Source organism: Streptomyces solitudinis (genome assembly GCF_036323765.1).
Taxonomy (GTDB): Bacteria; Actinomycetota; Actinomycetes; order Streptomycetales; family Streptomycetaceae; genus Streptomyces.
In genome coordinates this window covers 286,235-343,905 of the sequence record NZ_JAZDCW010000004.1, presented here as the reverse complement: position 1 = coordinate 343,905, position 57,671 = coordinate 286,235, and the positions used below count along the sequence as shown (strand labels likewise).

Sequence of the window (57,671 nt, the reverse complement as noted above, 5' to 3'; positions counted from 1 at the left end):
CGCCGAGCAGCTGCGCCCGCTGCTGGCCGCCGTGCGGGCGGCCGCCGACCGGGCGGTGCCCGGCCGCCACGTACCCCTCCTGGTCAAGATCGCGCCGGACCTCGCGGACGCCGACGTGGACGCCGTCGCCGACCTCGCCGTGGAACTCGCCCTGGACGGCATCATCGCCACCAACACCACCATCGCCCGCGAGGGCCTCGGCCTGCGTGCGGACGCCGCCCTCACCGGCGAGGGCGGCGGCCTGTCCGGCGCCCCCCTGCGGCAGCGCTCCCTGGAGGTGCTGCGCCGCCTGTACGCCCGCGTCGGCGACCGGCTGACACTGGTGGGCGTGGGCGGCGTGGAGAGCGCCGAGGACGCCTGGGAGCGCATCCTGGCCGGTGCCACGCTCGTCCAGGGTTACAGCGCCTTCGTCTACGAGGGGCCGCTGTGGGCGCGCCGGGTCCACCGCGGCCTGGCCGCCCACCTGGCCGCCAGCCCCTACGCCACCCTCGCCGACGCCGTCGGCGCCGACACCCGCAAGGCGGACGCCGCAGCATGAGCACGCCTCCCGCCCCCACGCCGCCCGCCGCGGGCCCGGTACCGCCCGCCGAGCCGTTCGGCGCCCGGCTGCGCCGCGCCATGGACACGCGCGGCCCGCTGTGCGTCGGCATCGACCCGCACGCGGCGCTGCTCGGTTCCTGGGGCCTCGCCGACGACGTGGCCGGGCTCGAACGCTTCACCCGCACCGTGGTGGACGCGCTCGCCGACCGGGTCGCCGTCCTCAAGCCGCAGTCCGCCTTCTTCGAGCGGTTCGGCTCGCGCGGCGTCGCCGTCCTGGAGCGGGCGGTGGCCGACGCCCGCGCAGCCGGGGCGCTGGTCCTCATGGACGCCAAGCGCGGTGACATCGGCTCCACGATGGGCGCCTACGCCGCCGCCTACCTGGACCCGGCCGGTCCGCTGTTCTCCGACGCCGTCACCGTGAGCCCCTACCTCGGGTTCGGCTCCCTGCGGCCCGCGCTGGACGCCGCCCGCGCCTGCGGTTCGGGGGTGTTCGTCCTCGCCCTCACCTCCAACCCCGAGGGCCCCGAGGTGCAGCGCGCCACCGTGCCGGACGGGCGCACCCTGGCCCAGGTGGTGCTGGACCACCTCGCCCGGGAGAACGCGGGGCAGGAGCCGCTCGGCTCCTTCGGCGCGGTCGTGGGCGCCACGCTGGGCGAGGCGGACGCGGACCTGGCCATCGGCGGCCCGCTCCTCGCGCCGGGGCTCGGAGCCCAGGGGGCGAGCGCCGCGGACCTGCCGCGGGTCTTCGGCGCGGCGGTGCGCGACGTGGTGCCGAGCGTCAGCCGCGGCATCCTGCGGCACGGCCCCGGACCCCGCGCGCTGCGGGAGGCGGCGCACGTCCAGGCGCAGGAGCTGGCGGCCGTTCTGGGTTAGCTCTGGGCGAAACCGTCCGCCCGGGACCGACTACTGCTCAGTATTGTCCGGAAAAGTCCTGTTCAGCTTGAGTCTGACCAGGACTTTTCCGCTGTTCTCGCTGACTCTGCGGGCGCGGGCCGCTAGTCTCCGAGCAGAGCGGCGTGAACAGGCGCGTTGCTCGTTGCCCCGCACACGGCGGGGCTACTAGGTTCCTCAGCGTTCCTTATCCGACCAGTTCGACATCCGAGGTGACGAAGGCGTGGCTCTTCCGCCCCTTACCCCTGAACAGCGCGCAGCCGCGCTTGAGAAGGCCGCCGCGGCTCGCCGGGAGCGCGCCGAGGTCAAGAACCGGCTCAAGCACTCCGGCGCATCCCTCCACGACGTGATCGAGCAGGGCCAGAAGAACGAAGTCATCGGCAAGATGAAGGTCAGCGCGCTCCTGGAGTCGCTCCCCGGCGTGGGCAAGGTCCGCGCGCGGCAGATCATGGAACGGCTCGGCATCTCCGAGAGCCGCCGCGTCCGCGGTCTCGGCTCCAACCAGATCGCGGCCCTGGAGCGCGAGTTCGGCAGCGCCGGCTGATCCGGCGGCCACCGGTGCGGGCGCCGCGGGACGCGGAGGTGCCACCGTGGAGGTACCCGCGCCCGCACGCGCTGTGGAAACCGGGATAATCACTGCATGACTACTCCTGTCTCCCGGGGGGCAACCCCGGCACTCCCGGACAGACACCCGCGGCTGACCGTGCTCTCCGGCCCCTCGGGGGTCGGCAAGAGCACGGTCGTCGCGCATCTGCGCAAGGCCCACCCCGAGGTCTGGCTCTCCGTCTCCGCCACGACCCGCAGACCGCGCCCCGGGGAGCGGCACGGCGTGCACTACTTCTTCGTCGACGACGAGGAGTTCGACAAGCTCGTCGCCAACGGGGAACTGCTGGAGTGGGCGGAGTTCGCGGGCAACCGCTACGGAACCCCGCGCCGGGCGGTCCTGGAGAAGCTGGAGGCCGGTGAGCCGGTGCTGCTGGAGATCGACCTCCAGGGCGCCCGGCTGGTGCGCGCCTCCATGCCCGAGGCGCAGCTCGTCTTCCTCGCCCCGCCGGGCTGGGACGAGCTGGTGCGCCGCCTCACCGGGCGCGGTACCGAGGCCCCCGAGGTCATCGAACGTCGGCTGGCCGCGGCCCGCACCGAGCTGGCGGCCGAGTCGGAGTTCGACACCACCCTCGTCAACACCTCCGTCGAGGACGTCGCGGCGGAACTGCTAGCCTTGCTCTGATGGCCTGGGGCTCCTTTTCCTGCCCGAACGACCATCCGAACGTCTATTCCACCCTCCGGAAGGCAGAGCGTGTCCTCTTCCATCGCTACGCCCGAGGGCATCATCAATCCCCCGATTGATGAGCTGCTTGAGGCCACCGACTCGAAGTACAGCCTGGTGATCTACGCCGCCAAGCGCGCCCGTCAGATCAACGCGTACTACTCGCAGCTCGGCGAGGGCCTCCTGGAGTACGTCGGGCCGCTGGTGGACACCCACGTCCACGAGAAGCCGCTGTCGATCGCACTCCGCGAGATCAACGCGGGCCTGCTGACCTCCGAGGCCGTCGAGGCCCCGCCGCAGTAGGCACCGCGGCCGTGGCTCCCCACGGTGCCGCGCGCGACAGGCGCGGCCCCGCACGGCGACACCACCGCACCACGGGCCCGGCAGCCGCGCTGCCGGGCCCGTGGTGTGTCATATCCCCGGGCGCGTCCGCACGGACCGCGCCCGGGGCAGGGCGTCGCGCGGCGCCCTGCGACGCGGCGGACCCGGCCGGCGCCGGACCACGCGACCCACGGCACAGAGAGCGGCCCACGGCAGGAAGGCGAGCGATGGACAAGCCCACGGTGGTCCTCGGAGTGAGCGGCGGCATCGCCGCCTACAAGGCGTGCGAGCTGTTGCGCCGCCTCACCGAGTCGGACCACGACGTGCACGTGGTGCCGACCGCCTCGGCGCTCCACTTCGTCGGCGAGGCCACCTGGGCGGCGCTGTCCGGCCGCCCGGTGACCACGCGGGTGTGGGAGAGCGTGCACGAGGTCCCGCACGTGCGCATCGGCCGGGAGGCCGACCTCGTCGTCGTGGCCCCCGCCACCGCCGACCTGCTCGCCAAGGCCGCCCACGGCCTCGCCGACGACCTGCTCACCAACACGCTCCTCACCGCCCGCTGCCCGGTGGTCTTCGCGCCCGCCATGCACACCGAGATGTGGGAGCACCCCGCCACCCGGGAGAACGTCGCCACCCTGCGGGCCCGCGGCGCCGTCGTCATCGAACCCGCCGTCGGCAGGCTGACCGGGGCCGACACCGGGAAGGGCCGCCTGCCGGACCCGGGGGAGATCTTCGCCACCTGCCGCCGCGCCCTCGCCCGCGGCGCCGCCGGAATGGCGCCCGACCTGACCGGGCGGCACGTCGTCGTCAGCGCGGGCGGCACCCGCGAGCCGCTGGACCCCGTGCGCTTCCTGGGCAACCGCTCCTCGGGCCGGCAGGGCTACGCGCTGGCCGCCACGGCCGCCGCCCGGGGCGCCCGCGTCACCCTCGTCGCCGCGAACACGGCCCTGCCGGACCCGGCGGGCGTGACCGTCATCACCGCCGGGACCGCGCGGGAGCTGCGCGAGGCCGTCCGCACCGCGGCGAAGGACGCGGACGCCGTCGTCATGGCCGCCGCCGTCGCCGACTTCCGCCCCGCCCACTACGCCACCGGCAAGATCAAGAAGCGGGACGGGCAGGAGCCGGGCCCCGTCGCCCTCGTCCGCAACCCCGACATCCTCGCCGAGCTGTCCGCCGAGCGGGCGAGGCCGGGGCAGGTCGTCGTCGGCTTCGCCGCCGAGACGGACGACGTCCTGGCGGCCGGCCGCGCCAAGCTGGCCCGCAAGGGCTGCGACCTGCTCGTCGTCAACGAGGTCGGCGAACAGCGGACCTTCGGCTCACCGGACAACGAGGCCGTGGTGCTCGGCGCGGACGGCAGCGAGACCCACGTCCCGCACGGCCCGAAGGAAGCGCTCGCCGACACCGTCTGGGACCTGGTCGTCCGCACCCTGCCGGGCGCCGGTGTGTGAGACACCTTGACCAGTACAGGAGTGCCTGCGGATAAACTGTCACCGGACCCGCTCGGAGCGCAGCCTTCCGACCGGCCCGCCAACGATCAGCCAGCAGCCGCTGCAACCCTTGGGAGCGATGTGTCCCGCCGCCTGTTCACCTCGGAATCTGTGACCGAAGGTCACCCCGACAAGATCGCCGACCAGATCAGCGACACCATCCTCGACGCCCTGCTGCGCGAGGACCCCGCCTCCCGCGTGGCGGTCGAGACGCTTATCACCACCGGCCAGGTGCACGTCGCCGGCGAGGTCACGACGAAGGCGTACGCCGACATCGCCACGCTCGTGCGCGACAAGGTCCTGGAGATCGGCTACGACTCCTCCAAGAAGGGCTTCGACGGAGCCTCCTGCGGCGTGTCCGTCTCGATCGGAGCGCAGTCGCCCGACATCGCGCAGGGCGTGGACGAGGCGTACGAGCAGCGGGTGGAGGGCGACGAGGACGAGCTCGACCGGCAGGGCGCGGGCGACCAGGGCCTGATGTTCGGCTACGCCTGCGACGAGACGCCCGAGCTGATGCCGCTGCCCATCACGCTGGCGCACCGGCTCTCCCGGCGGCTGACCGAGGTGCGCAAGAACGGGACCATCCCCTACCTGCGCCCCGACGGCAAGACCCAGGTCACCATCGAGTACGACGGGGACAAGGCGGTGCGCCTGGACACCATCGTGGTCTCCTCCCAGCACGCCTCCGACATCGACCTGGACTCCCTGCTGGCACCGGACATCCGCGAGTTCGTCGTCGACCACGTGCTGCGCCAGCTCGTCGAGGACGGCATCAAGCTGGACACCGACGGCTACCGCCTGCTGGTCAACCCCACCGGCCGCTTCGAGATCGGCGGCCCCATGGGCGACGCCGGGCTCACCGGCCGGAAGATCATCATCGACACCTACGGCGGCATGGCCCGCCACGGCGGCGGTGCCTTCTCCGGCAAGGACCCCTCCAAGGTCGACCGCTCGGCCGCCTACGCGATGCGCTGGGTCGCCAAGAACGTGGTCGCCGCGGGCCTCGCCGCCCGCTGCGAGGTCCAGGTCGCCTACGCCATCGGCAAGGCCGAGCCCGTCGGCCTGTTCGTGGAGACCTTCGGCACCGCCACCGTGGACGTGCCCCGGATCGAGCAGGCCATCACCGAGGTGTTCGACCTCCGTCCGGCCGCGATCATCCGCGACCTGGAGCTGCTGCGGCCGATCTACGCCCAGACGGCGGCCTACGGCCACTTCGGCCGCGAGCTGCCCGACTTCACCTGGGAGCGCACCGACCGCACCGACGCCCTCCGCGCCGCCGCGGGCGCCTGACCGCACCCGCCCCGCCGCCGGTGGCGGGCCGGGCCTTCCCCGCCCCGCCCGCCCCGGCGCCCCTCACCCCGCCTCCGGATCCCCGCCCGCCCCGGCCTCCTCACCCGCCGCCGGCCGGCCAGCAACGGTTCCGCCGGCTCCCGGCGCGTCAACCGGTGCGGGTGGCGCGCTGTCGGGAGGGGGTTTTCGGACGGGGGTGTCGGCGGGTTCTGGTAGGACTTGGGGGGTGAGCAGGGGCGACGGTGACGGTGCGGGCGCGGCCGGCGGCGGGCCGCCGGGGGAGCAGCTCGCGCTGATCCGGGAGGCCGTGCGCCAGGGCGGTGCGCGGCGGGCGCGGCCGCGGACGTGGCGCGGCGCGCCGCTCGCCGAACAGCGCCCCGTCGCCCGGGTGCTGGTCGCCAAGGGCCTCGTCCACCTCGACCGGTACTTCGACTACGCCGTACCGGCCGCCATGGACGAGGAGGCCCGGCCCGGGGTGCGGGTGCGGGTGCGGTTCGGCGCGGGGGAGCGGGAGGGCCGCCGGGAGGGCGGGCGGCTCGTCACCGGGTTCGTCGTCGAGCGGCGTGCCGAGAGCGACTTCCCCGGCACGCTCGCGCCGCTCGCGCAGGTCCTCTCGCCCGAGCCCGTCCTCACCCCGGCGCTGCTGGAGCTGTGCCGCGCCGTGGCCGACCGCTACGCGGGCGCGCTCGCCGACGTCGTCCAGCTCGCCGTGCCGCCCCGAATGGCGAGGGCCGAGAAGGCGGCCGCCGCCGCGCCGCCGCCGCGCCCCGGAGCCCCGGAGCCGGGCGGGTGGGCGCGGTACCCCGAGGGTCCCGGCTTCCTGCGGGCGCTCGGTGGCGGTGCGGCGCCGCGGGCGGTGTGGACGGCGCTGCCGGGCCCCGGCTGGCCCGGCGAACTGGCCGTGGCGATGGCCGCCGCCCTCGCCGCCGGGCGGGGGGCGCTGGCCGTGCTGCCCGACGGACGGTCCGCCGCCCGGGTGGACGCCGCGCTCACCGCGTTGCTGGGCGGCGGCCACCACGTCCTGCTCACCGCCGACGCCGGGCCCGAGGCGCGCTACCGCCGCTGGCTGGCCGTCAGCCGCGGCACCGTCCGGGCCGTGGTCGGCACCCGGGCGGCGATGTTCGCCCCCGTCCACGACCTCGGCCTCGTCGCCCTGTGGGACGACGGGGACGCCGCCCACCGCGACGACCACGCCCCCCAGCCGCACGCCCGGGAGGTCCTGCTGCTGCGCGCCGCGCGGGAGCGGGCCGCGCTGCTGATGGGCGGGCACACCCGCACGGCCGAGGGCGCCCGGCTGGTGGAGACGGAATGGGCCCGGCCGGTGACCGCCGCCCGGGAGACCGTCCGGGCGGCGGCCCCCCTCGTGCGGACCGTCGGGGACCTGGACGAGGTCAGGGACGCCGCTGCCCGCAGCGCCCGGCTGCCCAGCCTCGCCTGGCAGGCCGCCCGCGACGCGCTGCGGCACGGCCCGGTGCTCGTCCAGGTCCCGCGCCGCGGCTACGTGCCCCGGCTGGCCTGCGAGCGCTGCCGCGAGCCCGCCCGATGCGCCCGCTGCCACGGCCCCCTCACGGCACCGGGAGCGGGACGGGAGGTCAGCTGCGGCTGGTGCGGGCAGGCCGCCCCGCACTGGCGGTGCCCGGCCTGCGCCGGAGCGCGGCTGCGGGCCAGCGTCGTCGGCGCCCGGCGCACCGCCGAGGAGCTGGGCCGGGCGTTCCAGGGCGTGCCCGTGCGCACCTCGGGACGGGACCACGTGCTCGGCACCGTCCCCGACCGCCCCGCCCTGATCGTCAGCACGCCGGGCGCCGAGCCGGTGGCCGAGGGGCCGGGCTACGCGGCGGCGCTGCTGCTCGACGGCTGGGCCCTGCTGGGCCGCCCCGACCTGCGGGCCGAGGAGGAGGCGCTGCGCCGCTGGCTGGCCGCCGCCGCGCTGGTGCGGCCGCACACGGCGGGCGGCACCGTGGTCGCCGTCGCCGAGCCCACCCTGCGCCCCGTGCAGGCCCTCGTCCGCTGGGACCCGGAGGGTCACGCCGCGCGGGAACTGGCCGACCGGGCCGAACTGGGGTATCCGCCGGTCTCCCGGATGGCGGACGTCAGCGGTCCGCCCGAGGCCGTCGCCGCCTTCCTGGCGGCCGCCGCACTGCCGCCGGACGCCGAGGTGCTGGGGCCGGTGCCGCTTCCCGTCCCCGAGCGCGGCAGCCCGCGGCGCACCGGCGGCCCGCCGCCGGGGGAGCGCTGGGAACGCGCCCTGCTCCGGGTGCCGCCCGGCAGCGGGGCGGCACTGGCGGCGGCCCTGAAGACGGCGCAGGCCGCCCGGCTCGCCCGGCGCGAGGGCCCGCCGGTGCGCGTCCGCGTCGACCCGGCCGACCTGGGCTGAGGGGGCGCGGCCGTGCTCACCCGCCGCGCCGGCCATCGTGCCCGGCCGTCGTGTTCAGCCGCCGCGCGGACCGGGCAGCGCGCTCGGGCGCGGCGCCGGCGGGGCGCCCTGGACGGGCGCGGTGCGGGCCGCGGGGACCGTGGGGGCGGTCTCGCCGGGGCCCGGCTCGCCCGGCAGCTCGGCCCCCGCCCGGCGGGAACCGCCGTACCGGCGGTGCACGGCCTGCTTCGTCACCCCGAGGGCCGAGCCCACCGCGTCCCAGGAGAAGCCCAGCGAGCGGTCGAACTCCACCGCCGCCGTGACCAGGCTCTCCACGCTCTCGCGCAGCTCCTGGGCGAGGCGCACGGTGGGCGCCGGCGCCCTGCCGTACACGATGAAGCCCGCCGAGGGGCCGGTGCGGCGCGGCCGGTAGACGTTCCCGAGCTGGGCGGTGAGGGTGCGCAGCGCGTCCACCTGCCGGCGGACCCGCTCGATGTCCCGCACCAGCAGGTGCAGGCTGGCACGTGCCTGGGCGTCGTGGGTGGCATGGTCGGCCATGGACAAGCCTCTCGAACCGGCGTGGAAGAGGACCGCTGAACAACCGGCCGCTCAGCGCCCCCTACGGTCACATCGCCTTGACCAACGCCGTACCGGTGCTGTGGTCACGCCCCGGGGCGCGCGAGTGGGCCGCCGCGGCGCGCGCCGCCCGGCACGCCCCCTGCGGCGAGGTCCCGTGACGGACCGTAGACTGATGCGCCGCCCGCCGGCGCGACGCCACGACGCCCGGCGCGCCCCGCAGCGTCACGTCCCGTCTCGGGCCCAGCCCGGAGAGGTGGTAACCGCACCGATGAAGCTCGTCTTCGCCGGCACCCCCGAGGTCGCCGTGCCCGCCCTGGACGCCCTGATCGCCGCGGACCGGCACGAGGTGGCGGCGGTCGTCACCCGGCCGGACGCGCCGGCGGGACGCGGGCGGCGGCTGGTCGCCAGCCCGGTGGCCGAGCGGGCCGCGGAGGCGGGCATCGAGGTCCTGCGCCCGCACAGTCCGCGCGACGCCGCTTTCCAGGCCCGGCTGCGGGAGATCGCCCCGGACTGCTGCCCCGTCGTCGCCTACGGCGCGCTGCTGCCCGTCTCGGTGCTGGACATCCCCGCGCACGGCTGGGTCAACCTGCACTTCTCGCTGCTGCCCGCCTGGCGCGGCGCGGCCCCGGTGCAGCACGCCGTCCTCGCCGGGGACGAGGTGACCGGCGCCTCGACGTTCCGCATCGAGGAGGGGCTCGACACCGGCCCGGTGTTCGGCGTCGTCACCGAGGAGGTCCGGCCCACCGACACCAGCGGCGACCTGCTCACCCGGCTCGCCTTCGCGGGCTCCGGGCTGCTCGCGGCCACCATGGACGGCATCGAGGACGGCACCCTCCAGGCCGTCGCCCAGCCCGCCGAGGGCGTCAGTCACGCCCCGAAGATCACCGTGGAGGACGCCCGCGTCGACTGGTCGGCGCCCGCCCTGCGCGTGGACCGGGTGGTGCGCGGCTGCGCCCCCGCGCCCGGGGCCTGGACGGTCTTCCGCGGCGAGCGGCTGAAGCTGGTGCAGGCGGTCCCCGCCCCCGACGTCACCGGACTGGCGCCCGGCGCGCTGCGGGCCGGGAAGCGGGCGGTGCACGTGGGCACCGGCTCGCACGCCGTCGAGCTGCGCTGGGTGCAGCCGCAGGGCAGGAAGCCGATGCAGGCCGCCGACTGGGCCCGCGGCGTGCGCATCACCGACGGTGAGCACCTGGGCGCCTCCGCGCCCGGCCCGGACGCCTGAGCCGGACCCGGCCGCGCGCCCGGCCGCCGCACCAAGCCGCCCGCGCCGCGTAAGCTGGCCGCTTCCGCCTTCCGCGCCGCACCTCGCCCGCCGCCGCCCCAGGCCCGGCCCCCGTCGTACTTCCCGTCCCAGTCCCGGAGCACCTTCACGTGACCGACCCGTCCCCCCGCCGCCCGCGCCAGCAGCCCCGCCGCCGTCCCCGCAGGGACCCGGTGCGCCACCTCGCCTTCGAGGCGCTGCGGGCGGTCGACGAACGGGACGCCTACGCCAACCTCGTCCTGCCGCCGCTCATCCGGCGCGCCCGCGACAGCGGCGGCTTCGACGCCCGCGACGCGGCGCTGGCCACCGAGCTGGTCTACGGGACGCTGCGCCGCCAGGGCACCTACGACGCCGTCATCGCCGCCTGCGTGGACCGTCCGCTGCGCGAGGTGGACCCGCCGGTGCTCGACGTGCTCTCCCTCGGCGCCCACCAGCTGCTGGGCACCCGCATCCCGCCGCACGCGGCGGTGAGCGCCAGCGTGGAGCTGGCCCGCTCGGTGCTCGGCGACGGACGGGCGAAGTTCGTCAACGCCGTGCTGCGCAAGGTCGCCGCCCGGGACTGGGAGGGCTGGCTCGCGCGCGTCGCCCCGCCCTTCGAGGACGACCCGGTCGAGCACCTGTCCCTGGTGCACGCCCACCCGCGCTGGGTCGTCACCGCCCTGTGGGACGCGCTGGGCGGCGACCGCGCGGGCATCGAGGAGCTGCTGGCCGCCGACAACGAACGCCCCGAGGTCACCCTCGTCGCCCGTCCGGGCCGGGCCACCGTCGCCGAACTGCTGGAGCAGGAGGGGCAGAAGGCCGTCCCCGGGCGCTGGTCGCCCTACGCCGCCCGGCTGAGCGAGGGCGGCGAGCCCGGGGCGCTGGACGCCGTGCGCGAGGGACGGGCCGGGGTGCAGGACGAGGGCAGCCAGCTCGTCGCGCTGGCCCTCGCGGCGGCGCCGCTTGAGGGCCCCGACGCCCGCTGGCTGGACGGCTGCGCGGGCCCCGGCGGCAAGGCGGCCCTGCTGGGCGCGCTGGCCGCCGGGCGCGGCGCCGCGCTGGTGGCCGCCGAGAAGCAGCCCCACCGGGCCCGTCTCGTGGCCCGCACGCTGGCCGGCAACCCGGGCCCGTACCAGGTGGTCACCGCCGACGGCACCCGCCCGGCGTGGCGTCCCGGCACCTTCGACCGCGTCCTGGTGGACGTGCCCTGCACCGGCCTCGGCGCCCTGCGCCGCCGCCCCGAGGCCCGCTGGCGCCGCCGCCCGGAGGACCTGGACGGCTTCGCGCCGCTCCAGCGCGCCCTGCTGGAGGGCGCCCTGCGCGCCGCCCGCCCCGGCGGCGTCGTCGGCTACGCGACGTGCTCGCCGCACGCGGCCGAGACCCGGGCCGTCGTCGCGGACGTGCTGCGCGGCCCGGAGGGCGGAGGCGCCGAGTGGATCGACGCGCGTCCGCTGCTGCCCGGAGTCCCGGAACTGGGCGAGGGCCCGGACGTCCAGCTCTGGCCGCACCGGCACGGCACCGACGCCATGTACCTGGCGCTGCTGCGCAAGGGCTCCTGAGCCACCCGGCCGCGCACGTGCCGTGCGCGCACCGACATACTGGGGCCATGGTGCAGATCAACCCCAGTATCCTGTCCGCCGACTTCGCGCGCCTGGCCGATGAGGCCACGGCGGTCGAGGGCGCCGACTGGCTCCACGTGGACGTCATGGACAGCCACTTCGTCCCGAACCTGACCCTCGGCCTCCCGGTCGTGGAGGCGCTCGGCAGGGCCACCGGAACCCCGCTGGACTGCCATCTCATGATCGAGGACCCGGACCGCTGGGCGCCGCAGTACGTGGAGGCCGGGGCCGGGTCGGTCACCTTCCACGCCGAGGCGGCCGCCGCCCCGGTGCGCCTGGCCCGGGAGATCCGCGCGAAGGACGCGCGCGCCGCGTTGGCGCTCAAGCCCGCGACGCCCATCGAGCCGTACGAGGACCTGCTGCCGGAGCTGGACATGCTCCTCGTCATGACCGTCGAGCCCGGCTTCGGCGGCCAGGCGTTCCTGGACATCATGCTGCCCAAGATCCGCCGCACCCGGCAGCTCATCGACCGGCACGGCCTGGACCTGTGGCTCCAGGTCGACGGCGGCGTCTCGGCCGACACCATCGAACGGTGCGCCGAGGCGGGTGCCGACGTCTTCGTAGCGGGCTCGGCGGTGTACGGGGCCGACGACCCGGCCGCCGCCGTGCGCGCCCTGCGCCGTCAGGCGCAGGAGGCCGCGGGGCGCGGCTGCGCGCACTGAGCCGGGCGGCGTCCCGCCCGGCGGCGTCCCGCCCGGCGGGACGCCGCCCGGGGGCGGGGGCGCCGGTCGGTGCGCCGTGCATGCAACGGGCCGGGAGGACCGCTCGATCTGCGAGGATGAAGACGCGGCGCGAAGGCGTGAGTCAGGCGGACAGTGAGGTGAGTTGCGGTGTCGACGGGTCGGGCAGCGACGAGGATGGGGCCCGCCGAACTGATGCAGGCCGCGGCGATGGCGCGGCGGTTCTACCTGGAGGGCAAGTCCAAGATCCAGATCGCGGACGAGTTCGGCGTGAGCCGCTTCAAGGTGGCCCGGGTGCTGGAGACGGCGCTGGAGCACGACCTGGTCCGCATCGAGATCCGGGTGCCGGCCGAGCTGGACGCCGAACGCTCCGACGCGCTGCGCGCCCGCTACGGTCTGCGGCACGCGGTCGTCGCCGAGTCCCCGCCCGACGTCACCGAGGCGTCCGAGCTGACCGCCGACCCGGAGAACCTCGGCGAGGTCGCCGCCGACCTGCTCGGTGAACTGGTCACCGAGGGGGACGTGCTCGGGCTCGCCTGGGGCCGCTCCACCATCCACATGGCCACCGCCCTGCGCGGGCTGCCGCCGTGCACCGTCGTGCAGCTCACCGGCGTGTACGACGCGGGCACCGCCGACCGGGGATCGGTCGAGGCCGTGCGGCGGGCCGCCGAGGTGGCCGGGGGACAGGCGCACCCCATCTACGCGCCGATGCTCCTGCCCGACCCGGCCACGGCCGCCGCCCTGCGCCACCAGACGGGCATCGCCGCCGCCTTCGAGTACTTCGACAAGGTGACCGTCGCCGCCGTGTCCATCGGTTCGTGGGAGCCGGGCATCTCCACCGTGCACGACATGCTCGGCGAGCGGGAACGCGCCCACTACGCCTCACTCGGGGTGGCCGCCGAGATGTCAGCCCACCTCTTCGACGCGGACGGGCGGCGCATCGGCCGGGACCTGGGCGAACGCTGCATCACCGTCGAGGCCGCACGGCTGCGGCGCGTGGCCGAGGTGGTCGCCATCGCCGGCGGGCGGCGCAAGGCCGCCGCCATCGGCGCGGTGCTGCGTTCGGGGCTCGTCACCAGCCTGGTCACCGACACCGCCGCCGCCGACCAGCTCCTGCGGGACCCGCGTCCGGTGCTGCGCCCCGCCCTGGACCGCGCCGACCCCGACGAGGCGTAGCGCCCCGGGCCGCGGGGCGCCGGGGCCCCGTGCGGCGGTGACCGGCCTATCATGGCCGCTGCCAGGCCGCCCGGCCCGCCCGTCCCAGCGGAGAAGCCATGACCATGCGACGCACGCCGCTGCCCGGCGTCGGCACCCAGTACGACATGCACACCCGCGCCGGGAGGCGCGTCTCCGTCGTCGTGCACCAGGACGGCCGGCGCTTCATCGGCTTCTACCGGCCCGACGACCCCGACGCCTGCCAGGCCACGGTCCCGCTGGAGCCGGAGGAGGCCACCGCGCTGGCCGAGCTGATCAGGACCGATTCCGACCCCGCGCACCACCTGCACCACGGCGAACTCGAACTGGACCTCGTCAGCGAACGGATCACCGTCGGCCCGCGCTCCCCCTACCGGGGGCGGCTGCTCGGCGACACCCAGGCCCGCCGGCGCACCGGCGCCTCCATCGTGGCCGTGCTGCGCCGCACCGGCGCGGTGCCCTCCCCGCGCCCCGACTTCCGCCTGGAGGCCGGTGACGTGCTCCTCGCGGTCGGCACCCGCGAGGGTGTCACCGCCCTCGACGAGCTCGTCGCCGGGGGCTGAGCGTGCACCACACCACCGTCCTGCTGATCGAGCTGGGTGCCGTCATCCTCGGGCTCGGCCTGGTCGGCCGCCTGGCCGGGCGCGTCGGTATGTCCCCCATCCCGCTGTACCTGCTGTGCGGCCTGGCCTTCGGGCACGGCGGGCTGATCCCGCTCAGCACCAGCGAGGACTTCATCGAGGTCGGCGCCGAGATCGGCGTCATCCTCCTGCTGCTCATGCTCGGGCTGGAGTACAGCGCCTCCGAGCTGGTCACCAACCTGCGCACCCAGTACCCCTCCGGCATCGTGGACTTCGTGCTCAACGCCACCCCGGGCGCGCTCGCCGGATGGGCGCTGGGCTGGGGCCCCGTCGGCATCATCGCGCTGGCGGGCATCACCTGGATCTCGTCCTCCGGCGTCATCGCCAAGGTCCTGACCGAACTGGGCCGCCTGGGCAACCGGGAGACGCCGGTGATCCTGGGCGTGCTGGTCATGGAGGACCTCGCCATGGCCGTCTACCTGCCGCTGCTGACGGCGCTGCTGGCGGGCGTCGGCCTGGCGGGCGCCGGGGTGACGCTGGCCATCGCGCTGGGCACGGCCGGGGTCGTGCTGTACGTCGCGCTGCGGCACGGCCGGATCATCAGCCGCGCGGTGTCCTCGGACAACCCGGAGCTGCTGCTGCTCGTGGTGCTCGGGCTGACCCTGCTCGTCGCCGGGGTCGCCCAGCGGCTCCAGGTGTCCGCGGCGGTCGGCGCCTTCCTCGTCGGCATCGCGATCTCCGGGGAGGTCGCGCACAGCGCCCGCGCGCTCCTGACACCGCTGCGGGACCTGTTCGCCGCCGTCTTCTTCGTCTTCTTCGGCCTGTCGACCGTGCCCGCCGACATCCCGCCGGTCCTCGTGCCCGCGCTGCTGCTGGCCGCCGCCTCCCTGGTCACGAAGATCGTCACCGGCTGGTACGCGGCCCGGCGGGCCGGCATCGGCACGAAGGGACGACTACGGGCGGGCGGCGCGCTCGTGGCGCGCGGGGAGTTCTCCATCGTCATCGCCGGGCTCGCCGCCGGGGCCCAGCCGGGGCTGCGTCCGGTGGCGACCGCCTACGTGCTGCTCCTGGTCATCGTGGGCCCGCTCGCCGCGCGCTGGACGGAGCCCGCGGTGCGGCGGCTGCTGGACCTGCGGCGCCGGTCCGCCCCGGGGGACGGCCCCGCGCCGCCGCCTCCCGCCGACACCGGCCCGGCCACCTGGGCGACGCGGCACTCGTAGCTTCCCACCAGGCGCGGGCGGCGGCTGTGGAGGATCGTCCGTGGGCGCGCCGCCCGCGGCCCGTGGGAGACTGAAGTACGTGCGTCTTCCCCCGGCCGAAGCGGGCCCGGGGCCTCCTCCGAACGACTGGATGATCTGCACGTGCGATTCCTCAACGACCAGCGGCCCCCGTACGACCTGACGTACGACGACGTCTTCATGGTGCCGAGCCGTTCGGCGGTCGGCTCCCGGCAGGGCGTGGACCTGAGCAGCCCGGACGGCACGGGCACCACCATCCCGCTCGTCGTCGCCAACATGACGGCCATCGCGGGCCGCCGGATGGCCGAGACCGTCGCCCGCCGGGGCGGGCTCGTCGTGATCCCGCAGGACATCCCGCTCGACGTGGTGACCGAGGTGACCGCCTGGGTCAAGCAGCGGCACCTCGTGCTGGACACCCCGATCGTGCTCGCCCCGAACGCCACCGTCGCCGACGCCCTGTCGCTGCTCCCCAAGCGGGCGCACGGCGCGGGCGTCGTGGTGCGGGACGGGCGGCCGGTGGGCGTGGTCACCGAGTCCGACCTCACTGGCGTGGACCGCTTCACGCAGCTGAGCCAGGTCATGTCGCGCGACCTGCTGCTCCTGGACGCCGCCACCGACCCGCGCGAGGCGTTCAACCGGCTCGACGCGGCCCACCGCAGGCTCGCCCCCGCCGTGGACGCCGACGGGCGGCTCGTGGGCATCGTGACCCGCAAGGGCGCCCTGCGCGCCACCCTCTACACCCCGGCGACCGACGCCGCGGGACGGCTGCGCGTCGCCGCCGCCGTCGGCATCAACGGCGACGTGGCCGGCCGCGCGGAGACGCTGCTGGCGGCCGGGGTGGACACCCTCGTCGTGGACACCGCCCACGGTCACCAGGAGGGCATGCTGGACGCGCTGCGGGCCGTCCGCGCGCTGAACCCGCAGGTGCCGGTCGTCGCGGGCAACGTCGTCGCCGCCGACGGCGTGCGCGACCTGATCGCGGCGGGCGCCGACATCGTCAAGGTCGGCGTCGGTCCCGGCGCCATGTGCACCACCCGGATGATGACGGGCGTCGGCCGGCCGCAGTTCTCCGCCGTGCTGGAGTGCGCCGCGGCCGCCCGCGAACTGGGCAAGCACGTGTGGGCCGACGGCGGCGTGCGGCACCCGCGCGACGTCGCCATGGCGCTGGCCGCGGGGGCGTCCAACGTCATGATCGGCTCCTGGTTCGCCGGTACGTACGAGTCGCCGGGTGATCTCCAGCAGTCGGCCGACGGGCGGCTGTACAAGGAGTCGTTCGGCATGGCATCGGCCCGCGCCGTGCGCAACCGGACGTCCGAGGAGTCCGCCTACGACCGGGCGCGCAAGGGCCTGTTCGAGGAGGGCATCTCGCACTCGCGGATGTTCCTGGACCCGGCCCGGCCGGGCGTGGAGGACCTCATCGACTCGATCATCGCCGGGGTCCGCTCCTCGTGCACGTACGCGGGCGCGGCGTCGCTGGAGGAGTTCGCCGAGCGGGCCGTCGTCGGTGTGCAGAGCGCCGCCGGGTACGCCGAGGGCAAGGCGCTGCACGCGAGCTGGACCTGAACCGCCCGCCCGCCCGCCGTCGGGCCGTGCACACCGGGCGCCGGGCGCGCCGGTGTGCGCGGTCCGGCGCCGTGGTGCGGGACGCGCGGGCGGCGCCGGGCCCCGCGGATTTGCCTCCCCGCGCCGCCGCCCCAAGAATCTGCTGAGGGGGCGCGCACGCACCGGCGGACCTCAGCAAGGGCGAAGGAGTCACCCCGTGCCGGACCCGGACCCCGCGACCCCGGCGCCGGCCGCCCCGGCCGGTCCCCGGTTCCTGCGGCGCAAGCCCGTGGAGCGGCTGCTCGCCGAAAGCGGCCACGGCGGCGGCGGGAGCCTGCGCCGGACGCTGTCCATGGGGCAGCTCACCATGATCAGCGTCGGCGCCACGCTGGGTACGGGCATCTTCGTCGTCCTCGGCGAGGCCGTTCCGGAAGCCGGTCCAGCCGTCACGCTCTCGTTCGTGATCGCGGGGCTCACCGCCCTGTTCTCCGCCCTGTCCTACGCGGAGCTGGCGGGCACCATCCCGGCCTCCGGCTCCTCCTACACCTACACCTACGCCACGCTCGGCGAACTCGTCGCCTGGGTGTGCGGGCTGTGCCTGATCCTGGAGTACGGCGTCTCCGTCGCGGCCGTCGCCGTCGGCTGGGGCGAGTACCTGAACGAACTGCTGGACGGTACGGTCGGCGCCACCCTCCCCGACGCCCTCTCCGCCCCGCCCGGCCACGGCGGCGTCTTCAACTTGCCCGCCCTGCTCGTCGTGCTGTCGGCCATGGCGTTCCTGCTCGGCGGCGCGAGGGAGAGCGCCCGGGCCAACACCGTCATGGTCGCCGTGAAGATCGGCGCCCTGCTCCTGTTCTGCGCCGTCGCCCTCACCGGTGTCCGCGCGGGCAACTACACGCCCTTCATGCCGCTGGGCCTGGCGGGCGTGAGCGCGGCCGGGGCCTCGCTGTTCTTCTCCTACATCGGCTTCGACGCCGCCTCCACCGCGGGCGAGGAGGCGAAGAACCCGCAGCGCGACCTGCCGCGCGCCATCATGCTGTCCCTGCTCGTCGTGACCGCCCTGTACGTGCTGGTGGCCGCCGTCGCCGTCGGCGCGGTGGACTGGCGGCGGTTCGAGGGCTCCGAGGCGGCGCTCGCCGGCGTCCTGCGCGACGTCACCGGCCAGGACGTCTGGGCGGTGCTCCTCGCCGCCGGGGCCGTGGTCGCCATCGCCAGCGTCATCCTGGCCGTGCTCTACGGCCAGACCCGCATCCTGTTCGCCATGTCCCGCGACGGCCTGGTGCCCCGGGTGTTCTCCACGGTGCACCCGCGCACCGGCACGCCGCGCGCCAACACCGTGATCGTCGCCGCCTTCTGCGGGGTGCTGGCGGCCGCCGTGCCGCTGGGGCAGCTCGCCGACGCCACCAGCATCGGCACGCTGTTCGCCTTCGGCCTGGTCAACGTCGCGGTCGTCGTGCTGCGCCGCACCCGTCCCGACATGCCGCGCGGCTTCCGCGTCCCCCTCTCGCCCCTCCTGCCGCTGCTCGGCCTCGGCTTCTGCGTCTACAACATGCTGAACCTGCCGGGCGTCACCTGGCTGGTCTTCGGGCTCTGGATGGCCGCGGGGCTCGTGTTCTACTTCCTCTACGGGCAGCGCCGCTCCCGCCTGGCCACCGAGACCGCGAAGAAGTGAACGACCCGCAGTGCGACTGAACGAACTCGACGAACGCATCGTCCACGCCCTCGCCGCCGACGCCCGCCGCTCGTACGCCGACATCGGCGCCGAGGTGGGACTCTCCGCCCCGGCCGTCAAGCGCCGTGTCGACCGGCTGCGCGCCGCCGGGGCCATCACCGGATTCACCGTGCGGGTGGACCCGGCGGCGCTCGGCTGGGAGACGGAGGGGTTCATCGAGATGTACTGCCGGCACAACACCTCTCCCGAGGACATCCGCCGGGGCCTGTCCCGCTACCCCGAGGTGGCCTCCGCGTCGACGGTCACCGGTGACGCGGACGCCGTCGTGCAGGTCTTCGCCTCCGACATGCGCCACTTCGAACGCGTGCTGGAGCGCATCGCGGGGGAGCCGTTCGTGGAGCGGACGAAGTCGGTGCTGGTGCTGTCGCCGCTGGTGCGTCGCTACTCGGCCGGTTCACCGGCCTAGGCGCTGCCGGTTCACCGGCCTAGGCGCTGCCGGTCCGCGGGCCCGAGCGAGCCTGCCCGGGCGCTGCCGGTCCGCCCGCGGGGGCACCGCCGGCTCACGGCCCGGGCACCGCCGGGTCGCTGCGGACACCGGGGGCGCCGCCCCGCGGTACGGCCCCCGCGTGCCGGAGAGCGGGGACGTGCAACGAATCGCCGCCGAGGTCCGTCACCACGCAACGAAACGCTCTCACCTGCGCAAGGAAGGCGTCTTGTCCGCCGTGCGCGGGCGCACGTACCGTCGATGTGTCCCGGTCGGCCGCCACCGGGCCCCCGCACGCCCTTGACGAGTCCACGAGGTCCCATGACGCTGCGCACCGCGCTGTACCAAGGCCCCGGCGGCATCCCCGCCGCCCCCGGGGACGGGGTCGCCGCGCTCGCGCGGGCCGCCCGCCGCGCGGCGGACGCCGGGGCGCGGCTCCTGGTCACCCCGGAGCTGTCGCTGACCGGCTACGCGCTGGGAGCGGCCGTCCGCGAGGTGGCCGAACCCGCCGACGGGCCCTTCGCCGAGGCCGTCTCGCAGATCGCCGCCGAGCACGGCCTCGCCGTCCTCTACGGTTACCCCGAACGCGACGGCGACGCGGTGTACAACGCCGTGCGGCTGGCCGGCCCCGACGGGGCGCCACTGGCCGACTACCGCAAGACGCACCTCTTCGGCGCCTACGAGAGGACGTGCTTCACGCCCGGCGAGGAGCCCGTCGTGCAGGCCGACCTCGACGGCGTCCGGCTGGGCCTGCTGATCTGCTACGACGTCGAGTTCCCCGAGCCCGTGCGGGCGCACGCCCTCGCGGGCACCGAGCTGCTGCTCGCGCCGACCGCGCTGATGCGCCCCTACGAGTTCGTCCCGCAGTCCGTGCTGCCGGTGCGGGCCTGGGAGAACCAGCTCTACATCGCCTACGCCAACCGTCACGGCACCGAGGGCGCGTTCACCTTCGCCGGGCTGAGCTGCCTGGCCGCTCCCGACGGCACCGTCCGCGCCCGCGCGGGCACCGGCGAGGACCTCGTCGTCGCGGATGTGGACCCGGGCCTCCTGGCCGCCTCCCGCGCCGAGAACACCTACCTCGCCGACCGCCGCCCCGAGCTGTACCCGTCCCTGTCCCCGCAAGGAGCCCCGCGCCGATGACCTCCACCGTGCCCGCCGCCGTCCACGACGAACAGCACGCCGAGGCCCAGTCCACGCCGCCCATCACGATGTTCGGCCCGGACTTCCCCTTCGCCTACGACGACTTCCTGGCCCATCCGGCCGGGCTCGGCCAGGTGCCCGCGACCGAGCACGGCACCGAGGTGGCCGTCATCGGCGGCGGCCTGTCCGGCCTCGTCACGGCCTACGAGCTGATGAAGATGGGGCTCAAGCCCGTCGTCTACGAGGCCGACCGGATCGGCGGGCGGCTGCGCACCGCGGCCTTCGAGGGCTCCGACGACGGCACCGGCGCGCCGCTCACCGCCGAGATGGGCGCCATGCGCTTCCCGCCGTCGTCCACCGCGTTCCAGCACTACGTGGACCTCGTCGGCCTGTCCACGAAGCCGTTCCCGAACCCGCTGGCGCCCGACACGCCGTCCACCGTCGTGGACCTGAAGGGCCAGAGCCACTACGCGCGCACCCTGGACGACCTCCCCGAGGTGTACCACCAGGTGATGAACGCCTGGAACGCCTGCCTGGAGGAGGGCGCCGAGTTCTCCGGCATGCAGCGCGCCATCCGCGAGCGCGACGTGCCGCGCATCCGGGAGATCTGGTCGCACCTCGTCGAGAAGCTGGACAACCAGACCTTCTACGGCTTCCTGTGCGACTCGGAGGCGTTCCGCAGCTTCCGGCACCGGGAGATCTTCGGCCAGGTCGGCTTCGGCACCGGCGGCTGGGACACCGACTTCCCCAACTCCATCCTGGAGATCCTGCGCGTCGTCTACACCGGTGCCGACGACGACCACCGCGGCATCGTGGGCGGCAGCCAGCAGCTCCCGCTGCGGCTGTGGGAGCGGCAGCCCGAGAAGCTGGTCCACTGGCCGCAGGGCACCTCGCTGAAGTCCCTGCACGGCGGCGCGCACCGGCCCGCCGTCACCCGGCTGCACCGCACGGCGGGCAACCGCATCACCGTCACGGACGCGACGGGGGACATCCGCACCTACCGGGCGGCCGTCTTCACCGCCCAGTCCTGGATGCTGCTGTCGAAGATCGACTGCGACGACTCGCTGCTGCCCATCGACCACTGGACGGCCGTCGAGCGCACGCACTACATGGAGTCCTCCAAGCTCTTCGTGCCCGTGGACCGGCCGTTCTGGCTGGACACCGACGAGGAGACGGGCCGCGACGTGATGAGCATGACGCTCACCGACCGCATGACGCGCGGCACCTACCTGCTCGACAACGGACCGGACCGGCCCGCCGTCATCTGCCTCTCCTACACCTGGTGCGACGACAGCCTCAAGTGGCTGCCGCTGGACGCGAACGAGCGCATGGAGGTCATGCTGAAGTCGCTCAGGGAGATCTACCCGAAGGTGGACGTGCGGCGGCACATCACCGGCAGCCCGGTGACGGTCTCCTGGGAGAACGAGCCGTACTTCATGGGCGCGTTCAAGGCGAACCTGCCCGGCCACTACCGCTACCAGCGCCGCCTGTTCACCCACTTCGTGCAGGACCGGCTGCCCGGTGACAAGCGCGGCCTGTTCCTCGCGGGCGACGACATCTCCTGGACGGCCGGGTGGGCCGAGGGCGCGGTGCAGACGGCGCTGAACGCGGTCTGGGGCGTCATGCACCAGCTCGGCGGCTCCACGGACGCCGCCAACCCCGGTCCCGGCGACGTCTACGACGCGATCGCCCCGGTCGAGCTGCCCGAGGACTGACACCGGACGCCGCCCCGCCCCCCCGTCCGCCCCGCCCCGCCCGGCTCCGTTCCCGGGCGGCGGCGGGGCGGGCGGTCCGTGGGCGGGCGACGGTCAGTCCCAGCCCCAGCTGTCGTCCGGGGCGGCGCTGTCGACCACCGTCACGGTGCCCGGAGCGCCGGCGGGTCCCTGACCACTCGCTGCCAGATGCACACCGAGGGCGGCCGACCCGGCCAGCAGCAGGGCGGTCAGGCGCGGCATCACGGTCTGGGGGATCATTCCGGGTACTCCTCGGTTCTCGCATGTGTCCGGTGGCCGGACGGGCGGCTTCGCCCGCTCTTCGAGCTTGCCTTGGGTACGGGTGGTTGCCCAGTGGTCACGGGTGGCAACACCCGTCCACTGCACGAAGTGGCCATCCGGCCCCGGACGGCTCAGAGCCACTGCCGCTGGGCGGCCTTGTACCCCGCCTCGAACCGGCTGTGGGCGTTGAGGAGCTCCATCAGCCGGGCCACCATCCGGCGCGCGGTGCGCACCGAGGTGCCCAGGTGGCGCGCGGCCACCTCGTCGGTGTGACCGGCCGCCAGCAGCCGGAGCAGTTCCCTTTCCTGCGCGGTGAGCCGGCCCGGCTCGTGGGCGGGTTCCGCGCTCAGCCGCTCGGCGTCCTCCCACACCCGGTCGAAGAGCGCGGTGAGCCCCGCGATCACCCCGCGGGCGGTCAGCACCAGCGCCCCCTCCCGGCTGTCGTCGGGGGAGAGCGGCACCACGGCGGTGCTGCGGTCCACGATCAGCATCCGCAGCGGCAGGACCGGGGCGATCCGTACCTCGCCGCCCGCCCGCTGGAGCCAGCTGGCGTACTCGCGGGTCGGCCGGTCACTGCGCACGCTGGTCAGGTAGACGGTGCGCATCCGCACGCCGCGCGCCAGGTGCCGCTCGTCGAGCGGGCGGCTGGACTCCAGGGACTGCCGGCTCTGCGCGCCGCCCGGTATGAACGACAGCAGTTCGGTCTCGGCCTGTTCGCACAGCTCCGCCAGCCGCGCCCGCACCGCGTCCAGCCCCTTCAGCAGGACGCCGATGCCCTGGGTCTCCTGCGCGGACTGCCAGACGGAGGTGAGTTCGGCGACGAGATGCCGGTTGCGCGCGATGCTCTTCCGGAATTCCTCAAGCGCCGTCTCCTGTTCGGCGAGCTGAGGTGCCAGCGCCACCGAGGGATTGATGAGCAGCATGCCGTCGAAGGAATCCCCGGACGGGCGGATGAGGGAGGCTTCGGCGAGTTCGTCGAGGCATTCGCGTACCTGGTGAGCGGTGATTCCCAGGTCCTCCGCGACCTTTTCCACGCCCCAGTCGCGGTGCAGTGCCATGGCGCGGTAAACCAGAATCGTCCACTTGTTCACACCCAGCGCATCCGTCATTCGCGCACGCTCCAGATCCGGCCCGGCTCCCCTGTGTACACGAGTTCGACCCAAGCGTAACCCTCTGCCCGCGGGCTTGAGGTGGGTTCGTGGCTCCCGCGAGTGCGGCCCGCGCTGCGTCCCGCCGCGGCACGGAGCCCCGCCGTCCAGGCCCGCTGCGATGCCCCGCGGCCCGGCTGTGGACGGCGCCCCCGCCTCCCTTCCGGGCCCGCAGCGGGTACGCGGTGCCGGTGCCGCGCGCACCGGCCCGGGTCACTGGGCGTCTTCCCGGCCTTTGCCGCCGTCTGGCGGCTGGCAGTTACCTGCCGTGGCAGGTACTGAGCCGCCGCGACGACTGACAGTCTCCCGGCGGGCTGCTCTACTGCTGGACGGGCCGGCGGATTCCCCCTCTCACCGATACCGGCCGGATCACCGTCCCCGCTCACGGTTCGCATTCGTTCCCCTCCCCGGCGGAAGAGAAAGGCTTCATCGTGCCGTCAGTTCCGCACCGCTGCGCATCCCGGCCGCGTGAAACGCTTCACCCAGTCGTCCAGCCCGCCCCGGATTCCGGGCCACCGCCGCATGAGCGGAACGCTCGGCACGGGCCGAATTCACCGCCCTTCGCCTCTCTTTCCGCCTTCTCCGATCGTTCCGCCCGCTGCCCTTCTCCCGGCACGGCCCTCCGACGCCGCCCCCCGGCCTGCTGAGCGGCGCCGTGCTCGGGGTCAGGATGACGTTCACCACGGCGTCCGACGCCGTCATGTTCCGCGACGGCCTGGTCGCGGCGGTCCGCCGCGTCTGCGCCGCCGACGGCCTGCCGCTGGAGCACCTGTGGGCCGGGCAGGTGCGGCACGGCTCGGTGACCGTCGTGGCGTACCTGCTGCTGCCGCGTCCGGTCGAGGCGCTCGCCGCCGGTCTCGCGCTCGCCGGGGCGGTGGAACACCAGACCCCCGGCTACGTCTGTACCGACTGCGCCCTGCTGGCGCTCTGATCCCCCCTCCCGGCAGTTCCGCACCACCGCCCGGAGCCCACCCGGCCCGCACCCCCGGCCGCACCGGCCACCACCCCTCGTCCGGTGCCGTCCGCGGGGCGTTCCAGAGATTGCCGTCAACAACGAAAGGGACAGTCATGGATATCCGCCCCCCGTCTCCCGGCTCGTTCGGCGAACTGCTCAATCAGCGGCGCAAGCAGCTGGGCCAGACCCAGCAGTGTCTGGCCGACCAGGCGACCCTGAGCGTGCGGACCATCCGGGAGATGGAGGCGGGCCGGGTACTGAGACCGCGACAGGAGACCGTCCGCTTGCTCGCCGACGCGCTGCGCCTGGACGGACGGGGCCGGGAGACGTTCGAGGCCGCCGCGCGCCGGCAGCCCGCGTACGCCGAACCGGCCGCTCCCGCGCCGCGCCGCGGCGTGCTGCTCGGCCGCGAACGCGAGGTGGAGGTACTCACCGAGGCGCTGACGGTGCACGGTGACCGCCTGGTCTCGGTGGTCGGGCTGGCCGGAGTCGGCAAGAGCAGACTGGTGCAGGAGGCCGCCTGGCGGCTGCACCTCCTGGGCGACTGGTCGGTCCGCTGGGCGCCCCGGGAGTCCTGCGGCACGGCCGGTGCGCTGCGCGGCTGGCTGGCCGCACAGCCCGCCGAACCGCAGGGCCGGGCCGTGCTGCTGGTCCTCGACGACGCCGGACGCGGCACCGCGCCCGCGCCCGGGACGGCCAGCACCGGCGCCGCGGGCACCACGCCCGGCCCGCTGTCCGGTGCCGGTCGCGGTCCCGGGCCCGGTCCCGGTCCCGGTCCCGAGACGGGATCCGGCCCCGCCACGGCCGCAGCCGCGCTCTGCGAGGAACTCGACGGGCTGCTGCGCCGCCACCGCGGCCTGCGGGTGGTCGCCACCTCCCGCACACCGCTGCCGCTGGCGGGCGCGCGGACGGTCCCGCTCGCCCCGCTGCCCGTGCCCGAACCCGGCGCGGAACGCGACCCGGAGGCGCTCGGCCGCCACCCCGCGGTCGCCCTGCTGGTGACCCGCATGCGCGAGGCGCGGCCGGGGTTCGCCCTCACCGCCGCCCAGGCGCCCGCCGTCGCGGCGCTCTGCCGGGGCCTGGACGGAGTACCGGGCGCCCTGGAACTCGCGGCCGGCTGGACCCTGGTGCAGTCGCCCGCCCAGCTCGCCGAGCGCCTCAGACGCGGCCGTTTCCCCCTTTCGATGCCGCTCACCGCCTCGCCCGCGGGGGAGTCCCTGCGCGAGGCGCTGACCGCGACGATCGCCCTGCTGCCGCCGCCGCAACGGGCGTTGCTCGACCTGCTGGCCACCACCGCCGAACTGGCGGGGCTGGAGGAGGTGGCCCGGATGAGCGGCCGCCCGGTGGAGGAGTGCCTCCCGGCGCTGCACGGCCTGGCCACCCACGGGCTCCTGCTCGTCACCGGGGGCGAAGGTGAGGGCGAGGCGCGGTACCGGCTCGCGCACCTGGTACGCGCGCTGCGCCGCGAACAGCCCACCGTGCGGGTACCGGTACCGGCCAGGACGCCCGCACCGGCCTCCGCCGCCCGTCCGCTGCCGATGGGCGCGGCGGCGGCCTGACACGCCCCGCACCAGCCGGTAACGGGCGGCGGGAAGCCCACCCCGGCCAGCTCGACGCCAGCAGGCCGCGTGCGGCCGGCGGGACCCGCCCGCCGCACGCGGTCTCACCCGGTCCGCGTACCCGCCCTCCCGCCGGTGCCGGACCGGTGGCCGCACCCGGGCCACGGCCCGCCTGATGCTGCCTGCTTGGTTCCGGGCAAGCTGCCGGTCCGGCCGCGCGGCGCTCCGTAGCGTTCCAGGGGTCGGTGCGGCGACGGACCCCGCGTCACAACACCCGGTGGCCGGACCCGTTGCCTGCCCACGCGCCCCACCCGCGCCGCGCCGTGCCCTCCGCGCGGCCGGTCATGGGTCAACTTCGCTCTGTCAGTGAGGGTTTGCTGTGGACGGCAGGAACACGGAACGGTCGGGCGGTCTGGACATCACGGTCACCACCGTCGCGTCCGACTCCCACACCTGGAACCTGGTCTACCTCCAGCTGCTGCTGGAGGAACTGGGGCACCGGGTCAGCAATCTCGGCCCCTGCGTGCCCGGGAACCTGCTGGTCGACGAGTGCCGCACCCGGCGCCCCGACCTGATCGTGATCAGCAGCGTCAACGGCCACGGCCACCAGGACGGGGCCCGCGTCATCGCGGCCCTCCGCGCCTGCCCCGCACTTGCCGGCACCCCCGTGGTCATCGGCGGCAAACTCGGCATCACCGGCCAGCGGGACGCCGCCGGCCGCGCCCGCGACCTGCTGGCGCGCGGCTTCGACGCGGTCTTCGAAGGCCCCGGAGCCGAGGACGCGTTCCGCGCCCACCTCGCCGCGCTGGCCCCGCTGGCCGGCTGCGGACTGCCGGGAGCGCCGCGATGACGGGCGCGCCCGGGGCCGGGGAGGCCAGGACCGAGGGAGCCGCCGGCGCCGCCGGGTTCGGTGCCTTCGTGGCGCGGGCGCACGCCGCCGGTTCGCTGGTGGTCCAGCCGCGGATGGGCATGAGCAGACCCGCCCTGATGCGCGCCGGACTGCTCGCCACCCGCCGCGCCACGGCCACCACCGTCGGAACCGTCACGATCGACAGCTACACCCGCACCGGCGACATCGCCGCCGCCCGGCGCGCCGTCGCCGAGGGCCGCGACCTCAACGGCTACCCGCTCACCTGCTACGGCCCGGGCACGACCCGCGAGGTGCTGGGCGGCGTCGCGGGGCCGCGCTTCCCGGTGCAGGTCCGGCACGGTTCGCCCCGGCCGGAGCACATCGTCCGGGCGCTGCTCGCCGCCGGCCTGACCGCGACCGAGGGCGGCCCGGTCTCGTACTGCCTGCCCTACAGCCGCGTGCCGCTGGCCGACGCGGTGCGCAGCTGGGAGCGCAGCTGCCGGACGCTCGCCGAGGCCCGCGGCCAGGGACCGGAACCGCATCTGGAGACCTTCGGCGGCTGCATGATGGGCCAGCTCTGCCCGCCCGGACTGCTGGTGGCGATCAGCGTGCTGGAGGCGCTGTTCTTCCGCCGCCACGGACTGCGCAGCGTCTCACTGAGCTACGCGCAGCAGACCAGCCCGGCGCAGGACGAGGAGGCGGTGACGGCGCTCGGCCGGCTCGCCGCCGAACTGCTCGGCGACACCGAGTGGCACCTGGTGATCTACACCTACATGGGTGTCTTCCCGCGGACTGCGGGCGGCGCCGCGCTGCTCCAGCGGGACGCGGCGCGGTTGGCGGTGCGGACCGGCGCGGCCCGGCTGATCGTGAAGACGGCGGCGGAGGCGCACCGCATCCCCAGCGTCGAGGAGAACGTCGCCGCCCTCGAATCGACGTACCGGCAAGCCGGGCTGGAACAGCGGGAGCGGACGGCGCCGCCCGCCGACACCGGGATCTACGCGGAGGCCCGCGCGCTGGTGGAGGCGGTGCTCTGCCTCGACGCGGACCCCGGACGGGCGCTGGTGCGGGCGTTCGCCCGCGGCTACCTGGACGTGCCCTACTGCCTGCATCCGGACAACGCGCGGCGCTCGCGCAGCTGCCTCGACGGGGCGGGACGGCTCCAGTGGGCGGACGCCGGGGCGATGCCGGTGGGGCGGCGGCCCGCCGGGGGGCCGGCCGCGCTGGACTCGGCCGGACTGCTGCGGGCGCTGGGGCGGGTGAGCGCCGAGTACGACCGCCGCGCCGCCACCGGGCCGGCCGGGGGAACGCCGCCCGCTCCCGGCCGTCCGCCGGACACCGCCGCGCGCACCGGCCCGGGCCCGCCGCGGCCCCGGGACACGACGGCCGCCGCGTCCCGCCTCCGGTAGCGACCGCGCCCCGCCGCCAGCCACCGACACATCCTTCGGACGAGAGGACACCGTGCCATGTACGACGCAGCGACCGACACCGGACCGGCCGACCCCGGCAGTCACCTGACCTCCCCGACCACGCGCGCCGCGCTCCGCGTCCAGCAGGGGCTGCTGGCGGCGGCACGCGAGTACCTGACCGGCCACGGGTTCACCGAACTGCTGCCGCCGGTCATCGGCCCGGTCACCGACCCCGGCGCCCGCGGTGCCAAGCAGGTGGACATCGACTACTACGGCCACCGCTACAAGCTGATGACCAGCGCCATCCTCTACAAGCAGAGCTCCCTGCTCGCCTTCGACCGGATCTTCTGCGTCGCGCCCAACGTCCGGCTGGAGCCGCTGGAGACCGCCAGCACCAGCCGCCACCTCGCCGAGTTCCACCAGCTGGACGTGGAGATGGGCGGAGCCTCCCGCGAGGAGGTGATGCGCCTGCTGGAGGAACTGGTGGTGCACATGGTGCGCCAGGTGGTCACCGGCCTCCCCGGCGAACTGGAGCGGCTCGGCCGCGACCGGGACGACTTCCTCGGCCTGCTGCGCGGCGGCTTCGCCCGCGTCCCGCACGCGGCGGCCGTCGAGCAGCTGCGCGCGCTGGGCCATCCGCAGAGCGCGGACACCGAACTCGACTGGGAGGGCGAGGCGCTGCTCTCCGCCAAGTCCGACGCGCCCTTCCTGGTCACCGACTACCCGAAGGGCTCGCGTGGCTTCTACGACCGCGAGGACCCCCAGGCGCCCGGCCGGCTGCGCAACTTCGACCTGATCGCCCCGCAGGGCTACGGCGAACTGTGCAGCGGCAGCGAACGCACCAACGACTACGCCGAGATCATCACCCGGATGCGCGAGACGGGTGAGAACCCGCGGAAGTACCGCTGGTACCTGGACCTGGTCCGGGCCGGCGTACCGGCCAGCTCCGGATTCGGCATCGGCGTCGAGCGGCTCACCCGGTACGTCGCCGGGCTGGACGCGGTCTGGCAGGCCAGCGCCTATCCCAAACTGCCCGGGGTGGTCGCCCCGTGAGCGATCTCGCCGCGCCCGGCTTCCCCGAGGAGGAGGTGCGCCGCCGCGCCCGGCTGGGCTCCGCCGCGGCCTTCCCCGCACCCGGCGACTACGGGCAGCTCCTCTTCGGCTCCCGGCCGCCGGACCGCCTCCCGCCCGGCGACGTGCTGGACACCGCCCGGCTGGTCCCGCCGGTGCTGATGCCCGGCAGGCTCGCCCGGCTGATCGCCCTCGGCCGCGAACCCACCTACCAGGACGTCGAGCTGGCCACCGACATCGGCGGACTGGCCAGCGCGCTGCCGCTCTACGTCTCCGCACTCGGCTCCACCCGCGCCGTCGGTGAGGACGGCCTCGGCGCGGCGCTCAGCCGGCAGGCCGCCCGGCTCGGAATCCCCCTGGTGATCGGCGAGAACGTGGCACTCGTGCACGGGTACGGCCGCACCGGCGGCGCCCCGGCCGCCGCCTCGCTGCTCGCCCGGCTGACCGCCTACGCCGAGGAGGCCGCGCCCGGCCGGGGCGGTGTGGTGGTGCAGCAGAGCACCGAGGACGCGGACGCCGAGGTGTGGAACCTCGCCTACAGCGACCCGTCCGCGCTGCCGCTGCTGGAGTCGGGGCGGCTGGCGTTCGAGCTGAAGCTCGGCCAGGGCGCCAAGCCCGGCCTCGGCGGGATGACCGTGCTGCCCGCCGAGGCCGCCGGCGGACTGACCGACCGGTACACCGTGGACCCGCTCTTCGGCGACGGCCGGGTGCTGCGCTCCTCCAGCCCCGGCACCGTCACCGAGGAGATCCTGCGCCAGCAGGTCCGGTTGATGCGGAACAACTACCCGCGGGCGCGGGTCTGGGTGAAGCTGCCGCCCGGCCGCGACATCGCGCTCGCCGCACGGACCGCCAGTGCCGCGGGCGCCGACGCGGTCACCGTGGACGGCGCCGAGGGCGGCACCGGCTGGGCGCCGCACGCCTTCCTCGGCGAGGTCGGGCTGCCGCTCGCCGAGTGCCTGCGACGGCTGGCCGCCCCGCCCGGGGCCGGGCCGCCGCCGGGACTGTTGGTCTCCGGCGGGATCTGGGAGGGCGCCCGGGCCGCCAAGTGCCTGGCGCTCGGAGCGACCGGCGTCGGCCTCGGCCGGGCCGCGCTGCTCGCCACCGCCGAACGGCCGCAGGACGGGCTGGTCCGGCTGGTGGAGTGCCTCGCCCTCGAACTGCGACTGCTGGTCTCGGCCCTGGGCAAGTACCGGGCCGGCGAGGTGGACCGCGACGACCTGTGGTCGCCGGACGGCGCCTTCTCCGAGGCGTCCCGCGGCACGCCGCCCAGCCCGGCCGACGCCGGCTGACCCAGCCCGGCCCTCGTCACCCGGCCCCGCCCGCGCCCTGCCCGGGGGCCCGCCGCGCCCTCGCCGGGCCGGTTCCGCGGTCTCCGCCGTGCCCGTCCCCGGCCGTCGCGGCGTGCGCCGGACCGCCCGGTACCGGCAGGGAGCGGAGGCCGCCATCTGCCGCAAACCTTCCGCTCTTCCTGACGGCCGGCCCTCCCGCCGCGGCCTACCGTTTCGGCAGTCGAGACCGCCGACAGCCCCGGTCAGGCCGGTCCCCCCACCCCGCCGCCCCGCTGCATACCCCACCGAGGTGACCCTGTGACCAGCCGAACCGCACGACCCGCGCTCCCCGACGGCCAGCCCTTCGCCGCACCGCCGAACCGACCGCGGGACCCGGCGGTACGGGTGGCGGGCCGTACCGTCAGCCACGGCGAACTCCACACCCGGGCCGGGGAGCTGGCGCGGGCGGTCAGCCCGGGCGAGGTGGTCGCGGTGGCCGGCCGCGACCGCTACCACCACCTGGTGGCGCTGCTCGCCGTGCTGCGCGCCGGGGGGGTCTGCCTGCCGCTGGACGCCGGAGCGCCGAAGGCGCGCACCGAGGTGCTGCTCGCCGACTCCGGCGCCACCCAGGTGATCCGCGACGGCCGCCCGGAACGGCTCGCCGCCGCCCCCGCCGCCCCCGGTCACCCGGACGCGGGCGGCTACCTCCTCTACACCTCGGGGACCACCGGCCGCTCCAAAGGGGTGCTGGTGCGGGGCGCCGCCCTGCGCGCGCATCTCGCGGCGGCGGCGGAGCGGTTCGGGCTGACCGCCGCCGATGTGGTGCTCCAGCACGCCCGGCCGGGTGTGGACGTCGCCATCGAGCAGGCCCTCACCGCGCTCACCGCCGGAGCCTGCCTGGTGCTGCCCGGGCGTCCGCTGCTCGACGCCACCGCTCTGCTCGACCTGCTCGACGCCGAGCGGGTCACCGTCGCCAACCTCTCGGCCGGGCACCTCCACGAGATCACCACCGTGCTGCCGCGCCTCGGCCGGCGCCCGGACACCCTGCGGCTGATGATCTCCGGCAGCGACCGGCTGCACCCCGGGACGGCGGCCGCCTGGCACCGGCACACCGGGGTGCCACTGCTCAACGCCTACGGCCCGACCGAGACCGTGATCACCGCCACCGTGCACACGGTGGACCCGGAAGCCGCCGTGACGGCGGCTGACGTGGCCGCCGGGGCGACCGTGCCGATCGGGACCGCGCTGGGCGACCGCGCCGTGCGGGTGCTCGACGAGCGGCTGCGGCACTGCCCGCCCGGCACGGCGGGCGAGCTGTACCTCGGCGGCCCGCTGCTGGCCGCCGGCTACTGGGGCGATCCGGCCCGCACCGCGCACCGCTTCGTCGCCGACCCGTACGCCGCCACGCCCGGCGCCCGCCTCTACCGCACCGGCGACCGGGTACGCCAGCACCCCGACGGCACGGTGGACTTCCTCGGCCGGGCCGACGACCAGCTGAAGATCCGCGGCTACCGGGTGGAGCCGGGCGAGATCGAAGCGGCCCTCGCCACCTGTCCCGGCGTGAGGGCCTGCGCGGTCACCGCCCACGACGGCCGGCTCGCCGCCTACGTCACCGGACCGGCCGCCGCCGTACCCGGCCGCGACGCGGTCCGCGCCCACCTGACCGGGCTGCTCCCCGAACGCCTGCACCCCGCCACCCTCACGGTGCTCGACGCGCTGCCGCTCACCGACCGGGGCAAGCTCGACCGGCGCGCCCTGCCCGCCCCCGGCGCCGCGACGGTCCGCCCCGCGGCACCGCAACGCACCGCCGACGGGCCGCGGACCCCCGCCGAGGAAGTGGTCGCCGGCGTCTGGTCGGAGGTGCTGGGCGTCGCCGGGATCGGCCGCGAAGACGACTTCTTCCGGCTCGGCGGCGACTCGCTCACCGCGGTCCGCGTGGTCGGCCGCATCTTCGAGGTCTTCGGCGCCGTGTCCCCGTACGCCATCTTCGAGCACCCCCGCCTCGCCGACTTCACCGCCGCGGTCAGCGGCGCCCGCCAGGACGAGCGCCCGCCGCTGACCCGTGCCGGGCGGAGCGAAGCGCCGCTCTCCCCGCTCCAGCGCGGCCTGTGGTTCCTCGACCAGTGGAACCCGGGCAGCGCCACCTACACCGTGCCCTGGGTGTTCCGCTTCGCCGGACCGGTGGACGCCGGGGCGCTGCACGGCGCGCTGCGCGCGGTCGCCGTCCGGCACGAGGCGCTGCGCACCGTGTTCCGGCTCACCGAGGACGGGCCCAGGCAGTACGTGCGCCCGGAACCCGACGTGCCGTTCCACGAACGCGCGATACCGGCCGCCGGGCTGCCCGACGCGATCGCCGCGGCGGTCGCCGAGCCCTTCGACCTGGAGACGGGCCCGCTGGTCCGCGCCCACCTCCTCCGCCCGGCCGCCGGCCCGGACGGGGCCGAGGACCGCGAGGCGGAGACGGTCCTGCTGCTGCTCTTCCACCACATCGTGTGGGACGAGGGTTCGCTGCCCGTCCTGGAATGCGAACTGGCCGCCTGCTACGCGGCGCTGCGCGCCGGGCGCCAGCCGCAGCTGCCGGAGCTCGCGGTGCAGTACAGCGACGTCAGCGCCTGGCAGCATGCCGACCCCGGGCGCGCCGAGCGCCAACTCGCCTACTGGAGTGAGCAGCTCGCCGGTGCCCCGGAGGAACCGGTGCTCGCCACCGACCGGCCGCGGCCCGAGGAGCAGCGGTTCCGGGGCGCCTGCCTGCCGTTCTCCCTGCCGGACCCGCTGGCCCGCGCGGTACGGCAGGTGGCCCGCGAGGAGGACGCGACCCCGTTCATGGTGCTGCTCGCCGGGCTCGCCCTCGCCCTGCACCGCCGCTCCGGCCAGCGCGACCTGGTGCTCGGCTCCCCGGTGAGCACCCGCAACACCGCCGAACTCCACGACCTCATCGGCTACTTCATCAACCTGCTGCCGCTGCGCCTGCGGCTCGGGCCGGAGCTGGACTTCCGCGGCCTGGTACGCCACGTCCGGGAGGTCTGCCTCGGCGCGTACCGGCACCAGGAGGCCCCGTTCGACGAGATCGTCAGCCGGGTACTGGCCGACCCGCCCCAGGACCGCAACCCGCTCTGCCAGGTGCTGCTGGAGCAGCACACCCTCGACGAACGGCCGCTGACGATGGGGGGCGCCACCGTCACCCGGGCGCTGCACCCGCATCCGGTGGCACGGTTCGACCTGTCCGTCTCGGTGGACGACCGGGGCACCGGTTTCACCGGCCGGTTCGAGTACGACCGCGACCTCTTCGACGCCGCCACCATGGAGTCGCTGCGCGAGGGCTGGCTCACCGAACTCGCCCTCGGCGCGGGACTGCCGCTGCACCGGCTGGTGCAGGCCGCCGCGGCCCGCACCCCGCACGCCGTGGCGCTGGTGGAGGACGCCGGCCCGGACCGGGAGCCGGTGCGGACGGAGTACGCCGCGCTGGAGGACCGCGCGTCCCGGCTCGCCCGGGTGCTGGCCGCGCGCGGCACCGGCCGGGGCGACCTGGTCGCCATCCTCACCGGCCGGGACGCGAGCCTGGTGGTGGCGCTGCTGGCGGTGCTGAAGACGGGAGCCGGATACACCCTGCTCGACCCGGACTTCCCCGCCGCCCGCCTCGCCCAGTCGGCCTCCGACTGCGGCGCCGCGCTGGTGCTCACCGGTCCCGGGCACCGTCTGCCGGGCCCCGGCGGCCCGGAACAGGTCCCGCTGGCACAGCTGTCGGCCGAGGCCGCCGGCATGCCGCCCGGCGATCCGGGTCTGCCCTGCGGACCACAGGACCTGGCGTGCGTGATGTTCACCTCCGGTTCCACCGGCCGCCCCAAGGCCGTCGCGGTGCCCCACCGGGCGCTGACCGCCACCTACCTGGGCCAGGACTACGCGCGCTTCGGCCCGGACGAGGTCTGGCTCCAGTGCTCGCCGGTCTCCTGGGACGCCTTCGCGCTCGAGCTGTACGGGGCGCTGCTCTTCGGCGGCACCTGTGTGCTCCAGCCCGGCCAGCGCGCCGACCCGCAGCTGATCTCCGAGCTGACCCGGCGCCACGGCGTCACCCAGCTGCAACTGTCCGCGAGCCTGTTCAACTTCCTGCTGGAGGAGTACCCGCAGACCTACGACGGACTGCGGACCGCCTTCACCGCCGGCGAGCGCGCCTCGGTCACCCACGTCGCCAAGGCGCTGGCCGGCTACCCCGGGACCGTCGTCGGCAACGGCTACGGCCCGGTGGAGAGCCTCGGCTTCACCACCTGCCGCACCGTGGAACCGGCGGACACCGCGGGCAGCGGCATCCCCATCGGCCGCCCGCTCGCCCACAAGGACGTCCTGGTCCTGGACGCGGAGCTGCGCCCGGTACCGGCCGGTGTGACCGGCGAACTCTACGCGGCGGGCGACGGGCTGGCACACGGGTACCTCGGACGGCCGGGTCTGACCGCGGAGCGCTTCACCGCCCGGCCCGGCGGCCGGCCGGGGGAGCGGATCTACCGCACCGGTGATCTGGGCCGCCGCACCGCCGAGGGCGTGCTGGAGATCACCGGGCGCGCTGACGCGCAGGTGAAGGTCAACGGCTTCCGGATAGAGCCCGGCGAGATCGAGGACGCCCTGACCCGCCAGCCCGGGGTGCGGGAGAGCGCGGTGGCGGTCCGCACCACCGCGGGCGGGGAGCACCGCATCGCCGCCTATGTCACCGCGGCCCCCGGCGGCGTCGACCCCGAGCGGGTGCTGCGCGGGCTGGCCGGGCACCTGCCCGCCCACCTGCTGCCGGCCACCTGCGACGTCCTCGCGGAACTGCCGCTCAACGCCAACGGCAAGACCGACCGCGCGGCCCTGCCCGCCCCGCGCGCACCGCTCACCGCCGCGGCGGAGGCCGCCGCGCCGCACGGCGATGACTGGAGCCCGGCGGAGCGGCTGGTCGCCGAGGCGTTCGCCGCCGTCCTCGACCGCGGCGGACTCCGCCCCGAGGACGACTTCTTCCGCAGCGGCGGCAACTCGCTCGCCGCCGTCCGCGTCGCCATGCGGCTCTCCCGGGAGACCGGCACCACCGTCCGGCCCCAGCTGGTCTTCCGCGCACGGACCATCCGCGCCATCGCCGCACGCCTGCCCGAGCCCGCCACCGCGCCCGCCGCGGCCCCCCACGCCAGGAAGGCGGACCTCCGATGACCGCACCGGACCTCCCGGAGACCGCCACCGCGCCGCTCTCCCGGCTCCAGCGGGGCCTGTGGTTCCTCGACCGCCTCGACCCCGGAGCGGTCACCTACACCACCCCCACCGCCTACCGGTTCACCGGGGAGCTCGACCTCGCCCGCCTCGAGCGCGCGCTCAACGCGGTGATCGACCGCCATGAGGCGCTGCGCACCACCCTGACCACCGCACCGGACGGCACCCCGCTCCAGCGGGTGCACCCCGAGCTCGCGGTGACCCTGGCCACCGTCGACCTGCGCCACCTGCCGGAAGCCGAACGCGTCGCGCGCACCGAGACGCTGCTGGCGGACACCGCGGCCACCCCGTTCGACCTGGAACGCGGACCGCTGCTGCGGGCACTGGCGGTCCGGACCGGCGACCGGGAGACCACCTGGCTCTGCGTGGTCCACCACATCGTCTGGGACGGCTGGTCGGTCGGGGTCTTCGAACGCGAACTGGCCTGCCACTACGCGGCGTACTCCGGCGACCGGGACGAGGCGGCCGCCCTCGCGGACCTCCCGCCGCTCACCGTGCGGTACGCGGACCACGCCCGCGCCGAGAGCCCGGAGGAGCTCCCCGGACAGCTCGACTACTGGAAGCGCCAGCTGCACGGCGCGCCCACCCGCCTGGAGGTGCCCGGCACGCCCGGGGCGGCCGGCCGGGCCCCCGGCACCGGCAGCGCGGGCGCCACCGACCACCTCGCCACCCCCGCCGGTACCGCCGCCCGCGTCCGGCGGCTCGCCCTGGCCGAGGGCAGCACCCCGTTCCTGGTCAACCTCACCGTCTTCGCCCTGCTGCTGCACCGCTACACCGGCGTCCGGGACCTGGTGGTGGGCACCCCCGTCACCACCCGGGACCGGCCCGGACTGGAACACGTGATCGGCTACTTCGTCACCCTGCTGCCGGTCCGGGTCCGGCTGGCGCCGCAGATGACCTTCCGCGAACTGCTGGAGCAGGTCCAGAACACCGTCCTGGACGGGTACGCCGCCGCCGAGGTGCCACTCGACCAGATCGTCGACCAGCTCGGCATGGACCGCACTGCCGGGCAGACCCCGCTGGTCCAGGTGGTGTTCGGCGCCCACGGCGAGGACCCCGGCCCGCTGCGCTTCGGCCCGGACCTCACCGCCACCCGCGCGGTCCGCGCCAACGGCACCGCCAAGTTCGACCTCACCTGGTCGGTCTTCGACTCCGGCGAGCTGCGGGCCGAGGCCGAGTACCGGACCGGGGTCCTCGACCCCGGCACCGTGCGGCGGATGGCCGAGGACTGGACCGGGCTGCTCGACGCCGCCCTCGACGGCCCCGCGCTGCCGCTCCACCGCCTCACCGCCGCCACCCCGCCGTCCGCGGCCGCCCTCCCCGCCGCGCCCGCCGGGCGGAGCGGGCCCGGCCGCCTGCTGCACAGCCTCTTCGAGGATGCCGCCGACCGCTACGGGGACCGGCCCGCGGTCACCGACGCCACCGGAACGCTGGACTACGCGGCGCTGGACCGCCGGGCCAACCGCCTCGCCCACCTGCTGATCGCCGCCGGAGTCCGGCGCGGCGACCGGGTCGGGCTGCTGCTGGACCGCACCGCCTGGATACCGGCGGCGGTACTCGCCGTGCTGAAGACCGGCGCCGCCTACGTCCCCGTGGACCCCTCCGCGCCACCCGGCCGCGCCGCGCAGGTCTTCGCCGAGACCGGGGTGAGGGCCGCCGTCACCGACCTCCCCGGCCTGCCGGACGGGCCCTGGCACACCCTGCACCTCGCGGAGAGCGCGCCCGACCTGGCGTCGGCGCCGGAGACCCGGCCCGGTGCCGGGGGGAATCCGCTGGACACCGCGTACGTGATCTTCACCTCCGGTTCCACCGGCCGGCCCAAGGGCACCGCCGTCGCCCACGCCCACGTCAGCGCGCTGATGGCGGCAGGCGCCCGGCACTTCGCCTTCGGACCCCAGGAGGTGTGGACGCTCTTCCACAGCTACGCCTTCGACTGGACGGTCTGGGAGATGTGGGGCGCACTGCACCACGGCGCCCGGCTGGTCGTGGTGCCGTACCTGGTCAGCCGCTCACCCGAGGAGTTCGCCGGACTCCTCGACCGCGAGGGCGTCTCGCGGCTGTGCCTCACCCCCTCCGGGCTGCGGCAGCTGGAACCGGCGCTGCGCCGCCATCCGCGTGCCCTCCCCGCGCTGCGGCACATCATGCTGGGCGGCGAGGCACTCGAACCGGCCACCGTGCGCCGCTGGTTCGCCCTCGACCCGGTGCCGCCCGCCCGGCTCTGCAACCTCTACGGCATCACCGAGACCACCGTCCACGTCACCGCCCACGACCTCGCCCCGGACGGCAGCGGCTTCGCCCGCAGCCTGATCGGCGATCCGCTTCCCCACCTGAGCCTGCGGGTGCTGGACCCCTGGCTGCGGCCGTGCCCGCCCGGCGTCACGGGCGAGCTGTACGTGGCGGGCGGCGGACTCGCCCACGGGTACTGGGGCCGGCCGGGACTGACCGCCGGACGGTTCGTCGCCGACCCGTACGCCACCGTGCCCGGAACCCGGCTCTACCGCACCGGCGATCTGGCCCGGCGGCTGCCGGACGGCGGGACCGAGTACCTCGGCCGGGCGGACCGGCAGGTCAAGCTCCGCGGCTACCGCATCGAGCTGGGCGAGATCGAGCACGCCGTCGGCGAGCACCCGGAGGCCGGCGACTGCGTGGTCACCGTCCACGACGGCCGGCTGGCGGCCTACGTCACCAGCACCACCGGCCTCCCCCCGCGGGACCTGCGGGACTTCCTCGCCCGCACGCTGCCCGCCTACATGATCCCGGCCAGCTGCACCGTGCTGGAGGCGCTGCCGCTCACCGTCAACGGCAAGCTGGACCTGAGCGCCCTGCCCGCCCCTGACGCCCCCCACGGCGGCACCGGCGGCACCGGTGCCGCCGCAGCCCCGTGCACCGGGACCGAGCGGACCTTCGCCGCCGCCTGGTCCGAGGTCCTCGGCGTCGAGCCGGTCGGGGTGCACGACGACTTCTTCCGGCTCGGCGGCGACTCCATCCGCGCGGTGCAGCTCGCCGGCGCGCTGCACCGCCGGGGCTGGGCGGTCTCCCTGCGGGACGTCTTCGCCGCGCCCACCGTCGCCGGGCTCATCCCGCACGCCGAACGGCTGGAGCACCCCGGCTTGGCCGGCACCGGGAGCGGCAGCGCCCCGGGCACCGGTCCGGTGCCGTTCGCCCTCGCCCCCACCGGTACCGCCGCGCTGGTCCCGGGCGGCGTCGAAGACGCCTACCCGATGGTGTCCATGCAGCTCAGCATGGTCTTCCACATGGAGATCGCCGGGCCCACCGACAGCTACCACAACGTCAACAGCTACCGGATCGCCGCCCCGCTCGACGAGAGCGCGCTGCGCGGCGCCGTCGCCGGAGCCATGGAACGCCACCCCGTGCTCCGCACCAGCCTGGACATCTCCGGGTACGCCGAACCGATGCAGCTGGTCCACGCGGCGCTCCCGCCGCCCGTGGACTGCGCCGACCTGCGCGGCCTCACCGAGGAGGCGCAGGACGCCGAGGTGCGGGCGGTCTTCGATGAACACCGCGAGACCCCCTTCGACCTGGAGCGGGCCCCGCTCTTCCGGGTCACCGCGCAGCGGCTCGCCGACGGCGTCTTCCAGCTGACGGTCAGCGAGCACCACGCCATCCTCGACGGCTGGAGCTTCACCTCGTTGCTCACCGAGATCCTTGAACGGCACGGCGAGCTGGCCGCCGACCCGGACGCCGCGCCGGCCGCACCACCGGCCAGCCGGTACCGGGACTTCGTCGCGGTGGAACGCGCGGCGGCCGCCGACACCGGTTCCGCCGCCTACTGGAAGAGGCGGCTGGACGGGGTGCACGGCCGGATGTGGCCGGGCAGCGGACAGCCGCACGAACTCGCCGTCACCCGCGAGTGGGTGCTGCCGGAGGCACCCGGCCGGCTGGCGGCCGCCGCCCACGCCGCCGGAGTACCGGTGAAGTCCGTCGCGCTCGCCGCCCATCTGCGCGCGCTCGCCGAACTCACCGGCCGGACCTCCCCGGTGACCGGACTCGCGGTCAACGGACGGCTGGAACGCGAGGGCGGCGCCGAGGTGTACGGCCTCTTCCTCAACACCGTGCCCCTCGCCCTGCCCAAGACGGCCGGCGGCCCGCTCGAACTCGCCCGCGCGCTGCACCGCGAGGAACTCGACCTGATGCCGCACCGGCGGATGCCGTTCGCCCGGCTCGCCCGGATGATGGCCGACGGCGGCCTGGACAGCCAGTTCGGCTACCTCCGCTTCCACGCCCTCGGCCGGATGTCCTCGGCACGGATCGTGGACGGCCGGATCGGCTGCGAACCGACCCTGCGGCACGAGCCCAACAGCTTCGCCTTCGGCGCCTCCCTGATCCAGGACCCGGCGTCCGGACGCGTACTGCTGGCCGTCGACCACCAGCGGTCCGTCGTCTCCGACGCCGAGGCCGACGGCTACGCCGAGGCGTACCGCGAAGCCCTCGGCCGGCTCGCCGCCGACAGCCGCGCCTGAACCCGCCCGGCACCGTCCCCGCGCCCGGCACGCGTGCCGGGCGCACGTCCCCCACTCCCCGGGCCCCGGCCCCGGCGGAGCACCGTCAACGACGCCAGAGACAGCACAGACAGCTGAGACCCAGAGAAGAAGTGGACACCCGGCATGAGCGAGCAGCAGCCCACACCCCCCGCCCCGCAGGACCCGGTGGCCCGCTTCCTGCGGTGCGCGGCCGGTGACCCCGACCGCGCCGCCGTGCTGGCGGCGGACGCCTCCCTGAGCTTCGCCGAACTCGACCGCCGCACCGCCGCCCTCGCCGCGCTGCTGCACCGCCACGGCGTCGGCCGGGGCGACCGGGTCGGGGTGCGGCTGCCCCGGACCGCCGCCCTGGTGACCGCGCTGCTCGGCATCTGGCGGGCGGGCGCCGCCTATGTGCCGCTGGACCCCGCCTACCCGGCGGAGCGGCTGGCCTACATGACCGAACGCGCCCGGATCACCGTGCTGCTGGACTCCGACGGATCCGGTGGCGCCCAGCCGCGGGCCGGCGTGCGGCGGCTCACCCCCGCCGAGTGGGACCCCGCCGACGGCTCAGCGGACGCGGCGCCGGAGGTGCGGAGCACCCCGCTCGACCCGGCCTACGTGATCTTCACCTCCGGTTCCACCGGAGCCCCCAAGGGCGTCGAGGTCAGCCGGGGCGGGGTCGCCGCGCTCACCGCCGGACTGGAGGAACACGGCGCCTACCGCGCCGGGCCGGGCGTGGTGGCGTGGAACGCCTCCGTCTCCTTCGACGCCTCCGTCCAGCAGTGGACCCGGGTCTGCCGGGGCGACACGGTCGTGGTGCTCGACGAGGCCGAGCGGCAGGACCCGGTCCGGCTCGCCCGCGTCCTGGGTGACCGCGGCGTCACCGACCTCGATCTGACGCCCTCGCACTGGGAGGTGCTGCGTGAGGCGGTGGCCGGCAGCCGGGTGCCGCGGCTGTTCATGGGCGGCGAGCCGGTACCGGAGCGGATCTGGCACGAGGTGGCCGGCGCCGGGATCGAGGCGGTCAACGTCTACGGCCTCACCGAGGCCACGGTGGACTCCACCGCCGCCTGGATCACCGGCACCACCACCCGCCCGCACCTGGGCGAACCGCTCGCCGGTGCCCGCGTCCACCTGCTCGACGAGCGGCTGCGTCCCGCCCGGCGCGGTGAGACGGGCGAGATCTACCTGGCAGGCAGCGGGCTGGCGCACGGCTACCTCGACCGGCCGGAGCTGACCGCCGGGCGCTTCACCGCCGACCCGTTCGGCCCGCCCGGTTCCCGCATGTACCGCACCGGCGACCTCGCCCGGGTCGGCCCGGACGGCACCCTGGAGTACGCGGGCCGGGTCGACCGGCAGGTGAAACTGCGCGGCTACCGCATCGAACTCGGCGAGATCGAGCGGGCGCTCACCCGGCTGCCGATGGTCTCCGAGGCGGCGGTGGCGGTGGCGGAGGCCGGCCCGGGAGACCTGCGGATCACCGCCCACGTCACCGCGCGCGGCCAGGTGCCGGAACCCGAGCGGCAGTTCACCCGCACCGTGCGGGCGGCGCTGCGCCAGGTGCTGCCCGGCTACATGGTCCCCGGCAGCATCCGGCTGCGGGCCGCGCTGCCGCTCACGCCCAGCGGCAAGATCGACTACCGGGCTCTGACCGCCGCCCCGGCGCCCGCCGCGACCGCGCCCGCACCGGCGGAACCCGCGTCCCCGGCACCGGACCTGGACGCCAGGATCGCGGAGGTCTGGCGCACCGTGCTGGACGTCGACCGGGTCGAACCGCATGACGACTTCCTGGAGCTGGGCGGTCACTCACTCGCCGCACTGCGCGTCGTCCATCTGCTCCGCCGCGGCCTGGGCGCCGAGATCCAGCTGCGAGACCTGCTGGACTCCCGCGATCTCGCCGACTTCACCGAGACCGTGCGCCGCTCCGCCGCCGCGGGCGCCTCCGGCGCGCCCCGCCGCCCCGCGCTCGTCGGCCGCGCCGGGAGGGACCGGTGAACCACCCGAGGCCGCGCGCGGTGGGGGAGTGGCTGCTGCTGCCGGCACCGCAGCACCACCCCGCACCACGCCTGTTCTGCTTCCCGCACGCGGGCGGCGACGCCACCGCCTTCGTCCCGATGGGCCGGGCGCTCGCCCCGGCCGCCGAGGTGTGGGCGGTACGGATGCCCGCCCGCGGCGGGCGGACCGCCGTCCCGATGCCCGCCACCTTCCGAGCCCTGGTCCGGACGCTCGCCGCCGCGCTGCTGCCCCACCTCGGCGCCGGACCGGTCGCCTTCTACGGGCAGAGCTTCGGCGCGCTGCTCGCCCTGGAGACCGCCCGCGCCCTGCGGCCGGAGCACCGCCCCACCGCCCTGATCCTGGCGGCGGCCGAACCGCCCGGCGCCTGGCCGGGCGCCGCCCCGCCGGAGTACGACGCGGAACGGCTGCTGGACGTCTGCGGTGCAGGCGCCCTGGTCGCGGAGGTCCCGGAGCTGCGGGAGCGGGCGCTCGCCGCGATCCGCGCCGACCTCGCCGTCCGGAGCGGCTACCGGTACCGGCCGGGGCCGCCGCTGGCCTGCGGCCTGTACGCGCTCTCCGGCGCCGCCGACCCGCTCGTCCGCGCCCACACCCTCGCCGGCTGGTCCGCGCACACCACCGGCCGGTTCGCCCACCACACCGTCCCCGGCGGTCACCTCCCGGCCTCGGTCGACGACCGCGGACCGGTAGGGCTGCTGACCTCCATCCTCGAACGGACCAGGGAGTCCTCGTGGTCACCACCGCAACCGGCACCGAACCCGCCCCCGGGCCCCCGGACCCCGCGGCCCGCGCCGACGGCGCCCCGGTCCGGCTGACCGACCCCGCGCTGTGGTCCACGCCCGGGCTGCCGCAGACCATCGACGCGCTGCGGGCCCTGGCGCCGGTGCACCGCACCGAGACCGAGGACGACGGACCGGTCTGGTCGGTCCTCACCTACGAGCTGTCCGCCCAGGTCCTGCGGGACACCCGGCGGTACAGCTCGGAAGGCGGATCGCTGCTCGGCACCGGCACCGGACGGCCGGCGGGCGCGGGCCGGATGATGGCGCTGTGCGATCCGCCGCGCCACCGGCAACTGCGCGCCCCCGCCACGCCGTTCTTCTCCCCGGGCGGGGTGCGGGGCGCCGCCCGCACCATCGACGAACTCGCCGGCACCCTGGTACGGGAGGCCCTGAGGCGCGGCGAGGTCGACCTGGTCGACCTGGTCTCCGCGCTGCCGCTGGAGGTGATGTGCGACCTGCTCGACGTACCGGACGGCGACCGCCCGCTGGTGGTGCGCGTCTGCGACGCGGCGTTCCTCGGCCGCACACCCGAGGAACGCCGCGGCGGGCACCAGCAGCTGATCCCCTACCTGATGCACCAGGTGATGCGGCGGCGCGCCGACCCCGGTGACGACCTGATCAGCGCCATGGCCCAGTACCGGGCCGGCGGACGGCTGCTGCCCGTCGAGGACGTGGTGCTCAACCTCGACAACATCGTGGTCGGCGGCGTCCAGACCGTCCGCCACACCGCCGCGATGTCCCTGCTGGCACTCATCAGGGACCCGGCGCTCTGGCGGCACCTGACCGACGGCGCGGCCGAGGTGGGCGCGGCCGTCGACGAGCTGCTGCGCTGGACCTCGGTCGGGCTGCACACGCTGCGTACCGTCACCGAGGAGACCGAACTCGGCGGCCGGCGGCTGGCCCCGGGCGACCGGGTGGTGCCGTGGATCTGGGCCGCGAACCGCGACCCCGGGGTCTTCGAGCGGCCGCACGAGATCGACTTCGCCCGCTCGCCCAACCGCCACCTGGCGCTCGGACTCGGCGCCCACTACTGCATCGGCGCGCCGCTGGCCAAGGCCGAACTGGGCGCCCTGTTCACCGCGGTGCTGCGCCACACCTCCCGCGTGGAACTCACCGGGGAGCCAAAGTACAACGGCTCGATCATCAACTTCGGCCTGGACGCCTGCCCGGTGCGGCTCACCCCGCGCTGAACCTCCGGAATCCTGCCGGACCGGCTGCCGCCCCGCCCCCGGCGCCGCCCCTAGCGTCGGGAGCGCCGCCGGCACACCGCCTGGCCGCACCGCCCGGCGCCCCCGCTCCCGCCCGTAACCGCCCGGCCCCGCCACCGGCCCGCCCGGCCCCGACCGCTCGCGAGATTCGCACCGCTGCTGAGGAGACCCGAGATGACCAACCCCTTCGAGGACGAGGACGCCAGCTACCTGGTGCTGGTGAACGACGAGAACCAGCACTCGCTGTGGCCCGCCTTCATCGGCGTGCCCGAGGGCTGGAGCACCGTGCACGGCGAGGACAGCCGCGCCGCCTGCCTGGAGTACGTCGAGCAGAACTGGACCGACATCCGCCCCGCCAGCCTGTTGGCCTCTCTCGGAGAGCGGTGAACACCCCATGCTGAACTGGGTCATCGAGCCAGGACGCCCCGCCCGCGCGGAGGTCGACGGCGTCGCCACCCGCGAGGAGACGGCCGCCTGGCTGCGCGGCGCCGACGCGGAGATCACCGAGGCGCTGCACCAGCACGGCGCGGTCCTCCTGCGCGGACTGCCGGTCACCGGCACCCCCGACGTGGCGTGCGTCCGCGACGTGCTGATCCCCGAGCGCACCCCGTACCGCGAGAAGGCCACGCCCCGCAGCGACTTCGGTGACGGCGTGTTCTCCTCCACCGACCTGCCGCCGTCGCAGGCGATCCGGATGCACAACGAGAACAGCTACACCCTCACCTTTCCCGGCCGGCTGCTGTTCGCCTGCCTGGTCGCCCCGCCGGAGGGCGGCGCCACCCCGGTCGCCGACTGCCGCGAGGTGCTGCGGCGCCTGCCCGCCGCACTGGTGGCGCGCGGCCGGGCGGCGGGCTGGCGGCTGACCCGGAACTACTCGGGCTACATCTCGCTGGACTGGCGCACCGCGTTCTCCACCGAGGACCGTTCGGCGGTGAGCGCCTACTGCGCCGAGAACCACATCGACGCCGAGTGGCGCGCCGACGGCACCCTGCGGACCCGGCAGATCCGCCCGGCGGTCATCACGCACCCGGCGACCGGTGAGGAGTCCTGGTTCAACCACCTCGCCTTCTGGAACGAGTGGTCACTGGAGGAGGAGATCCGCGCCGCGCTGATCGACGAGTTCGGCTCCGACGGGCTCCCGTTCAACACCGGCCTGGGCGACGGCGCGCCACTGACCCGCGAGGAGGCCGAGACCCTCAACGCCGCCTACGAGGCCGCCACCGTCCGCGAGCGCTGGCAGGCCGGTGACGTGATGCTGGTCGACAACATCAGCACCTCGCACGGCCGCGACCCGTTCCGCGGCGACCGCAGGATCGCCGTCGCCATGGGCGATCCGGTCCGGGTGACCGACTGCCGCCCCAGCGTCCTGCCGGCCGCCACCGTCGGCGCGCACGCCGACTGACGGGCGGCAGCGCCGCGCCGCGGCGCCACCGCCTCACCCCGGGCCGGGCGGCCCGGCCCGCCCGCCCTCGGTGACCTGACCAGACAGTAGGGAGTAGCACCGTGATTCCGGTGTCCTTCGCACAACAGCGCCTGTGGCTGATCGACCAGATGGACGGGCCGAGCCCGCTGTACAACCTGCCGTTCGCGCTGCGGCTGCGCGGCCCGCTGGACCTGGCAGCGCTGCGGGCCGCAGCGGGGGACGTGATGGACCGGCACGAGTCGCTGCGCACCGTCTTCCCGGTCGAGTCGGGCCTGCCCCGGCAGCAGATCCTCCCGGCCGGGACGACCCGCCCGCAGTTCACCGTGGTGCCGACGACGGAGGACGGCTGTCCGGCGCTCCGGGACGCCGAGGCGGGCCGCCCGTTCGAGCTGAGCGGTGAGGCGCCCATGCGGGTGACCGTGTACCGGCTCGGCGAGCGGGACCACGTGCTGCTGGTGGTGCTCCACCACATCGCCGCCGACGGCTGGTCCCAGGCGCCGTTCCTGCGCGACCTGGCCACCGCCTACGCCGCCCGCCGCGCGGGAGGGGCGCCCGGCTGGGAGCCGCTGCCGGTGCAGTACGCCGACTACGCCCTGTGGCAGCGCGAGCTGCTCGGCTCCGACCAGGACCCGGAAAGCCTGCTGTCCCGGCAACTCGGCTACTGGCGCGCCCAGCTGTCCGGCCTGGGGGACCAGCTGGAGCTGCCCGCCGACCGGCCCCGGCCCTCCACCCTGACCGGCACCGAGGCCGACGCGGTACCGGTACGGCTCGACGCCGCCACCCACGCCGGGCTGCTGCGGCTGGCCCGCGCCCACCGCGCCACGCTCTTCATGGTGGTGCAGGCGGTGCTCGCCGCCGCGCTAGGACGGCTGGGCGCGGGCGAGGACATCGCCGTCGGCACGCCGGTGGCGGGCCGGCCGGACGAGGCGCTGGACGAGCTGGTCGGCTTCTTCAACAACTCCCTGGTACTGCGCACCGACCTGTCCGGCGATCCCACCTTCACCGAGCTCCTGCGCCGGGCGCGGGAGACCAGCCTGGACGCGCAGGCGCACCAGGACGTGCCGTTCGAGCGGCTGGTGGAGGAGCTGAACCCCGAACGGTCGCTGGCCCGGCACCCGCTCTTCCAGGTGATGCTGACCCTCCAGAGCCACGAACCCGGCCGGTTCGAGCTGGAGTCGGTGACCGCCGAACCGGAACCGCTGGGCCTGCGGGTCGCCAAGTTCGACCTCAGCTTCGGCATGGAGGAGCGCCACGGCGCCGACGGCGCCCCGGCCGGGATCGACGGCTCGCTGGAGTACGCGGCCGAACTCTTCGACCACGCCACCGCCGAACGCGTGGCGGCCACCGTGGTCCGGCTGCTGACCGCCGCCGCCACCGACCCTGACCAGCCGGTCGCCGCGCCCGCGCTGCTCGACGCGGCCGGGGAGCGGGCCGCGCTCGCCGCAGGGCAGGGCCCGCACGCCGCCGCACCGGACCTCGCACTGGGCGCGCTGCTCGCCGAGACCGCCGCGCGAACCCCGGGGAAGACCGCGGTGCGCGGGGTGGACGGTGAGCTGAGCTACGCCGGACTGCTGCGGCGGGCCCGGGTGTTCGCCGCCGAGTTGATCGCGGCGGGCGTCCGCCCCGGCACCCCGGTGGCGCTGGAGCTGGACCGGTCCACGCGGGCGGTGGTGGCGCTGGTGGCTCTCACCCTCACGGGCGCCGTCCCGGTGCCGGCCGAAGCCGCCGGGGAACACCTCGTGGTCACCACCGGCGGCACCGGTCCGCGGCGCACGCCGCACGGCGTACCGGTGCTCCAGCCCGCCGCGGGGGCAGCGGCGGAAGGGGGCGAGGAGCCCGGCGGCGCCAGGCTGCCGCTGATCGCGCCCGCCTCCAACGCCTGGCTTCCCGCGCAGGACGGCACCGCCCTCAGCCACCGGGAACTGGCGGCGCTCGTCACCGACCCCGTCTGGGGCGCGGGGGAGCACACCCGGATGCGGGTCCACGCGCCGTGGGAGTCCGAGGCCGCCGCCTTCGAACTGTGGCTGCCGCTGCTGGCCGGCGGCACCGCCGTCCTCGCCGGGACCGGCACCGACGGCGCCGCCGCCGGGGAGACGCTGCGGCTGGACACCGCCACCACCGCCCGCACGGCGGCCACCGACCCGGCCGCCTTCGCCGGGCTGCACACCCTCATCACCGGCGGCGCCGGGACGGTGCCGGCCGGTCTGCTCGCCGCCGTCCGCCGCGCCTGCCCGGACCTTCGGCTGCTCACCGCCCACGACCCCGACGGCGGAGCCCGCTACCTCACCGCCCACCGGGTGACCGGCGACGAGCCGCACACCACCCGGGTACCGCTCGGCCGCCCCCTCGCCGGCCGCCGGCTGCGGCTGGTGGACGCCGCCTCGCGCCCCGTGCCGGACTGCGTCCCCGGGGAACTGCTCCGGGCGGACCAGGCCGGCGAGCCGTGCGCGACGGGGGTGCTGGCGCGGCGTCGTGCGGACGGGGTGCTGCTGCTGGTGGGTCCTGTGGCGGGGGTGGTGCGGGTGAACGGTGTGGCTGTGGATCTCGTCCATCTCGCCGAGGCGCTGTCCGCTCATCCTGGTGTGGGTGCGGCGCACTTCAGCGTGCGTTCCGGTGCGGGTGCCGTGCGGCTGGCCGGTTACTACACCGGTCCGGACGGCGGCCTTGGCGCCGGGCCCGGTCCGCGGGAGGCGGCGGCCCACCTCGCCGCGGCGCTGCCGGGCCATCCGGTGCCCGCCTGCCTCGTCGCCCTGGACACGCTGCCGCTCCGCCCCGACGGCACCGTCGACGAGACCGCCCTCCCGGATGAAGCCGCCGACACCACCGCCGGACCGGAGCGTGGTCCGGGCGGCCCGGTGGAGGAAGTGCTGCTCGGCCTGTTCGCCGAGGTACTCGGCCTGGAGGCCGAAACCCTCGCGGCGGACGACGACTTCTTCCACCTCGGCGGCCACTCCCTGCTCGCCATCCGCCTCACCAGCCGTGTCCGCGCCATGCTCGGCGCCGAACTCACCATCCGCACCGTCTTCGAGAACCCCACCGCCCAACGCCTCGCCGCCACCCTCGACGTCGGGCCCCCGCGCCCGCCGTTGCGGTCCCGGCCCCGCCCGGAGGCGGTACCGCTCTCGCCGGCGCAGCAGCGGTTCTGGCTGATCGACCAGCTCGAAGGCCCAGACGCCACCCACAACGTGTCGCTGCCGCTGCGGCTGCGCGGCGTGCTGGACGAGGCGGCGCTCACCGCCGCGCTCGCCGACGTGGTCAGCCGCCACGAGGCACTGCGCACCGTCTTCGCCGAGGACGACGGCGTGCCCCGGCAGCGACTGCTGCCCGCCCCGGACGGCGCCCGGCTGCTCACCCGCACCGGCCGCACCGTGGACGAGGCCGCCGCCCACCGCTTCGACCTGGCGGGCGAAGAACCACTGGTCCACGGCTTCCTGCACCACGCCGAGGCCGGCACACCGGGCGGGGAGCGGCTGTTCACCCTGGTGGTGCACCACATCGCCGCCGACGGCTGGTCGCTCGGCCCGCTGCTGCGCGACCTGGGCAGCGCCTACACCGCGCGGTGCGCGGGCCGGGCGCCCGACTGGGAGCCGCTGCCCGTGCAGTACGCGGACTACGCGCTGTGGCACCGCGAGCTGCTCGGCGCCGACGACGACCCGGCCGGCCTGCTCGCCAGGCAACTCGCCTACTGGAAGGAAGCGCTGGCCGGTTCGCCCGACGTCCTGGACCTACCCGCCGACCGCCCCCGCCCGGCCGCCGCGAGCCACCGCGCCCGGCAGGTCCCGCTCGCCCTCGACGCCGGCCGGCACCGCCGCCTCACCGAACTGGCCCGGGCGCACGGTGCCACCCCGTTCATGGCGGTACAGGCGTCCTTCGCGGCGCTGCTGCACCGGTTCGGCGCGGGCGAGGACATCCCCGTCGGAGCCCCGGTCGCCGGGCGGTCCGACGAGGCGCTGGACGAGCTGGTCGGCTTCTTCAGCAACACCCTGGTCCTGCGCACCGACCTCTCCGGACGCCCCTCGTTCGCCGGACTCCTCGACCGGGTGCGGCAGGCCGACCTCGCGGCCTTCGCCCACCAGGACGTGCCGTTCGAGCGGCTGGTGGAGGAGGTCAGCCCCGAGCGCCTGCTCTCCCGCCACCCGCTCTTCCAGGTCGCCGTCTCGCTGCACGCGACCTCCGGTACCGCGCTGGACTTCGGCGGACTCGACGTCTCCTTCGCGGACGCCGGCATCTCCACCTCCACCTTCGACCTCACCCTGAGCCTCGACGAGCGGCACGGCACCGACGGCACCACCCCCGCCGGGATGTCCGGCGCGCTGGAGTACGCCACCGACCTCTTCGACGCCGCCACCGCGCGCCGCCTCGCCGACGGCTGGCTCCGGCTGCTGGACGCCGCGCTCGCCGAACCCGCCCGTCCGCTCGCGGAGCTGGAGATGCTGACGGAGGCCGAGCGCACCACCTTGCTCACCGGCCACCAGGGCGCCCCCGCTCCGGCCGGCGGCCCGGCCGGTTCGCTGCCCGAGGCGTTCGCCCGGCAGGCCGCCGCCACGCCGGACGCACTCGCCGTGGACGGCACGCACCCGCTCACCTACGCCGCGCTCGACCTGCGCACCAGCCGGCTCGCGGACCGGCTGCGCGGCCTCGGCGTCACCGCTGAGACGCCGGTGGCGCTGCTGCTCGACCACGCCCCGGAGATCGTCACCGCCTTCCTCGCCGTAGCCAAGTCCGGCGGCTGCTACGTGCCGGTGCACCCCTCGCTGCCCCCCGAGCGGATCGACGCGCTCCTCGCGGAGACCGGCGCCGCGGTGCTGGTCACCAACCGCCCGGGGCACAGCTCCCGGACGGCGGACGACCCGTCCCCTCTGCCGACGGTACGGCTCGGCGAGGAGCTGTGGCGGGAGCTGGACGCCACCCCCGGCACCCTGCCGCCCCCCACGGTCGACCCCGGCCAGCTCGCCTACGTGATGCACACCTCCGGCTCCACCGGCCGGCCCAAGGGCGTCGCCGTCCACCACCGCGACGTGGTGGCGCTGGCTGCCGACTCGCTCTGGCGGGACGGCTCGGCCCGCCGGGTGCTGCTGCACTCCTCGTACGCCTTCGACGCCTCCACCTTCGAGGTCTGGGTACCGCTGCTCACCGGCGGCACCGTGGTCTGCGCCCCCGACGCCAGCCTGGTGGCGTCCGGCATCGCGGAACTGACCGAGCAGCTCGACCTCACCGCCGTCCTGCTCACCAAGGGCCTCTTCGACCTGATCGCCCAGGAGTGGCCCGCGGCCCTCGCCCGGCTGCACACCGTGCTCACCGGCGGTGAGACCGCCTCGCCCGCCCTGCTGCGCCGCGTGCTCGACGCCTGCCCCGGCCTGCGCCTGGTCCACGTCTACGGGCCCACCGAGACGACCACCTTCTCCACCGCCCTGCGCCTGCGCGCCGAGGACCTGGCCGGAGCCGGACCGGTGCCGGTCGGGCCGCTGATGGACGGCACCCGCGGCTACGTCCTGGACGGCGCGCTGCGCCCGGTACCGGTGGGTGTGCCCGGCGAGCTGTACCTGTCCGGCAACGGGCTCGCCCGTGGCTACCTCGGCCGCCCCCAGCTCACCGCCGAACGCTTCCTCGCCGACCCGCACGCCACCATCCCCGGCGCCCGGATGTACCGCACCGGCGACCTGGTGCGCTGGAACGCCGACGGCGCGCTGGAACACCTGGGCCGCACCGACGAGCAGATCAAGCTGCGCGGTTTCCGCGTCGAACCCGCCGAGATCGAGGCGGTGCTGGCCGCCCACCCCGCCGTCGCCCAGGTGACGGTCGTGCTGCGCGAGGACGGCGGCGACCGGCGGCTGGCCGCCTACTGCGTGCCGGTCGCCGGCGCCGGGCCACGCGAGGCGCTCCGCGCGGAACTGCTGCGGCACGCCGCCGCCAAACTGCCCGGGTACATGGTCCCGGCCGCGCTGGTACTGCTCGACGCGCTGCCCCTGACCGTGAACGGCAAGATCGACCGCCGTGCCCTGCCCGCTCCCGACTACACCGCGGGCGGCGCCGGAGCGCGCGGGCGGCGCCCGGTCACCGCGGGCCAGCACCGGCTGTGCGGCCTGTTCGCCGAAGTGCTGGGCCTCAGGGCGGAGTCGGTCACCCTCGACGACGACTTCTTCCGGCTCGGCGGCCACTCGCTGCTCGCCACCCGGCTGGCCAGCCGGATCCGTTCCGCCTTCGGTACGGAGCTCACCCTGCGCGCCCTCTTCGAACACCCCACCGCGGGCGCCCTGGACGCGCTGCTGACCACCGCCGCCACCGGCGGGGACGGCCAGGCGGACACCCGCGCGGCGCTCACCCCCCGCCCGCGGCCGGCCCGCACCCCGCTCTCGTACGCCCAGCAGCGGCTGTGGCTGATCGACCAGATGGAGGGCGCCAGCCGCCTCTACACCATCCCGCTCGCGCTCAACCTCGACGGACCGCTGGACCGCGCCGCCCTGCGCGCCGCCCTCGGCTACCTGCGGGAACGGCACGAGAGCCTGCGCACCGTCTTCCGCACCGGCGACGACGGCGCGCCCTACCAGCTCATCCTTTCCGCCGACGCGCCGGGCGACCCGCTGGAGACCGTCGACGCCACCGGCGGCCCGGACGCGCTGCGCGCCGCCTTCGAGGAGGCGGTGGGGCGCCCGTTCGCGCTCGCCACCGAACCGCCGCTGCGCGCCACCCTGCTGCACGCCGGAAAGGACCGGCACGTACTGGTCCTGGTGCTCCACCACATCGCGGGCGACGGCTGGTCGCTCGGCCCGCTCCTGCGCGACCTGGACCTCGCCTACACCGCCCGCCTCACGGGCCGGGCACCCGGCCAGGACGCGCTGCGCGTGCAGTACGCCGACTACGCCCTCTGGCAGCGCGACGTGCTCGGCTCCGACGAGGACCCCGGCAGCCCGCTCTCCCGCCAACTCGCCTACTGGCGCGACACGCTCGCCGCACTCCCCGAGGAGCTGGAACTCCCCGCCGACCGGCCCCGCCCCGCCGCGGCGAGCCACCGCGGCGGCCGGATCGCCCAGCCGCTCGACGCCGGACTCCACGCTGCCGTGCTGCGGCTGGCGGGCGAGCAGCGGGTCACCCCGTTCATGGTGCTCCAGGCCGCGCTGGCCGCGCTGCTGCACCGCATGGGCGCGGGGGACGACATCCCGCTCGGCTCGGTCGTCGCCGGACGCACCGACGAGGCCGTCGAGGACCTGGTCGGCTTCTTCGTCAACACCCTGGTGCTGCGCACCGACCTCTCCGGCGACCCCACCTTCGCGGCACTCCTTCGCCGGGTGAAGGAGGGCAACCTCGCCGCCCAGGCGCACCAGGACGTGCCGTTCGAGCGGCTGGTGGAGGAACTCAACCCGGCGCGGTCGCTGGCCCGGCACCCGCTCTTCCAGGTGATGCTCACCCTCCAGAACAACGAGGCCGCCCCGCTGCGTCTGGGCGGGCTGGCCGTCACCGCGGAGCCGGCCGGCGCGGGCGCCGCCAAGTTCGACCTGAGCGTGCTGTGCGAGGAGAGCTACGGCCCCGGCCGTGTCCCGGCCGGCATCGACGTGGTGCTGGACTACGCCGCCGACCTGTTCGACGAGGCGACCGTGCGGCGGCTCGGCGCCGCCTGGGTGCGGCTGCTGCGGCAGGTCACCGCCGACCCCGCCCGCCCGGTCGGCTCGCTGGACGTCCTCGGGGCGCGGGAGCGCCACGCCGCCCGCGTCCAGTCGGCCGGACCGCCCGCTGACCCGGCCCGTCCCGCCACGCTCGCCGAGCACTTCGCGGCCCGGGCGGCCCGCACCCCGGACGCCCTGGCGGTGGACGGTCCGGAACCCCTGCGCTGCGCCGCCCTCGACGCCCGCGCCACCGCGCTGGCCGCCGAACTCGCCGCCGCCGGAGCCGGCCCCGGGGTACCGGTCGCGCTGCCCGTCGGCCCGTCCGCGCGGACCGTGGTCGCCGCGCTCGCCATCGCCCGCGCCGGAGCGGTCTGCGTACCGCTGCCGCCGTCACTGACCGAGGCCGGACGGACCGCCGTCCTCACCGCCACCGGCGCGCGGCTGCTGGTCACCAGCACCGGCGGGCCGGCGGGGACCGGCGCCGTCCCGGCCGGGGTCCGCACCGTGGACGCCGCGTCCGTGGACGCCGTGTCCGTGGACGCCGTGTCCGGCCGTGCGCCGGACCGCGCCTTCCCCGCCGTGGACCCGGACGCCCCCGCGCTCTGGGCCCACCCGCCGGGCGGCCCGGGCGGCGCCGCCCGCCCCGTCCCGGTCCGGCACCGGGAGATCACCGCGCTCGCCACCGACCCCCGCTGGCACCCGCCCGGCCCCGCCGTCCGCTCCCCGCTGCTCCCCGAGGAGTGCTTCGACGCCGCCGGACTCCCGTTCTGGGGCACGCTGCTGACCGGCGGTGCCCTGGTCGTCGTGGACCCGGGCGGCCTCCGCCCCGACCGGCTCGCCGCCACCACCGCCGTGCACCGGCTCACCTGCCTGTGGACCGGTGCCGGCCGTCTGGCCGCGACCGCGGGGAGCCGGCCGGACGCCTTCGCCGGGCTCGGCACCGTGGTCGCCACCGGCGCCGGGACGGTACCGGCCGGTCTGCTCGCCGCCGTCCGCCGGGCCTGCCCCGGGCTGCGGCTGCTCACCGCCTACGGACCCGACCCTGCCGGGCCACCGCTCGCCGTCCACGAGGTGACCGGGGACGGTCCGCGCGCCTCCCGGGTGCCGCTCGGCAGGCCGCTGACCGGCCGCCGCCTCGCGGTCCTCGACCCCTTCGGCGGACCCGCCCCGGCCGGGGTGACGGGCGAGCTGCACCAGGCCGGACCGGGCCGGAGCGAAGGGGACGGCGCGGACGCCGCGTGGGCGCCGACGGGGGTGCTGGCGCGGCGTCGTGCGGACGGGGTGCTGCTGCTGGTGGGTCCTGTGGCGGGGGTGGTGCGGGTGAACGGTGTGGCTGTGGATCTCGTCCATCTCGCCGAGGCGCTGTCCGCTCATCCTGGTGTGGGTGCGGCGCACTTCAGCGTGCGTTCCGGTGCGGGTGCCGTGCGGCTGGCCGGTTACTACACCGGTCCGGACGGCGGCCTTGGCGCCGGGCCCGGTCCGCGGGAGGCGGCGGCCCACCTCGCCGCGGCGCTGCCGGGCCATCCGGTGCCCGCCTGCCTCGTCGCCCTGGACACGCTGCCGCTCCGCCCCGACGGCACCGTCGACGAAACCGCCCTCCCGGATGCGACGGACCCGGACCGGGCGCCGCGCACCGCGGAGGAGCGGGCGCTGCGCGGGCTCTTCGCCGAGATCCTGCACGAGGACGAGGCCGACCTCGGCATCGACGACGACTTCTTCCACCTCGGCGGCCACTCGCTGCTCGCCAGCCGCCTCGCCGAACGGGTCCGCGTCCGCTTCCACGCCGAGGTCTCGCTGCGCACCGTCTTCGAGCACCCCACCGTCGCCGGTCTCGCCACCGTGCTGCGCCGCGGCACGGCCGGCCCGGGCGGGGACGGCGCCCGCGCGTACGACCCGCTCGACATGCTGCTCCCGCTGCGCACCGGCGGCAGCCCGCGCCACGGCGCGGAACCGCTGTTCTGCGTGCACCCCGCCGCCGGCATCAGCTGGAGCTACGCCGGGCTGCTCCGCCACCTCGCCCCCGGACGGCCGCTCTACGGACTCCAGTCGAGGGCCCTGCGCGGCGCGCCGCCCGCCTCGGTCGAGGAGATGGCCGCCGAGTACGTGGAGCGGCTGCGCACCGTCCAGCCGTCCGGCCCCTACCGGCTGCTCGGCTGGTCGTTCGGCGCCGTCGTCGCCCAGGCCATGGCGGTACACCTCCAGGAGCAGGGCCAGTTGGCCGGGCAGCTGATCCTGCTCGACGGCTACCCGGCGCTGCCCGGCAGCGTCACCCGCAGCGACCTGCCCGCCGACCCGGCCGAGACCTTCGCGGTGATGCTGGCCTCGCTCGGCTACGCCTCCGCCCAGGATCCCGGGTTCGTCGAACTCAGCCGCACTCTGGGCGAGGCGGCGCCCTACCTGCCGGAGGCGTTCACCAGTCACCACAAGCTGCTCAACGAGCATGTGCCGGGGGTCTTCCACGGCACCGCGCACTTCGTCGGCGCCACCGCCGGCAAACCGGCCGACTGGCCGTACCAGGAGGCATGGCGGCCCTACGTCGCCGGTCTTGTCATCCCGCACCGGATCGGCTGCGCGCACGGCGAACTCACCCGCGGCGCGCCGCTGGCCGAGATCGCGGCGATCGCCGAGACGGCTTCCGAGGAGCGTGCGTCATGACCGATCTCACCGCCGCCACAGGACCGCCCGCGGAGGGCACGGCCCCGGCGGGGACCAAACCTCCGGCCGGGCCGCCGCCCGCCCAGCCGCCGCCCGCCCAGCCGTCGCCCGGTCCGGGGCCGCCGCCCGGCGGCCGCCCCCGGCGCGGACGCCTGGGGCTGTGGCGGGAAGCCGACTTCCGCAGGCTGTGGACGGGCGAGGTGACCAGCGCCCTCGGCACCGCCATCGGCGCCGTCGCGCTGCCCCTGGTCGCCGTGGTGGTACTCGACGTGCCGCCGCTGGTGCTCGGTGTCATCACCGCCTCGGCCTGGCTGCCCTGGCTCCTCATCGGCCTGCTCGCCGGAGCCTGGGTGGACCGGCTGCCGCGGCGCCGGGTGATGCAGTGCTGCGACCTCCTGTTCGTCGCGATCTATCTCAGCGTCCCGGTCGCCGCCTGGCTGGGACTGCTCACCGCAGGCCAGCTCGTCGTGGTGGCACTGCTGTCGGGCACGGTACGGGTCTTCTTCCACACCGCCTACGGCGCGATCGTGCCCACCCTGGTCGCCAAACCCGACCTGCTCGAAGCCAACGTCAAGCTGCGCAGCGGCGAATCGGCGGCCGAGGTCGCCGGGCCGGGACTGGCCGGACTCATCGGCCAGCTCCTCGGCCCCGTCTCGGCGGTACTGGCCCACGCCGCCTCCTACCTGGTCTCGCTCCTGTGCCTCTCCCGGATCGAGACCACCGAACGGCCGCCGGAGCGGTCCGCCCGCCGCGGCATCCGCCAGGAGATCGCCGAAGGCGTGCGGTTCGTCGCCGGGGACCGCTACCTGCGGGTGCTGGTCTGCTTCAGCGCCATGGGCAACTTCGCGCTCAGCGGCATCCAAGCGGTCCAGGTGCTCTTCCTGGTCCGCACGGTCGGTCTCGAACCGGGCGGCGTCGGAGCGGTGTTCGCGGTCGTCAGCGTCGGCGGGCTGCTCGGCGCCACCCTCGCCGGACGTGTCGCCCGCCGCTGGGGCACCGCCCGCGCCCTGCTGTACTGCGAACTCCTCGCCGCGCCCTGCATCCTGCTGCTCCCGATGGCGGGCACCCAGATCCCGCTCGCCGTCTCCACCCTGGCCTGGGGCGTCGCGGTCGGCGGCATCGTCGCGGGCAACGTCATCAGCGGCAGCTTCTTCCAGACCTACACCCCGGGTCCGCTCCTCGGCCGGGTCCGCGCCACCACCTCCACCCTCAACTACGGTTCGTTCGCCGTCGGCGCGCTGACCGGCGGCGTCCTCGGCGGGCTGCTCGGCCTGCCCGGGACCATCTGGGCGATGTGCGCCGTGCTCGCCGGCGCCGGGGCGCTGCTGCTGCTCAGCCCGATCCGGCCGCTGCGCGAGCTGCCCACGGCACGGGAGGAGACCGGCGCGGAACCCGTCACGCTCTGACCGTCCCCGCCCGCTGGCGGGCGGCCGGGCCCGGCGCCCCGTTCGGCGCCACGGCCCGGCCGGGTCAGCGCGGGTCGCCGCCGGGGAGCGCGGCGGTCCCGGCGGGGAGGTGCTGCCCGCCGGACGCCCCGGCGGAGCCGGTCGCGCCGCGCAGGACCCCCGCTCCGAGGACCAGGCCGCAGGCCAGCACCGTGACGATGCCGAAGGACACCGTCAGCGAGGAGGCTTCGGCGACGGCCCCGATGGCCGACGGCGCGATGAGCCCCGAGGTGTAGGTGATCGTTGCGACGCCCGCGATCGACTGGCTGGGGGCGTCACCGCTGCGCCCGGCGGCGGCGAAGGCCAGCGGGACGACGACCGCGATGCCCAGTCCGATCAGGGCGAAGCCCCCCATGGCGGCGGCCGGGTGCGGCGCGAGGACGACCAGCGCGCCGCCGGCCGTGGCCGCGACGCCTCCGGTGCGCACGGTCCGTACCGGGCCGAAGCGCTCGACCACCGCGTCACCGG

Annotated in this window: 38 protein-coding genes (2 of these 38 running past the window's edge); 34 read left to right on the top strand and 4 right to left on the bottom strand. The window is 75.9% G+C overall.

What is annotated here, in order from left to right; all coding sequences use genetic code 11:
* The 8 genes from V1J52_RS12790 to V1J52_RS12755 all read left to right on the top strand — a co-directional run.
* Window positions 1–538 carry the final stretch of a quinone-dependent dihydroorotate dehydrogenase gene (locus V1J52_RS12790; protein ID WP_330139850.1) on the top strand. It extends 587 nt beyond the left edge of the window, so 538 of the gene's 1,125 nt are visible here — the last part of the coding sequence; the start codon falls outside the window, past its left edge; its stop codon occupies window positions 536–538.
* Entirely contained in the window at window positions 535–1,413 is an 879-nt protein-coding gene (gene pyrF / locus V1J52_RS12785) for an orotidine-5'-phosphate decarboxylase (protein ID WP_330139849.1), read from the top strand. The genes V1J52_RS12790 and pyrF overlap by 4 nt, the downstream gene beginning before the upstream one ends.
* Before the next feature lie 241 nt (window positions 1,414–1,654).
* On the top strand, window positions 1,655–1,975 hold the full coding sequence (mihF, locus tag V1J52_RS12780; protein ID WP_330139848.1) for an integration host factor, actinobacterial type: 321 nt from the start codon (window positions 1,655–1,657) through the stop codon (window positions 1,973–1,975).
* Between the two features lie 96 nt (window positions 1,976–2,071).
* Entirely contained in the window at window positions 2,072–2,659 is a 588-nt protein-coding gene (gene gmk, locus V1J52_RS12775) for a guanylate kinase (protein ID WP_330139847.1), read from the top strand.
* Between the two features lie 69 nt (window positions 2,660–2,728).
* Complete coding sequence (rpoZ, locus tag V1J52_RS12770) at window positions 2,729–3,001, top strand: DNA-directed RNA polymerase subunit omega (RefSeq protein ID WP_330139846.1); 273 nt, start codon at window positions 2,729–2,731, stop codon at window positions 2,999–3,001.
* A gap of 245 nt (window positions 3,002–3,246) precedes the next feature.
* Window positions 3,247–4,467: a bifunctional phosphopantothenoylcysteine decarboxylase/phosphopantothenate--cysteine ligase CoaBC gene (coaBC, locus tag V1J52_RS12765; protein WP_330139845.1), complete on the top strand. Its 1,221-nt coding sequence runs from the start codon at window positions 3,247–3,249 to the stop codon at window positions 4,465–4,467.
* Window positions 4,468–4,587: 120 nt separating this feature from the next.
* Window positions 4,588–5,796, top strand: coding sequence for a methionine adenosyltransferase (gene metK / locus V1J52_RS12760; RefSeq protein ID WP_330139844.1), 1,209 nt, complete (start codon window positions 4,588–4,590; stop codon window positions 5,794–5,796).
* Window positions 5,797–6,022: 226 nt separating this feature from the next.
* Window positions 6,023–8,170 carry a primosomal protein N' gene (locus V1J52_RS12755; protein ID WP_330139843.1) on the top strand — a complete coding sequence of 716 codons (2,148 nt, stop codon included), beginning with the start codon at window positions 6,023–6,025 and terminating at the stop codon, window positions 8,168–8,170.
* Between the two features lie 54 nt (window positions 8,171–8,224).
* Here V1J52_RS12755 and V1J52_RS12750 read toward each other — a convergent pair whose 3' ends face one another.
* Complete coding sequence (locus V1J52_RS12750) at window positions 8,225–8,707, bottom strand: hypothetical protein (RefSeq protein ID WP_330139842.1); 483 nt, start codon at window positions 8,705–8,707, stop codon at window positions 8,225–8,227.
* Between the two features lie 289 nt (window positions 8,708–8,996).
* On the opposite strand from V1J52_RS12750, the gene fmt reads away from it, so the two are divergent.
* From fmt to V1J52_RS12695, 11 genes are all read left to right on the top strand, one after another.
* On the top strand, window positions 8,997–9,950 hold the full coding sequence (gene fmt / locus V1J52_RS12745; RefSeq protein ID WP_330139841.1) for a methionyl-tRNA formyltransferase: 954 nt from the start codon (window positions 8,997–8,999) through the stop codon (window positions 9,948–9,950).
* 149 nt (window positions 9,951–10,099) lie between these two features.
* The gene (locus V1J52_RS12740; RefSeq protein ID WP_330139840.1) at window positions 10,100–11,527 is read left to right on the top strand and encodes an RsmB/NOP family class I SAM-dependent RNA methyltransferase; all 1,428 of its coding nucleotides are present in this window, start codon (window positions 10,100–10,102) and stop codon (window positions 11,525–11,527) included.
* Between the two features lie 47 nt (window positions 11,528–11,574).
* Window positions 11,575–12,249, top strand: a complete 675-nt coding sequence (gene rpe, locus V1J52_RS12735) for a ribulose-phosphate 3-epimerase (RefSeq protein ID WP_330139839.1) — start codon at window positions 11,575–11,577, stop codon at window positions 12,247–12,249.
* A 168-nt stretch (window positions 12,250–12,417) separates the two neighbouring features.
* Window positions 12,418–13,443, top strand: a complete 1,026-nt coding sequence (locus V1J52_RS12730) for a sugar-binding transcriptional regulator (RefSeq protein WP_330139838.1) — start codon at window positions 12,418–12,420, stop codon at window positions 13,441–13,443.
* A 98-nt stretch (window positions 13,444–13,541) separates the two neighbouring features.
* Window positions 13,542–14,024, top strand: coding sequence for a cation:proton antiporter regulatory subunit (locus V1J52_RS12725; protein ID WP_330139837.1), 483 nt, complete (start codon window positions 13,542–13,544; stop codon window positions 14,022–14,024).
* A 2-nt stretch (window positions 14,025–14,026) separates the two neighbouring features.
* Window positions 14,027–15,262: a cation:proton antiporter gene (locus tag V1J52_RS12720; RefSeq protein ID WP_330139836.1), complete on the top strand. Its 1,236-nt coding sequence runs from the start codon at window positions 14,027–14,029 to the stop codon at window positions 15,260–15,262.
* Between the two features lie 141 nt (window positions 15,263–15,403).
* Entirely contained in the window at window positions 15,404–16,843 is a 1,440-nt protein-coding gene (locus V1J52_RS12715) for a GuaB1 family IMP dehydrogenase-related protein (protein ID WP_330139835.1), read from the top strand.
* A gap of 196 nt (window positions 16,844–17,039) precedes the next feature.
* The gene (locus V1J52_RS12710) at window positions 17,040–18,494 is read left to right on the top strand and encodes an amino acid permease (protein ID WP_330139834.1); all 1,455 of its coding nucleotides are present in this window, start codon (window positions 17,040–17,042) and stop codon (window positions 18,492–18,494) included.
* Window positions 18,495–18,504: 10 nt separating this feature from the next.
* Window positions 18,505–18,960, top strand: a complete 456-nt coding sequence (locus tag V1J52_RS12705; RefSeq protein WP_330139833.1) for an Lrp/AsnC family transcriptional regulator — start codon at window positions 18,505–18,507, stop codon at window positions 18,958–18,960.
* Between the two features lie 339 nt (window positions 18,961–19,299).
* Window positions 19,300–20,118 (top strand): carbon-nitrogen hydrolase family protein, encoded by an 819-nt coding sequence (locus V1J52_RS12700; protein WP_330139832.1) that lies wholly within the window; start codon window positions 19,300–19,302, stop codon window positions 20,116–20,118.
* On the top strand, window positions 20,115–21,833 hold the full coding sequence (locus V1J52_RS12695) for a flavin monoamine oxidase family protein (RefSeq protein ID WP_330139831.1): 1,719 nt from the start codon (window positions 20,115–20,117) through the stop codon (window positions 21,831–21,833). The genes V1J52_RS12700 and V1J52_RS12695 overlap by 4 nt, the downstream gene beginning before the upstream one ends.
* Window positions 21,834–21,926: 93 nt before the next feature.
* On the opposite strand, the gene V1J52_RS12690 is transcribed toward V1J52_RS12695, so the two are convergent.
* Together V1J52_RS12690 and V1J52_RS12685 are read right to left on the bottom strand one after the other, a co-directional pair.
* A complete protein-coding gene (locus V1J52_RS12690) occupies window positions 21,927–22,091 on the bottom strand; it encodes a hypothetical protein (RefSeq protein ID WP_330139830.1) in 165 nt (54 codons plus the stop codon).
* Window positions 22,092–22,243: 152 nt separating this feature from the next.
* Window positions 22,244–23,221, bottom strand: a complete 978-nt coding sequence (locus V1J52_RS12685) for a helix-turn-helix transcriptional regulator (protein WP_330139829.1) — start codon at window positions 23,219–23,221, stop codon at window positions 22,244–22,246.
* Window positions 23,222–23,930: 709 nt separating this feature from the next.
* Between V1J52_RS12685 and V1J52_RS12680 the strand changes: the two genes are divergently transcribed.
* The 15 genes from V1J52_RS12680 to V1J52_RS12610 all read left to right on the top strand — a co-directional run bounded on the left by V1J52_RS12680 (window position 23,931) and on the right by V1J52_RS12610 (window position 57,164).
* Complete coding sequence (locus V1J52_RS12680; RefSeq protein WP_330139828.1) at window positions 23,931–24,191, top strand: hypothetical protein; 261 nt, start codon at window positions 23,931–23,933, stop codon at window positions 24,189–24,191.
* Between the two features lie 137 nt (window positions 24,192–24,328).
* Complete coding sequence (locus V1J52_RS12675) at window positions 24,329–25,774, top strand: AAA family ATPase (RefSeq protein ID WP_330139827.1); 1,446 nt, start codon at window positions 24,329–24,331, stop codon at window positions 25,772–25,774.
* Window positions 25,775–26,153: 379 nt separating this feature from the next.
* Window positions 26,154–26,624 (top strand): cobalamin B12-binding domain-containing protein, encoded by a 471-nt coding sequence (locus V1J52_RS12670; protein WP_330139826.1) that lies wholly within the window; start codon window positions 26,154–26,156, stop codon window positions 26,622–26,624.
* Complete coding sequence (locus tag V1J52_RS12665; protein ID WP_330139825.1) at window positions 26,621–28,030, top strand: methylaspartate mutase; 1,410 nt, start codon at window positions 26,621–26,623, stop codon at window positions 28,028–28,030. The genes V1J52_RS12670 and V1J52_RS12665 overlap by 4 nt, the downstream gene beginning before the upstream one ends.
* A 57-nt stretch (window positions 28,031–28,087) precedes the next feature.
* Entirely contained in the window at window positions 28,088–29,083 is a 996-nt protein-coding gene (locus tag V1J52_RS12660) for an asparagine synthetase A (RefSeq protein WP_330139824.1), read from the top strand.
* Complete coding sequence (locus V1J52_RS12655) at window positions 29,080–30,390, top strand: glutamate synthase-related protein (protein WP_330139823.1); 1,311 nt, start codon at window positions 29,080–29,082, stop codon at window positions 30,388–30,390. Before V1J52_RS12660 ends, V1J52_RS12655 begins: the two co-directional genes overlap by 4 nt.
* 297 nt (window positions 30,391–30,687) lie before the next feature.
* The gene (locus V1J52_RS12650; protein ID WP_330139822.1) at window positions 30,688–35,541 is read left to right on the top strand and encodes a non-ribosomal peptide synthetase; all 4,854 of its coding nucleotides are present in this window, start codon (window positions 30,688–30,690) and stop codon (window positions 35,539–35,541) included.
* On the top strand, window positions 35,538–40,079 hold the full coding sequence (locus V1J52_RS12645) for a non-ribosomal peptide synthetase (RefSeq protein ID WP_330139821.1): 4,542 nt from the start codon (window positions 35,538–35,540) through the stop codon (window positions 40,077–40,079). Before V1J52_RS12650 ends, V1J52_RS12645 begins: the two co-directional genes overlap by 4 nt.
* Before the next feature lie 144 nt (window positions 40,080–40,223).
* Window positions 40,224–42,074 carry a non-ribosomal peptide synthetase gene (locus V1J52_RS12640; RefSeq protein WP_330139820.1) on the top strand — a complete coding sequence of 617 codons (1,851 nt, stop codon included), beginning with the start codon at window positions 40,224–40,226 and terminating at the stop codon, window positions 42,072–42,074.
* Window positions 42,071–42,907, top strand: a complete 837-nt coding sequence (locus V1J52_RS12635) for a thioesterase II family protein (protein WP_330139819.1) — start codon at window positions 42,071–42,073, stop codon at window positions 42,905–42,907. Before V1J52_RS12640 ends, V1J52_RS12635 begins: the two co-directional genes overlap by 4 nt.
* Complete coding sequence (locus V1J52_RS12630; RefSeq protein ID WP_330139818.1) at window positions 42,823–44,061, top strand: cytochrome P450; 1,239 nt, start codon at window positions 42,823–42,825, stop codon at window positions 44,059–44,061. The genes V1J52_RS12635 and V1J52_RS12630 overlap by 85 nt, the downstream gene beginning before the upstream one ends.
* A 192-nt stretch (window positions 44,062–44,253) precedes the next feature.
* Window positions 44,254–44,466 carry an MbtH family protein gene (locus V1J52_RS12625; RefSeq protein ID WP_330139817.1) on the top strand — a complete coding sequence of 71 codons (213 nt, stop codon included), beginning with the start codon at window positions 44,254–44,256 and terminating at the stop codon, window positions 44,464–44,466.
* Window positions 44,467–44,473: 7 nt separating this feature from the next.
* Complete coding sequence (locus V1J52_RS12620; RefSeq protein ID WP_330139816.1) at window positions 44,474–45,481, top strand: TauD/TfdA family dioxygenase; 1,008 nt, start codon at window positions 44,474–44,476, stop codon at window positions 45,479–45,481.
* 110 nt (window positions 45,482–45,591) lie between these two features.
* Window positions 45,592–55,758 (top strand): non-ribosomal peptide synthetase, encoded by a 10,167-nt coding sequence (locus tag V1J52_RS12615; protein ID WP_330139815.1) that lies wholly within the window; start codon window positions 45,592–45,594, stop codon window positions 55,756–55,758.
* Window positions 55,755–57,164 carry an MFS transporter gene (locus V1J52_RS12610; RefSeq protein WP_330139814.1) on the top strand — a complete coding sequence of 470 codons (1,410 nt, stop codon included), beginning with the start codon at window positions 55,755–55,757 and terminating at the stop codon, window positions 57,162–57,164. The genes V1J52_RS12615 and V1J52_RS12610 overlap by 4 nt, the downstream gene beginning before the upstream one ends.
* Before the next feature lie 64 nt (window positions 57,165–57,228).
* Here the strand turns inward: V1J52_RS12610 and V1J52_RS12605 are convergent, their stop codons facing one another.
* On the bottom strand, window positions 57,229–57,671 hold the final stretch of the coding sequence (locus V1J52_RS12605) for an MFS transporter (RefSeq protein WP_330139813.1). Its footprint extends 814 nt past the window's final position; 443 of the gene's 1,257 nt are visible here — the last part of the coding sequence; its start codon lies beyond the right edge, outside the window; it ends in the stop codon at window positions 57,229–57,231.

Excerpts from the sequence above, each read along its gene's own strand:
- V1J52_RS12610 (WP_330139814.1), top strand. The coding sequence starts at position 55,755 with ATGACCGATCTCACCGCCGCCACAGGACCGCCCGCGGAGGGCACGGCC.
- V1J52_RS12680 (WP_330139828.1), top strand. The coding sequence starts at position 23,931 with ATGACGTTCACCACGGCGTCCGACGCCGTCATGTTCCGCGACGGCCTG.
- V1J52_RS12690 (WP_330139830.1), bottom strand. The coding sequence starts at position 22,091 with ATGATCCCCCAGACCGTGATGCCGCGCCTGACCGCCCTGCTGCTGGCC.
- V1J52_RS12750 (WP_330139842.1), bottom strand. The coding sequence starts at position 8,707 with ATGGCCGACCATGCCACCCACGACGCCCAGGCACGTGCCAGCCTGCAC.
- V1J52_RS12725 (WP_330139837.1), top strand. The coding sequence starts at position 13,542 with ATGACCATGCGACGCACGCCGCTGCCCGGCGTCGGCACCCAGTACGAC.
- V1J52_RS12675 (WP_330139827.1), top strand. The coding sequence starts at position 24,329 with ATGGATATCCGCCCCCCGTCTCCCGGCTCGTTCGGCGAACTGCTCAAT.
- V1J52_RS12695 (WP_330139831.1), top strand. The coding sequence starts at position 20,115 with ATGACCTCCACCGTGCCCGCCGCCGTCCACGACGAACAGCACGCCGAG.
- coaBC (WP_330139845.1), top strand. The coding sequence starts at position 3,247 with ATGGACAAGCCCACGGTGGTCCTCGGAGTGAGCGGCGGCATCGCCGCC.
- V1J52_RS12640 (WP_330139820.1), top strand. The coding sequence starts at position 40,224 with ATGAGCGAGCAGCAGCCCACACCCCCCGCCCCGCAGGACCCGGTGGCC.
- V1J52_RS12685 (WP_330139829.1), bottom strand. The coding sequence starts at position 23,221 with ATGACGGATGCGCTGGGTGTGAACAAGTGGACGATTCTGGTTTACCGC.
- V1J52_RS12620 (WP_330139816.1), top strand. The coding sequence starts at position 44,474 with ATGCTGAACTGGGTCATCGAGCCAGGACGCCCCGCCCGCGCGGAGGTC.
- V1J52_RS12660 (WP_330139824.1), top strand. The coding sequence starts at position 28,088 with ATGTACGACGCAGCGACCGACACCGGACCGGCCGACCCCGGCAGTCAC.
- gmk (WP_330139847.1), top strand. The coding sequence starts at position 2,072 with ATGACTACTCCTGTCTCCCGGGGGGCAACCCCGGCACTCCCGGACAGA.
- rpe (WP_330139839.1), top strand. The coding sequence starts at position 11,575 with ATGGTGCAGATCAACCCCAGTATCCTGTCCGCCGACTTCGCGCGCCTG.
- fmt (WP_330139841.1), top strand. The coding sequence starts at position 8,997 with ATGAAGCTCGTCTTCGCCGGCACCCCCGAGGTCGCCGTGCCCGCCCTG.
- V1J52_RS12700 (WP_330139832.1), top strand. The coding sequence starts at position 19,300 with ATGACGCTGCGCACCGCGCTGTACCAAGGCCCCGGCGGCATCCCCGCC.
- V1J52_RS12625 (WP_330139817.1), top strand. The coding sequence starts at position 44,254 with ATGACCAACCCCTTCGAGGACGAGGACGCCAGCTACCTGGTGCTGGTG.
- pyrF (WP_330139849.1), top strand. The coding sequence starts at position 535 with ATGAGCACGCCTCCCGCCCCCACGCCGCCCGCCGCGGGCCCGGTACCG.
- V1J52_RS12645 (WP_330139821.1), top strand. The coding sequence starts at position 35,538 with ATGACCGCACCGGACCTCCCGGAGACCGCCACCGCGCCGCTCTCCCGG.
- V1J52_RS12665 (WP_330139825.1), top strand. The coding sequence starts at position 26,621 with ATGACGGGCGCGCCCGGGGCCGGGGAGGCCAGGACCGAGGGAGCCGCC.